The sequence below is a fragment of the Candidatus Poriferisodalis sp. genome, assembly GCF_965208555.1.
Taxonomy (GTDB): domain Bacteria; phylum Actinomycetota; class Acidimicrobiia; order Acidimicrobiales; family Poriferisodalaceae; genus Poriferisodalis.
In genome coordinates this window covers 2,342,090-2,399,760 of sequence record NZ_OZ242342.1, presented here as the reverse complement: position 1 = coordinate 2,399,760, position 57,671 = coordinate 2,342,090, and the positions used below count along the sequence as shown (strand labels likewise).

At 68.0% G+C, this 57,671-nt stretch carries 50 protein-coding genes (2 of these 50 running past the window's edge); 27 read left to right on the top strand and 23 right to left on the bottom strand.

What is annotated here, in order from left to right; all coding sequences use genetic code 11:
- On the bottom strand, positions 1-5 hold the 5' end (the start) of the coding sequence (locus tag ACOGXE_RS11105; protein ID WP_419930977.1) for an ABC transporter permease. 1,144 nt of this gene lie to the left of the window's left edge; only the first 5 of its 1,149 coding nucleotides appear in the window; the start codon lies at positions 3-5; its stop codon lies off the left edge, out of view.
- Between the two features lie 61 nt (positions 6-66).
- Positions 67-864: an alpha/beta hydrolase gene (locus tag ACOGXE_RS11100; RefSeq protein WP_419930976.1), complete on the bottom strand. Its 798-nt coding sequence runs from the start codon at positions 862-864 to the stop codon at positions 67-69.
- A gap of 149 nt (positions 865-1,013) precedes the next feature.
- Between ACOGXE_RS11100 and ACOGXE_RS11095 the strand changes: the two genes are divergently transcribed.
- The 3 genes from ACOGXE_RS11095 to ACOGXE_RS11085 all read left to right on the top strand — a co-directional run bounded on the left by ACOGXE_RS11095 (position 1,014) and on the right by ACOGXE_RS11085 (position 6,617).
- Positions 1,014-2,639, top strand: a complete 1,626-nt coding sequence (locus tag ACOGXE_RS11095) for an acyl-CoA carboxylase subunit beta (protein WP_419930975.1) — start codon at positions 1,014-1,016, stop codon at positions 2,637-2,639.
- A 77-nt stretch (positions 2,640-2,716) separates the two neighbouring features.
- Complete coding sequence (locus ACOGXE_RS11090) at positions 2,717-4,933, top strand: acetyl/propionyl/methylcrotonyl-CoA carboxylase subunit alpha (protein ID WP_419930974.1); 2,217 nt, start codon at positions 2,717-2,719, stop codon at positions 4,931-4,933.
- 22 nt (positions 4,934-4,955) lie between these two features.
- A complete protein-coding gene (locus tag ACOGXE_RS11085; protein ID WP_419930973.1) occupies positions 4,956-6,617 on the top strand; it encodes a SulP family inorganic anion transporter in 1,662 nt (553 codons plus the stop codon).
- 42 nt (positions 6,618-6,659) lie between these two features.
- Here ACOGXE_RS11085 and ACOGXE_RS11080 read toward each other — a convergent pair whose 3' ends face one another.
- Positions 6,660-7,622, bottom strand: a complete 963-nt coding sequence (locus tag ACOGXE_RS11080) for a hypothetical protein (RefSeq protein ID WP_419930972.1) — start codon at positions 7,620-7,622, stop codon at positions 6,660-6,662.
- Between the two features lie 174 nt (positions 7,623-7,796).
- Between ACOGXE_RS11080 and ACOGXE_RS11075 the strand changes: the two genes are divergently transcribed.
- The 5 genes from ACOGXE_RS11075 to ACOGXE_RS11055 all read left to right on the top strand — a co-directional run bounded on the left by ACOGXE_RS11075 (position 7,797) and on the right by ACOGXE_RS11055 (position 13,925).
- A complete protein-coding gene (locus ACOGXE_RS11075) occupies positions 7,797-8,870 on the top strand; it encodes an alpha/beta hydrolase fold domain-containing protein (RefSeq protein ID WP_419930971.1) in 1,074 nt (357 codons plus the stop codon).
- Between the two features lie 116 nt (positions 8,871-8,986).
- Positions 8,987-10,726: a solute carrier family 23 protein gene (locus ACOGXE_RS11070; RefSeq protein WP_419930970.1), complete on the top strand. Its 1,740-nt coding sequence runs from the start codon at positions 8,987-8,989 to the stop codon at positions 10,724-10,726.
- Positions 10,723-12,675 carry a PQQ-binding-like beta-propeller repeat protein gene (locus tag ACOGXE_RS11065; RefSeq protein WP_419930969.1) on the top strand — a complete coding sequence of 651 codons (1,953 nt, stop codon included), beginning with the start codon at positions 10,723-10,725 and terminating at the stop codon, positions 12,673-12,675. The genes ACOGXE_RS11070 and ACOGXE_RS11065 overlap by 4 nt, the downstream gene beginning before the upstream one ends.
- A gap of 22 nt (positions 12,676-12,697) precedes the next feature.
- Positions 12,698-13,006 carry a hypothetical protein gene (locus ACOGXE_RS11060; RefSeq protein WP_419930968.1) on the top strand — a complete coding sequence of 103 codons (309 nt, stop codon included), beginning with the start codon at positions 12,698-12,700 and terminating at the stop codon, positions 13,004-13,006.
- The gene (locus ACOGXE_RS11055) at positions 12,972-13,925 is read left to right on the top strand and encodes an ABC transporter substrate-binding protein (protein WP_419930967.1); all 954 of its coding nucleotides are present in this window, start codon (positions 12,972-12,974) and stop codon (positions 13,923-13,925) included. The genes ACOGXE_RS11060 and ACOGXE_RS11055 overlap by 35 nt, the downstream gene beginning before the upstream one ends.
- 54 nt (positions 13,926-13,979) lie before the next feature.
- Here ACOGXE_RS11055 and ACOGXE_RS11050 read toward each other — a convergent pair whose 3' ends face one another.
- The 4 genes from ACOGXE_RS11050 to ACOGXE_RS11035 are packed head-to-tail and all read right to left on the bottom strand — an operon-like array spanning position 13,980 to position 18,036.
- Positions 13,980-15,365: a DHA2 family efflux MFS transporter permease subunit gene (locus ACOGXE_RS11050; protein ID WP_419930966.1), complete on the bottom strand. Its 1,386-nt coding sequence runs from the start codon at positions 15,363-15,365 to the stop codon at positions 13,980-13,982.
- 18 nt (positions 15,366-15,383) lie between these two features.
- Positions 15,384-16,271, bottom strand: a complete 888-nt coding sequence (locus tag ACOGXE_RS11045) for an amidohydrolase family protein (RefSeq protein ID WP_419930965.1) — start codon at positions 16,269-16,271, stop codon at positions 15,384-15,386.
- Between the two features lie 11 nt (positions 16,272-16,282).
- Complete coding sequence (locus ACOGXE_RS11040) at positions 16,283-17,302, bottom strand: quinone oxidoreductase family protein (RefSeq protein ID WP_419930964.1); 1,020 nt, start codon at positions 17,300-17,302, stop codon at positions 16,283-16,285.
- A complete protein-coding gene (locus ACOGXE_RS11035; protein WP_419930963.1) occupies positions 17,299-18,036 on the bottom strand; it encodes a crotonase/enoyl-CoA hydratase family protein in 738 nt (245 codons plus the stop codon). Before ACOGXE_RS11035 ends, ACOGXE_RS11040 begins: the two co-directional genes overlap by 4 nt.
- 79 nt (positions 18,037-18,115) lie before the next feature.
- On the opposite strand from ACOGXE_RS11035, the gene ACOGXE_RS11030 reads away from it, so the two are divergent.
- The gene (locus ACOGXE_RS11030) at positions 18,116-19,333 is read left to right on the top strand and encodes a cytochrome P450 (protein ID WP_419930962.1); all 1,218 of its coding nucleotides are present in this window, start codon (positions 18,116-18,118) and stop codon (positions 19,331-19,333) included.
- Positions 19,334-19,350: 17 nt separating this feature from the next.
- Complete coding sequence (locus ACOGXE_RS11025) at positions 19,351-20,547, top strand: MFS transporter (RefSeq protein ID WP_419930961.1); 1,197 nt, start codon at positions 19,351-19,353, stop codon at positions 20,545-20,547.
- 8 nt (positions 20,548-20,555) lie between these two features.
- On the opposite strand, the gene ACOGXE_RS11020 is transcribed toward ACOGXE_RS11025, so the two are convergent.
- The 4 genes from ACOGXE_RS11020 to ACOGXE_RS11005 form a co-directional block, all read right to left on the bottom strand.
- A complete protein-coding gene (locus tag ACOGXE_RS11020) occupies positions 20,556-20,834 on the bottom strand; it encodes an HU family DNA-binding protein (protein WP_419863753.1) in 279 nt (92 codons plus the stop codon).
- A gap of 81 nt (positions 20,835-20,915) precedes the next feature.
- Entirely contained in the window at positions 20,916-21,842 is a 927-nt protein-coding gene (locus ACOGXE_RS11015) for an ABC transporter permease (protein ID WP_419930960.1), read from the bottom strand.
- Positions 21,829-22,815 (bottom strand): ABC transporter permease, encoded by a 987-nt coding sequence (locus ACOGXE_RS11010; RefSeq protein WP_419930959.1) that lies wholly within the window; start codon positions 22,813-22,815, stop codon positions 21,829-21,831. The genes ACOGXE_RS11015 and ACOGXE_RS11010 overlap by 14 nt, the downstream gene beginning before the upstream one ends.
- A gap of 78 nt (positions 22,816-22,893) precedes the next feature.
- Positions 22,894-24,693 (bottom strand): ABC transporter substrate-binding protein, encoded by a 1,800-nt coding sequence (locus ACOGXE_RS11005; protein ID WP_419930958.1) that lies wholly within the window; start codon positions 24,691-24,693, stop codon positions 22,894-22,896.
- 172 nt (positions 24,694-24,865) lie between these two features.
- Here ACOGXE_RS11005 and ACOGXE_RS11000 point away from each other — a divergent pair, with 172 nt between their 5' ends.
- The 3 genes from ACOGXE_RS11000 to dtd are packed head-to-tail and all read left to right on the top strand — an operon-like array spanning position 24,866 to position 28,218.
- On the top strand, positions 24,866-27,349 hold the full coding sequence (locus ACOGXE_RS11000) for a CoA transferase (RefSeq protein ID WP_419930957.1): 2,484 nt from the start codon (positions 24,866-24,868) through the stop codon (positions 27,347-27,349).
- 40 nt (positions 27,350-27,389) lie between these two features.
- Positions 27,390-27,776: a RidA family protein gene (locus tag ACOGXE_RS10995; RefSeq protein WP_419930956.1), complete on the top strand. Its 387-nt coding sequence runs from the start codon at positions 27,390-27,392 to the stop codon at positions 27,774-27,776.
- A gap of 4 nt (positions 27,777-27,780) precedes the next feature.
- Entirely contained in the window at positions 27,781-28,218 is a 438-nt protein-coding gene (dtd, locus tag ACOGXE_RS10990; protein ID WP_419930954.1) for a D-aminoacyl-tRNA deacylase, read from the top strand.
- Between the two features lie 25 nt (positions 28,219-28,243).
- On the opposite strand, the gene ACOGXE_RS10985 is transcribed toward dtd, so the two are convergent.
- Together ACOGXE_RS10985 and ACOGXE_RS10980 are read right to left on the bottom strand one after the other, a co-directional pair.
- A complete protein-coding gene (locus tag ACOGXE_RS10985; RefSeq protein WP_419930953.1) occupies positions 28,244-28,663 on the bottom strand; it encodes a Zn-ribbon domain-containing OB-fold protein in 420 nt (139 codons plus the stop codon).
- Complete coding sequence (locus ACOGXE_RS10980; RefSeq protein WP_419930952.1) at positions 28,660-29,826, bottom strand: thiolase domain-containing protein; 1,167 nt, start codon at positions 29,824-29,826, stop codon at positions 28,660-28,662. The genes ACOGXE_RS10985 and ACOGXE_RS10980 overlap by 4 nt, the downstream gene beginning before the upstream one ends.
- 105 nt (positions 29,827-29,931) lie before the next feature.
- On the opposite strand from ACOGXE_RS10980, the gene ACOGXE_RS10975 reads away from it, so the two are divergent.
- A complete protein-coding gene (locus ACOGXE_RS10975) occupies positions 29,932-32,391 on the top strand; it encodes a CoA transferase (protein ID WP_419930951.1) in 2,460 nt (819 codons plus the stop codon).
- Between the two features lie 51 nt (positions 32,392-32,442).
- Positions 32,443-32,943: a hypothetical protein gene (locus ACOGXE_RS10970; RefSeq protein ID WP_419930950.1), complete on the top strand. Its 501-nt coding sequence runs from the start codon at positions 32,443-32,445 to the stop codon at positions 32,941-32,943.
- A gap of 36 nt (positions 32,944-32,979) precedes the next feature.
- Here ACOGXE_RS10970 and ACOGXE_RS10965 read toward each other — a convergent pair whose 3' ends face one another.
- The 3 genes from ACOGXE_RS10965 to ACOGXE_RS10955 all read right to left on the bottom strand — a co-directional run bounded on the left by ACOGXE_RS10965 (position 32,980) and on the right by ACOGXE_RS10955 (position 37,455).
- On the bottom strand, positions 32,980-35,481 hold the full coding sequence (locus ACOGXE_RS10965; RefSeq protein WP_419930949.1) for a CoA transferase: 2,502 nt from the start codon (positions 35,479-35,481) through the stop codon (positions 32,980-32,982).
- A gap of 85 nt (positions 35,482-35,566) precedes the next feature.
- On the bottom strand, positions 35,567-36,283 hold the full coding sequence (locus ACOGXE_RS10960) for a type 1 glutamine amidotransferase (protein WP_419930948.1): 717 nt from the start codon (positions 36,281-36,283) through the stop codon (positions 35,567-35,569).
- A gap of 32 nt (positions 36,284-36,315) precedes the next feature.
- Positions 36,316-37,455 carry a serine hydrolase domain-containing protein gene (locus tag ACOGXE_RS10955; protein WP_419930947.1) on the bottom strand — a complete coding sequence of 380 codons (1,140 nt, stop codon included), beginning with the start codon at positions 37,453-37,455 and terminating at the stop codon, positions 36,316-36,318.
- A 113-nt stretch (positions 37,456-37,568) separates the two neighbouring features.
- On the opposite strand from ACOGXE_RS10955, the gene ACOGXE_RS10950 reads away from it, so the two are divergent.
- Positions 37,569-38,501 carry an LLM class flavin-dependent oxidoreductase gene (locus ACOGXE_RS10950; RefSeq protein ID WP_419930946.1) on the top strand — a complete coding sequence of 311 codons (933 nt, stop codon included), beginning with the start codon at positions 37,569-37,571 and terminating at the stop codon, positions 38,499-38,501.
- Positions 38,502-38,524: 23 nt separating this feature from the next.
- A complete protein-coding gene (locus ACOGXE_RS10945) occupies positions 38,525-40,219 on the top strand; it encodes an AMP-binding protein (protein WP_419930945.1) in 1,695 nt (564 codons plus the stop codon).
- A gap of 51 nt (positions 40,220-40,270) precedes the next feature.
- On the opposite strand, the gene ACOGXE_RS10940 is transcribed toward ACOGXE_RS10945, so the two are convergent.
- The 3 genes from ACOGXE_RS10940 to guaB are packed head-to-tail and all read right to left on the bottom strand — an operon-like array spanning position 40,271 to position 43,809.
- A complete protein-coding gene (locus ACOGXE_RS10940; RefSeq protein ID WP_419930944.1) occupies positions 40,271-42,262 on the bottom strand; it encodes a putative glycoside hydrolase in 1,992 nt (663 codons plus the stop codon).
- Between the two features lie 52 nt (positions 42,263-42,314).
- Positions 42,315-42,683 (bottom strand): preQ(1) synthase, encoded by a 369-nt coding sequence (queF, locus tag ACOGXE_RS10935; protein ID WP_419930943.1) that lies wholly within the window; start codon positions 42,681-42,683, stop codon positions 42,315-42,317.
- Between the two features lie 46 nt (positions 42,684-42,729).
- Positions 42,730-43,809 (bottom strand): IMP dehydrogenase, encoded by a 1,080-nt coding sequence (gene guaB / locus ACOGXE_RS10930; RefSeq protein WP_419930942.1) that lies wholly within the window; start codon positions 43,807-43,809, stop codon positions 42,730-42,732.
- Between the two features lie 28 nt (positions 43,810-43,837).
- Here guaB and ACOGXE_RS10925 point away from each other — a divergent pair, with 28 nt between their 5' ends.
- Both ACOGXE_RS10925 and ACOGXE_RS10920 read left to right on the top strand, forming a co-directional pair.
- Entirely contained in the window at positions 43,838-44,722 is an 885-nt protein-coding gene (locus ACOGXE_RS10925) for a YceI family protein (protein ID WP_419930941.1), read from the top strand.
- Positions 44,723-44,828: 106 nt separating this feature from the next.
- Positions 44,829-45,698, top strand: coding sequence for a haloalkane dehalogenase (locus tag ACOGXE_RS10920; RefSeq protein WP_419933514.1), 870 nt, complete (start codon positions 44,829-44,831; stop codon positions 45,696-45,698).
- 42 nt (positions 45,699-45,740) lie between these two features.
- On the opposite strand, the gene ACOGXE_RS10915 is transcribed toward ACOGXE_RS10920, so the two are convergent.
- Positions 45,741-46,973 carry an LLM class flavin-dependent oxidoreductase gene (locus tag ACOGXE_RS10915; protein ID WP_419930940.1) on the bottom strand — a complete coding sequence of 411 codons (1,233 nt, stop codon included), beginning with the start codon at positions 46,971-46,973 and terminating at the stop codon, positions 45,741-45,743.
- Positions 46,974-47,116: 143 nt separating this feature from the next.
- On the opposite strand from ACOGXE_RS10915, the gene ACOGXE_RS10910 reads away from it, so the two are divergent.
- The 3 genes from ACOGXE_RS10910 to ACOGXE_RS10900 are packed head-to-tail and all read left to right on the top strand — an operon-like array spanning position 47,117 to position 49,723.
- Positions 47,117-48,031 carry an NAD(P)-dependent oxidoreductase gene (locus ACOGXE_RS10910; protein WP_419930939.1) on the top strand — a complete coding sequence of 305 codons (915 nt, stop codon included), beginning with the start codon at positions 47,117-47,119 and terminating at the stop codon, positions 48,029-48,031.
- A gap of 4 nt (positions 48,032-48,035) precedes the next feature.
- Positions 48,036-48,971 carry an arpA protein gene (locus ACOGXE_RS10905; RefSeq protein ID WP_419930938.1) on the top strand — a complete coding sequence of 312 codons (936 nt, stop codon included), beginning with the start codon at positions 48,036-48,038 and terminating at the stop codon, positions 48,969-48,971.
- Between the two features lie 53 nt (positions 48,972-49,024).
- Positions 49,025-49,723 carry a pyridoxamine 5'-phosphate oxidase family protein gene (locus ACOGXE_RS10900; protein ID WP_419930937.1) on the top strand — a complete coding sequence of 233 codons (699 nt, stop codon included), beginning with the start codon at positions 49,025-49,027 and terminating at the stop codon, positions 49,721-49,723.
- A gap of 13 nt (positions 49,724-49,736) precedes the next feature.
- Here ACOGXE_RS10900 and ACOGXE_RS10895 read toward each other — a convergent pair whose 3' ends face one another.
- Positions 49,737-50,186, bottom strand: coding sequence for a GFA family protein (locus tag ACOGXE_RS10895; protein ID WP_419930936.1), 450 nt, complete (start codon positions 50,184-50,186; stop codon positions 49,737-49,739).
- A gap of 169 nt (positions 50,187-50,355) precedes the next feature.
- Positions 50,356-51,645 (bottom strand): TolB family protein, encoded by a 1,290-nt coding sequence (locus tag ACOGXE_RS10890; RefSeq protein ID WP_419930935.1) that lies wholly within the window; start codon positions 51,643-51,645, stop codon positions 50,356-50,358.
- A gap of 76 nt (positions 51,646-51,721) precedes the next feature.
- On the opposite strand from ACOGXE_RS10890, the gene ACOGXE_RS10885 reads away from it, so the two are divergent.
- Positions 51,722-52,495: a gamma-glutamyl-gamma-aminobutyrate hydrolase family protein gene (locus tag ACOGXE_RS10885; protein WP_419930934.1), complete on the top strand. Its 774-nt coding sequence runs from the start codon at positions 51,722-51,724 to the stop codon at positions 52,493-52,495.
- A 66-nt stretch (positions 52,496-52,561) separates the two neighbouring features.
- Here ACOGXE_RS10885 and ACOGXE_RS10880 read toward each other — a convergent pair whose 3' ends face one another.
- Positions 52,562-53,590, bottom strand: a complete 1,029-nt coding sequence (locus tag ACOGXE_RS10880; RefSeq protein ID WP_419930933.1) for an LLM class flavin-dependent oxidoreductase — start codon at positions 53,588-53,590, stop codon at positions 52,562-52,564.
- A 114-nt stretch (positions 53,591-53,704) separates the two neighbouring features.
- Here ACOGXE_RS10880 and ACOGXE_RS10875 point away from each other — a divergent pair, with 114 nt between their 5' ends.
- The 4 genes from ACOGXE_RS10875 to ACOGXE_RS10860 all read left to right on the top strand — a co-directional run.
- The gene (locus ACOGXE_RS10875; protein ID WP_419930932.1) at positions 53,705-55,402 is read left to right on the top strand and encodes a flavin-containing monooxygenase; all 1,698 of its coding nucleotides are present in this window, start codon (positions 53,705-53,707) and stop codon (positions 55,400-55,402) included.
- 68 nt (positions 55,403-55,470) lie between these two features.
- Positions 55,471-56,643 carry a thiolase C-terminal domain-containing protein gene (locus ACOGXE_RS10870; RefSeq protein ID WP_419930931.1) on the top strand — a complete coding sequence of 391 codons (1,173 nt, stop codon included), beginning with the start codon at positions 55,471-55,473 and terminating at the stop codon, positions 56,641-56,643.
- Positions 56,644-56,683: 40 nt separating this feature from the next.
- Entirely contained in the window at positions 56,684-57,103 is a 420-nt protein-coding gene (locus tag ACOGXE_RS10865; protein ID WP_419930930.1) for a Zn-ribbon domain-containing OB-fold protein, read from the top strand.
- 72 nt (positions 57,104-57,175) lie between these two features.
- Positions 57,176-57,671: the beginning of a xanthine dehydrogenase family protein molybdopterin-binding subunit gene (locus tag ACOGXE_RS10860; RefSeq protein WP_419930929.1), read on the top strand. 1,775 nt of this gene lie beyond the right edge of the window; 496 of the gene's 2,271 nt are visible here — the first part of the coding sequence; the start codon lies at positions 57,176-57,178; its stop codon lies off the right edge, out of view.

The following is a 57,671-nucleotide window of genomic DNA, read 5'->3' as shown; positions in this document are numbered from 1 at the left end:
GCCATTCCCCCGTCGCCTTCTGCGTTCCCGCTCGCAATCACGCGAACTTAGAGCGTCAGAAACCCCTCAGTCGGCGTAGAGGGTCCTCAGGCCCCGGCTCACGGCCGATCCGACGACGGTGTTGTGGTTCTCGCCCGGGAATACGTGCCAGGTCGCATCGATGTTGCGGTAGCCGCGGGCCGAGAACTGGTCCCAGAACTTGGCCTGGGGCGAGTACTCATCGGTCTCGTGCTCCCCCATCGACATGAACACCTTGACGGCAGGGTCGCCGCCGGCTGCGGCGTGCTCCTCCTCGAGCCGGAACATGACCCCGTCGCCTTGTTCTTCCCGGTCCCACCACACCGACGGGCTGGCCAGCAGGTAGCGAGCAAACATGTCGGGTGCGTTGAACAGCACGTGCAGGCCGAACAGCGCCGTGAACGAATGGCCGACATAGGTCGGCTCGCCGACGTGGTACCGGTCGTACAGCAGCGGCATCACGTCGCCCGCGAGCCACTGGCGGAACGGCTCGGCCTGGCCGGTCTCGGCGGCGGGCACCCGAATGCCGGTCATCGGCGGCGCCTCGGCAGGCGTCACCGTGTAGTCGACAGCGCGCAGGTCGAGCATCTCGCGCATGTCGGCGGTGTCGTGCGCGATGCCGGCCACCACGCAGCGCGGCGTCTCGCGGGACATCGACAGGATCCGGGTGGTGTCCACCGCGGTGCCGAACGTCCAGGGCGCATCGCAGCAGACCACGAGCGGGTACGGGTCGGAGGCGTCAGGCCGGTAGCCCATCGGCAGCGCCACCCACAACTGGTAACTGCGATCGACGTCGCGCCGTTGGAGGATGTGCGTGTCGATCGGCCACGCACCCGAGTCAGCCACGGCCGGGATGCTATTGGCGACGGCTGATGATCGTCAGACCGGCACGATGAGCATTCGCCCAGCGCGTCAAGCAGACTTCGGGGGTTCGCGCCGTAGCTTCGACCGGGCAGGCGGCACAGACGTGCGCACGGCCGTCACGCGGGAGTCACATGCCAGTACTGCGATCCCACATCGACACCTCCGCTGAGTGGTTCACCAAGAACTGCGACGACATGCGCGAGCAGCTGGCGGAGCTCGACGAGTTGCAGCAGCAGGCCGCAGCAGGTGGCGGGCCACGGGCGATGGCTCGCATGCGCAGCCGGGAGAAGATGCCGGTGCGGGAGCGCATCTCGATGCTGGTGGACCGCGACTCGCCCTTCTTCGAGATCAGCTCGCTGGCCGGCTACTGCTCGAACTACGCGGTCGGCGGCGGGTTGGTGATGGGCATCGGCGTCGTGAACGGCGTCGAGTGCATGATCGAAGGCAACGACCCGACCGTGCTGGGCGGGGCCATCACGGTGTTCGCCGGCCGCAAGATCATGCGAGCCATCGAGATCTGCCGCGACAACCGCATGCCCTACGTCCAGTTCGTCGAATCGGCGGGCGGCGACCTGCGCGGCGACGACGATCCCGAGCGGCAGATGCTCGAACAGGAGAGCCACTTCGCCGAATCGGGCCGTCTGTTCTACGACGTCACCGAGCTGTCGAAACTGAAGATCCCCTCGATCTCGGTGGTGTTCGGCAGCTCGACAGCAGGCGGCGCCTACCAGCCGGGGATGAGCGACTACAACATCTTCATCCGCAACCAGTCGAAGGTTTTCCTGGGCGGGCCGCCGCTGGTGAAGATGGCCACCGGCGAGGACTCCGACGACGAGACACTGGGCGGAGCGCAGATGCACGCCGAGATCTCGGGGCTGGCCGACTACCTGGCCGAGGACGAAGCCGACGCCCTGCGCATCTGCCGCGAAGTCGTCGGCCACCTGAATTGGCGCAAGCTCGGCCCCGGGCCGACCATGCCGGCCGATCCGCCGGTGCACGATCCCGAAGAGCTGCTCGGGCTGATGCCACGGGATCTCCAGGCGCTGATCGACTGCCGCGAGGTCATCGCCCGCGTTGCTGACGGCTCGCGCTTCGAGGAGTTCAAGGCTCGCTACGGCACCACGCTCATCTGCGGCTGGGCCTCGGTGCACGGCTACCCGGTGGGGTTCTTGGGCAACAACGGCCCGCTGTTCAGCGACAGCTCCGAGAAGGCCACCCAGTTCATCCAGCTCTGCAACCAGCAGGACATCCCGCTGGTGTTCCTGCAGAACATCACCGGCTACATGGTCGGCAAGGACTTCGAGCAGGGTGGCATCGTCAAGAACGGCTCCAAGATGATCAACGCCGTGTCGAACTCGATGGTGCCCCACATCACCGTCATCCTGGGCAACAGCTACGGCGCCGGGAACTACGGCATGTCGGGGCGAGCCTTCAACACCCGCTTCACCTACCTATGGCCGACCGCCAAGATCGCCATCATGGGCCCGAAGCAGATCGCGGGCGTGATGTCGATTGTGCGGCGAGGGCAGGCAATGCGCCGCGGCATCGAGTTCGACGAGGAAGCCGACCGCAAGATCACCGAGCAGGTCGAGCACTACCACGAGCTGAAATCGCTGGCCGCCTATGCCAGCGGGCGCGTCACCGACGACGGCGTCATCGACCCGCGCGACACCAGGGACGTGATCGCGATGTCGCTGTCCGCGTGCCACAACAACACCGTGAAGGGCGCCGATGGGTTCGGCGTCTTCCGGATGTAGGGGCGACGGACAATGAACAGAGCACGTGGGAAGACGCCGCAACAACATGGGTCGTCCGGAGGTAAGGGCGATGGGCAATGAGTGAAACCCATCCCCGACCGATCCGGCGACTGCTCGTGGCGAACCGCGGCGAGATCGCACGTCGCGTGTTCCGCACGGCACAGTCAATGGGCATCTCGACGGTCGCGGTCTACTCCGAAGGCGACGCCGAGGCCCCCTTCGTGACCGACGCGGACCTAGCGATGCCGCTCGGCGGTCGATCGGCCGCTGATTCCTACCTCGCCATCGACAAGGTGATTGCCGCGGCACTCAGCAGTGAGGCAGACGCCATCCATCCCGGCTACGGCTTCCTGTCCGAGAACGCCGCGTCCGCCCAAGCTGTCATCGACGCCGGTTTGGCTTGGGTCGGTCCGCCCCCGGCGGCCATCGCGGCCATGGGCGACAAGCTGCAGGCCAAGGAGTCCATGATCGCCGCGGGCGTGCCGACGCTGCCCTCGGTGCCCGTCACCGATGACATGAGCAGCGGCGATCTGCTGTCGGCCGCATCCGAGGTCGGCTTTCCGGTGCTCGTCAAGGCGTCGGCCGGGGGCGGCGGCAAGGGCATGCGCATCGTCGCCGCTCCGGACACGCTCGCCGATGCCGTTGCGGCGGCACGCCGGGAGGCCGCCGGCGCGTTCGGCGACGACACGGTGTTCCTCGAGCGCTACCTGCCCGCACCGCGTCACGTGGAGATCCAAGTGCTCGGAGACCAGCACGGGGCGATCGTGCACTGCTTCGAGCGGGAGTGCTCCATCCAACGGCGCCACCAGAAGGTGATCGAGGAAGCGCCGTCGCCTGCGGTGACACCGGCGCTGCGTGAACGCATGGGTGCGGCAGCGGTCGCTGCCGTCGGCAGCATCGGTTACCACTCGGCAGGGACGGTCGAGTTCCTGCTCGAGGGAAGCGGCGACGACGCAGAATTCTGGTTCCTCGAGGTCAACACCCGCCTGCAGGTCGAACATGCGGTCACTGAAGCCATCACCGGCCTCGATCTGGTGCGCGAGCAGATCCGCATCGCCGCCGGGGAGCCGTTGGGCTACGGCCAGGACGACCTGGCGATCAGCGGGCATGCCATCGAGGCCCGCCTGTATGCCGAGGATCCGGCGCATGAGTTCCTGCCGCAAACCGGCACAGTGGAACTCTGGGCACCCGCCGCGGATCCGCCAGCCCGCTACGACTCGGGAATCGAGGTCGGCTCGGTGGTCGGCACCGAGTTCGACCCGATGCTGGCCAAGGTGGTCATGGCGGCCCCGACGCGCACCGAGGCCGCGCTCGGGCTCGCATCGGCACTCGACCGCACCCGTCTGGGCGGCGTGGTGACCAATCGCAACTTCCTCTCGGCCGTGCTGCGGAGCGAGGATTTCCTTGCCGGTGACACCACCACTGATTTCATCGAGCGAACAGGGCTGGCGAGAACGTCGTCACCCGCGAGGGCGCAGTTCCTTCATGCTGCGGCTGCGGCTGTTGCGCTGGTCTCCCAGGCACGCAATCGCTCCCTGGCCACAGCGCTGGGTTTCATGACTTCGGGCTACCGCAACAGCGTCATGCCCGAAGAGGTGCTGCCGCTCACGGCCCTCGACCCCAGCGCGGCCGAGGTCGACGTCAGCGTGTCGTACCGGCGTCAACGAGATGGCAGCTTCCGGCTGCGCGTCGCCCCGCTGCGTGTCGATGCGCCCTACGCACCGCCCGAAGTCGACTCGCCGTCCGATGGAGACCGCGGCGACAGCCGCGACGGCGACACGGCGCTGCCGGCGGCCAGTGAATTCAACGTGCTCCCCCACTCGATCCAGATCCACCCGATCACCGACGACCAGATTCCATTGGGCCCAGGTGGAGGCATCGCCGACGTGCCCCCCGCCGAGGAATTCGACGCCGAGCTCGATGTCACTGCGCTCGAAGACTCGGGGGGCGGGCTGCGCGGCACGTGGCAGGTCAGCCGTCGCGGCCACAACTGGTATGTGACCGGCCCGCTGGCCGGTGCTGCCACGTTGCAGGAACGCTCGCGCTTCCCCGACCCCGATGCCGAGACGGTCGAGGGCGGCCTGGTTGCGCCGATGCCGGGCAAGGTGCTGATCGTGAACGTTGCCGCCGGCGATCATGTGAGCGAGGGCCAGGTGCTCGTGGTGATGGAAGCCATGAAGATGGAGCACCAGATCACGGCATCCGCGGACGGCGAGGTGGCCGAAGTTCGAGCCCACGTCGGCGACCAGGTCGACAACGGCGAACTGCTCGTCGTCATCACGGCCGACCCGTAGTAAGCCGACCCGTAGTAATCGGATGAGCTACGACCTTCACACACTCCGTGGGGACGTCTCGGGCGGCGTCACCGCGGCGGCAGTTTCCATCACACCGGCTGCAACGTTCGGCGTCGTGTCGGGGCTCGGAGCTGCGAGCGGCATCTACGGCGCGCTCGCCGTGGGCTTCTTCGTCGGGATCTTCGAGCGGTCGCGGCCCCAGATGGGATCGGTGAGCGCCGTCCTGGCGGTGGCCATGGCCGCGGTCGTGGCGACACACGCCGAGACTCCCGCCGAAGCGTTCACGGTGGTGATACTGGCCGGAGTCATCCAGCTCGTCTTGAGCCTGCTGCGCATCGGCAGCTACGTCACGTATACGCCGTACTCGGTGATCGCCGGATTCACATCGGGAATCGGCGTGATGATGGTGCTGTCCCTGGCCAACTCGTTCCTGGGGGAACCGGTCAAGATCACCAAACCCCTCAATGCAATCCAGAAATGGCCCGACGCGCTGGAAGCGCTGAACGCAAGCGCATTGATCATCGGCTTGGTCGCGCTGGCTGTCGCGCTGCTGTGGCCCAAGCGACTGCGAAGGTTCCTGCCCGCCATGGTCGCCGCGCTGCTGGTCGGCACGCTCCTGAACATCGTTTGGCTGAGCGACGTGCCGACACTCGAAGGCATCCCACGCTCCCTGCCCGACCTGCAGCGTCCCGAGCTCTCGCTGGGCTTCCTGGCAGGTGCCGTGGTGCCGGCGCTGACCATCGCCCTGCTCAGCACGGTGCGAGGTCTGCTGGGTGCCTTGGCGGTGGATGCACAGACTCGCACCCAGCTCGACCCGGACAAGGGCCTGCTCGGCACCGGCATCGGCAATGTCGCAGCCGGCCTGATCGGCGGCTTGCCGGGCAGCCCGACGTTCCTTTCGTCGATTCTGGCGTGGCGCATGGGAGCCCGTACCCCGATCTCACCTATCGTCCGCTCGCTCACGCTCCTGGTGCTCGTGCTGGGATTGGCACCGCTGCTCGCCTATGTGCCGCACGCCGCGTTGGCAGGAATACTCACGGTGACCGGCTGGCAGCTCATCGACTGGCGGTTCCTGGCGCGGCTTCGCCGGGTGCAGCGCGAGCACCTGCTGATCATGCTGACGACCCTCGGCATCACGATCTTCGTGGACTTGGTGACTGCCGTGGCCGTGGGATTGATCGTGGCCGGCATGATCGGCGCCCGCCAGTTCGAGCGCCTCCAGCTCGACAGTGTCATCTCGGTGCCCCTGCTCGATCAGATTTTCCTGCATGAGCACAGCGCAGAGTCCTACGGCATCAGCCCGTATTCCGCTCGCACCGGCATTGTGAAGCTGCGCGGCAGCTTTACGGTTGCATCCTCGAGCAAGCTCATCCGCACCATCGGCGACGACATCGTGGGCCACCAAGTGGTGATTCTCGATTTCTCAGAGACGGACCACATCGACGACAGCGCCGCACTGGTCATCGAACAGCTCATCGACACGGCGACGGAGAACGAGGTTCACTGCATCGTGCTGGCGCTCGACGGCGCACCCGCTGCCACGCTCACGTCGCTGAATGCGCTGCGTCGCATCCCGTCCGAGCATCTGGTCGGAACGCTTGACGAAGCCCAGGACATCACCCGGCGCCTGCTCGTCGACGATCCAGATCGCGAACGCCCGCCCCCGTTGGCCGAACCCGAGTAGTCAAGGCCGTCAGGCGCTACCAGCCGATTCTGCGATCAGAACTCATGCACCCACGACCATCCTGAGGTCGCGGTCGCTGAAGTAGGCGCATTGCGCGACGAGATCGCCGTCCTTCGCGCCGGCTTTGCCGATCTCGACGTAGTCGCTCGTGATCTGCCGGTAGGGGAACAGTCCCTCCCCGTACTGCTCGCTGGGGAAATGGAGGGTCTGTGCGCGGTTCAGGTCGTAGCGCGACGACGCGTCGATGAAACGCATCGCGTACGCAGCGCGACGCGGCAGTTCGCCGGGGCCGAGCACGATGCTGCGGTGTACGACGTTCTTGGTGAACAGGAGCGCATCGCCGGGAGCAAAGTCGTATTCGACCATGTGGACATCACAGAGCTCGTCCATCACCGGGGAATTCAGTATCTCGTTCCTGAGATCACGGTAGTCCTGCGGGCTCGTCTGTCTCCCGGCCCGCTCCCTGGCCCTGATCACCTCGACGAGTGCCAAGTCCGTCGTGTGGACGAATTCGGCTGACAGCACATGGAGCGGAACGCAGGCGATGCCGCCGCGCTGCCCGTTCGAATCGATGGGGTGCAGCGGGGCCCAGAGCGTGCACCCGAAGTCCTCGGCGAAGTGGAGCCCGAACGTCGACACGCCGGCGTGCCACGGCAGCCCCCGGTCGACGCTCTGCTCGATTTCGAAGGACAGGTCGTAGGTGAGAAACAGGTCGCGTCCTGCCAGCTCAGTCAAGCCCCGCTGGAAGTAGGGACGCTGGATCAATCCGAAGACTTCCTTCTTGTCGGTCGCCAAGAAGTGCTGCATGTTGGCGAACCGGCGGCCTGGCTTGGGCGCGGGAGCGTCGCCGGCGCCGCGGCTCGATTCGGCGTCGACCTGATCGAGCAGCACGTCGACCACGCTGGGGTTCAGGAATCCTTCGAGCTTGACGAAGCCGTCGCGCGAGAACTGCTCCTTCTGTTCGCGGGTGATGACGAATTCGTTGTCGAAGGGATGATCGGTCATTTCGTCATAGTAATAAGAACAACTACATCGCTACACCGACGCCAAACGCAGCGACCCCCGGCCGACAGCAGCGCCTGGGCATCGGGCGCCCTTCTCCCGGTGTCGCGCGGTGGGGCTACTGTCGGCGGCGCGACGGGACGGCATGGGAGCGTCCGGCGGACGGAAGGAATCATCATGGCTGCAGCAGACGTACACCGGCCGGGACGGCTCGGCGATCCGGACATGACGCTCGGCACCGATCCGCGCGCTGATCCGCGCATGGTGGCGGTTCTGGCGGCAATGGGTCTCGACGGGCACGGCGAGCCTGCGACAGCCACCGCGGACTCGTCAATGGAGGAGCTGTACGCCTGGGTCGATGAGGCCGAGCCGGGCTTCGAGATGCTCTTCGACGCCCTCTTCGCCGATCTGACGCCCCCCGACGGCGTGGAGGCGAGCACCGAGGTCATCAGCGGGGTCGACGACAACGACATCACGCTGTTCATCCACCGCCCGGCGGAGGCCGACGGCCCAATGCCGTGCGTGTACCACATTCACGGCGGCGGCATGGTGCTGCTGTCGGCGGCGGGCATGTCGTACGTCGCGTGGCGGAACGAACTGGCGTCGCGAGGGCTCGTCGCGGTGGGCGTGGAGTTCCGCAACGGCGGCGGCAAGCTCGGCAAGCACCCGTTTCCAGCCGGTCTCAACGACTGCGCCTCGGGACTGCAGTGGGTGGCTGCCAACAAGGACACCCTCGGCATTTCGACGATCACGGTGTCCGGCGAGTCAGGCGGCGGAAACTTGTCGCTGGCCACCACGCTGAAGGCCAAGCGAGAGGGGTATCTCGACATCATCGACGGCGTGTTCGCGCAGTGTCCCTATATCTCGGGGGCCTATGCCAACCCGCCTGCGAGTCTTCCGTCGTTGACCGAGAACAACCAGTACTTCCTGGACTGCGAGAACATGGGAGGCATCGCCAAGGCGTACGACCTAGCCGGACCCGACCGGAACAGCCCGCTGGCCTGGCCGCTGCACGCCACCGCCGACGATCTGGCCGGTCTGCCGCCGCACGTCATCTCGGTGAATGAGCTGGACCCGCTGCGCGATGAGGGCCTCGCCTACTACCACAAGCTGCTCGCGGCCGGAAACAGCGCGCAGGCCCGAACGATCAACGGCACCTGCCACGCAGGCGATGTCATCTTCCGCACGGCCATGCCCGAGGTGTACTCAGCGACCGCTGCCGCACTGCGAGACTTCGCCTACTCGGTATAGCGGATGGGCAAGTCGCACCCGCCGGTGACTGACGCGCGCTCGGCCGCGGATGTCACCGGGCTGACGTTGCAGGACTCCGGGGGGGGGGGGGTCGCAAACCCGGCGATTCAATCTCGGTGGCCGCACTAGCGCCGGGCGAGGGGATCGCCTACGAACCGGACGAGAAGTGCTCCATAGCGCTGTCGCTGGGAATGGGCATCCAGGGCGTCGTCATCGCCCTGGCGCCGACGGTGCTGACCATGTCGCTGTTCGTGCAATCGACGAATCTGAGCGCCCGTCACGCGACGTGGGCAGTGATCGCAGCCATCCTGGTATGCGGCCTCGCGACCGTGGTTTCAGCAGCCCGCCTCGGACCAGTCGGCGGGGGCCACAACGTGCTGATGGCCACCTCGCCGAGCTACCTCGCTGTTGCGATCCTGGCCGTGAACAGTGCCGGGCCGCAGACGCTGGCGTCCTTGGTGGTCGTCACTGCCGTGTTCCAGCTCGCGCTGGCCAAATGGCTGCATCGTCTGAGCCGGCTCATTACGCCGACAGTTTCTGGTGTCGTCGTCATGCTGATCGCGATCGGTGTCATGCAGGTCGTTGTCGAGCGTGTGGGAACGACCACCGAGAACGCCCCTGACATCGCGGCGCCGGTGGTCGCGCTCATCGCGGTGTTGGTGGCGGCAGTGCTGGCGCTGCGCGCCAAGGGGCTGCTCCGGCTGTGGTCGCCGATCATCGCCATTGTCGTTGCGGCCATCGTCGCCGTGCTGTTCGGGCTGTATGACCCAGCAGGCATCGGCAGCGCTGCTTGGCTTGCGGTGCCCCAGCCCGAGTTCCCCGGACTCGACCTGACCCCAGGGGCTGACTTCTGGGCGCTGCTGCCGCTGTTTGTGGTCGTCTCGCTGGCCGTCACCATCAAGGCGATGACCACCGGCGTCGTGATCCAGCGGGTCTCACGACGGAACCCGGGCGCAGCCGACTACCGCCTGGTGCAGGGCACGGTCAACACCGTGGGCGTGGGCTCGCTCGTCGGCGGGCTGGCAGGAACGCTGTCCATCGGAACCATGGACGCGACATCGATCTCGTTCGCGCAGTTCACCGGTGTGGCGTCCCGCAGAGTCGGGTACTGCATCGGCGCCATCCTCATCGCTCTGGTGCTGACACCGAAGCTGACTGCCGTCCTGCTCACCGTTCCCAGCGCGGTCGCCTCGGGTTACTTGCTCATCATCATGGGGCTGCTGTTCGTGGAGGGGCTCCGCTCGGTGATGCAGGACGGCCTCCAACCTCAGAAAGCGGTGGTGATCGGAGTCGCCATCGCTGTCGGCGTGGGATTGCAGGCCTCCGACGCGATCGGCGCCATCATCGGCGGTGCCTGGGGGACGCTGCTCAGCAACGGCATGATGGTCGGCACGCTGATCGCGATCTTGCTGACGGCCTTCATCGAGTCGAGCGGTCGAAGGCGCCGGCGCCTCGAGACTGCGTTGAACGCCGAGGCGCTGCCTCAGGTCGACGGGTTCTTGGCGGAGATCGCAGCCAGTTCCGGCTGGGAGGAGGCCGCGGCGAATCGGCTCAGGCTGGTCGGCGAGGAATCGCTGGTGAGCCTCATGGAGGAAAGCGAGTCCGACGAGGACCGGTCTCGGTCACGGCTCGTCGTCGTCGCGAGGCCCTCAGCGACCAGCATCGAACTGCAGTTGCGCACCTCAGCGGATGCGCAGAATCTCGAAGACCGGCTCACCTTTGTGAGCGAACGTGCGCCCGCATCCGAAGAGCACACGATCTCGCTCCGCCTGCTGCGTCATTTCGCCTCGACGGTGCGCCACCGGAAGTATTCGGGCATCGACATCGTGACCGTCGAGGTCGAGCGGGCACCGTGAAGACCCTGCTTGTCGCCTCCACTTTGGTTCTGGGCGCAGTCGCATGCGCGCAGGAACCGCCGGCAACCGGCTGGCCGTTCGTGGGTTCTGATCAGGCACACACCAAGTACTCGACTGCCGACGAGATCACCGCCGCCAATGTCGGCGACTTGGGGATCGTCTGGACGTGGGAGCCGAACGAGACGCCCCTTGCGGAATACGACACCCGACCGGGTCCCTTCCAGGCCACCCCGATCGTGGTCGAAGGCGTTCTCTACTTGTCCACGATGTACACGCGGGTGGTCGCGCTCGACGCGGAGACGGGTGCCGAGCTATGGGCGTTCGACCCGAGGGCCTACGAGGGCGGGCCGGTCGGCGCAGGGCCGACCGGCTTCAAGCACCGCGGCGTCGCCTACTGGAGCGACGGGGACGACCAGCGCATCTTCCTCAACAGCCGCGACCGGCTCTACGCGATCGACGCCGCCACCGGCGAACTGGACGCCGCATTCGGCAACGGCGGCAGCATCGTGCTCACCGAGGGGCACGGCCGCGAGGTCACCCGCTTCGAGTTCGACCAGACGTCTCCGCCGGTGGTCTTCGAAGACCTGGTGATTGTCGGCAGCCGGGTGCCCGATGGGGTCCAGCGCGAGTTCGACCCGCCCGGCACAGTGCAGGCATTCGACGTCCGCACGGGCGAACGGCGCTGGGTGTTCTTCACCGTCCCGCAGTCGAGCGACGCCTATGGGGCGGACACCTGGGAAGACGAGTCCTGGCGCTACACCGGTCACGCCAACGTGTGGGGGCTGATGTCGCTCGATGCCGAGCGAGGACTGCTGTACGTGCCGACGAGCACGCCGAGCAGCGACTACTGGGGCGGCCGGCGCAAGGGGGCGAACCTGTTCGCCGAGTCGCTGGTGGCGCTCGATGCGCGCACCGGCGAACGGCAGTGGCACTTCCAGACAGTGCATCACGGGGTGTGGGACTACGACCTCTCTGCCGCACCGAACCTGGTGACGATCACCGTGGACGGGCACGAGATCGACGCCGTGGCACAGGTCTCCAAGCAGGGATTCACCTATGTGTTCGACCGGGTGTCCGGCGAGCCGGTGTGGCCGATCACCGAGCGCGCCGTTGACACCTTCACCGATGTCCCCGGCGAAGAGCTGCATCCCACCCAGCCGTTCCCATCGAAGCCCCCGCCCTTCGCTCACCAGGGCGCAACGCTGGACGACGCGAACGACCTGACGCCGGAGATTCACGCGCTCGCGGTGGCCGAGATGCAGCGGTTCCGGCTAGGTCCGCTGTTCACCCCGCCGAGCCTGCAGGGGACGCTGCAGCGCCCGGGCGGCAGCGGCGGCGCGAACTGGGGAGGAGCAGCGTTCGACCCCGAGACCGGGACGCTGTACGTGCGGACGTCGGAGGACGCCGACACCAACCAAGTCTGCGAGAACCGAGGTGACGACCCGCGCGTTGACGTCGCCTACAGCAACAACTGCCCTTACGGCGCCATTCGCGTCATGTTCGCCGAGGCCGGCGGACCGGGCGCGGTCGAATCACCCGACAGCGGACTGGGCCCGATCCCGCTCACGAAGCCGCCGTGGGCGCACCTGGTGGCGATCGACCTCGACGAGGGCGAGATCGCATGGAAGGTGCCCTTCGGGGAAGGCAGCGACGAGATCCGCAGCCACCCGCTGCTGCGCGGCGTCGACCTGCCAGAACGGCTGGGCACCGTGGGCAATCCCGGGCCGCTGGCAACCGGGGGCGGACTGGTCTTCGTGGGCGGCGGCGAGCCGTACCTCTACGCATTCGACAGTGGCACGGGCGACGAACTCTGGCGAGGCGCAACGCCGTTCCCGACCAGCGCGAACCCGATGACCTACACCACCCAATCAGGGCGGCAATTCGTCGTCATCGCCACCGGCCGCGGCGCAAACACCGCACTCGTCGCTTTCGCGCTGCCCCAACAGTGAGACCGAGTCGGAGGCGAGCTGCATGAGACGCCGCTGGCTCCTGATCGTCTGCGCTGCAGCGACGTTGTCGGTCATCGCTGCCGTTGTCGCTGCAACACGAGTCGACGGCGCGAAGACCGTCAGGGTGGGCGTCGCGGTGACCTATTCCGGGGTCGGGGCGGCGCTCGGCACCGAGGTCGAGCGGGGCATCGAGCTGTTCATCGAGCAGAACCCAGGCGCATTCGGGGGCCATGCCGTCGAACTCGTCAAGGCCGATCTGAAGCGCCCGGACGGCGAGGCAGTGCCAGCCGCGCTGCGTGCGCTGCTCGATCCCGGGGGGGGGGGGGGTTGACATCCTCGCCGGGTTCGTCTTCTCCCCGAATGCCATAGCGAGCGCGCCGCTGGTGACCGAGGCCAGGGTGCCGGCGGTCGTCATGAACGCGTCCTCGGCGCATATCCCGTTGCTGTCGCCCTACATCGCCCGCGTCTCGTTCTCCACCTGGCACGCGGCCTTCCCGATGGGGCGTTACGCCCATGACGAGCTCGGTTGTAACCGGGGGGCCATCGGCTACAGCGACTACTCGCCGGGGGTCGACAGCGGCCTCGCATTCTCGACTGGCCTCGAAGCAGCAGGCGGCATGCTTGTCGCAGACGTGCCGATGGGCGGCCCAGGCGAGGTGCCGGACTTCGTCCCGTTCTTGCGACGTGTCATCGACGCCGATCCGGACTGCTTGTGGGTGTTCGTGCCGGCCGGCGCTCACAACGCCGCCCTCTTGGAGGCGTATGTCGAAACGGGCATGAGAAGCCGAGGGATCAAGCTGCTCGGGCCCGGTGCGCTCACCCAGATCGCCCGGCTTCAGCAGATCGGTGACGAGGCGGTCGGCCTCATGAGCATGCACCACTACTCCGCCGACTACGACACCCCCGCCAACCGCGCCTTCGTGGCGGCATGGAGACAGGCCTACGGGCCCGACACCACACCGGGTTTCATGGCCGTCGGGGGCTGGGACGGCATGGCCGCCATCGCCCACGCGATCACAGCACAGGACGGCAACGTGACCGCCGAGGGCACGATGGAAGCGCTCGCCGGATGGTCGTTCGAGAGCCCGCGCGGCTCCATCACCATCGACCCCGAGACTCGGGACATCATCCACGACCAGCACGTACACGAAGTCGTGCCGGGAAACCCGCGCCCCACGGTCAAGGTTGTCCGCACCTATCCCCAAGTGCGAGACCCCTGCAAAGCACTCCGAGTCGGCGAGTGCGAATGAGCACAACCCGAGATACTCGGGAATCGACATCGTGGCGGTCGAGGTCGAGAGAGCTCAGTCTCGGCGGGGGTAGGCGGTCGCGAAGAGCAGGGCTTGCGCGGCGAACAGGGCGAGAGACAGCACCCACACCCAGCGCATCCCGCTGAGGAACTCATCGGGCGAGGTGGGGCGGCCGACGATGCCGATCGCCGCGGCGACGCCGAGTGCGATCGAGAGCTGGAAGATGGTGGTGCGGCCGGCTCCGGCCATCGCATACCGGGGCGGCGGGACGTCGCGCATCGCTGCGCCGACCAACGGCGCGAAGCCGCACGCCGCGCACAGGCCGACGGCAAGTCCCGGAATCAGCATGCCCATGACGTAGTCGGGTTCGGTGCCGGTCCACGCCAGGTGCAGCAGCGTCGCTGTCACGCCGAACAGCCCGCCGGTGACCAGCAGCGGGCGCGTCCCGAACCGATCCGCCAGCCGGCCGGCCACCGGCGCGAGCATCGAGGACACCATCGGCCCCGGTGCCATGGCGAATCCCGATTTGAGCACCGACCAGCCCCAAGCTCGTTGCAGGAACTCAGGCAGCACGATCAGCCAGGAGAAGAAGCCGGTCGCGAAGACGACTGCTCCCAGATTGCCGACGAGATAGCTGCGCAGCCGGAACAAGCCGAGGTCGAACAGCGGCGCCGGGTGACGGCGGGAGCGCGCGATGAACGAGCCCACGAGCACGACACCCGTGGCTGTCGCAACGATGGTCCCCGGGGTGTTCCATCCCCAGTCGGACACTTGGACGATCGCCAGCACGAAGGCACCGACGCCGATCGAGGCAAGCGGCACGCCCACGAGGTCCACACGGCGCGCCACACCGTCGCCCCTGCTCTCGGCCAGCCAGGTCGGACCGAGCAGCAGCGCCAGCACCGCCACCGGCACGCTGATCAGGAAGACCGAGCGCCAGCCCAGAGCATCCACCAGCAGCCCGCCCACCGAGGGACCCAGCGCCGCTGCCAACCCGCCCATGCCGCCCCAGACGCCGATCGCCATCTGGCGACGCTCGATGGGGAACGCCGTCAGCAGCAGCGCCAAGCCCGCAGGAAACTGCAGCGCCCCGCCCAGCGACTGCACGACGCGCGCCGCGATGAGCAATTCGGCCGAGAGGGCGAGTCCTGCGAGCAGCGAACCAGCAGCGAAGATCCCCAGCCCCCACAGGAAGATCCTGCGGCGGCCGAACCGGTCCGCCATCCACCCGGCCGGCAACAGCACCGATGCGACACCGATGTTGTAGGCAGTGATGACCCACGACAGCGTTGCCGCCGATGCGCCCGGGAATGCCTGGGCAATCTCGTCGCGGGCCAAGGCGATGACGGTGATCTCGAGCGCCACCATGAAGCCCACGAGCGACGTGACGAACAGCGTCCGGTACGCCGTCGACGGGGGCGTCGTGGCGTCTGTGCTCATGGCCAACTCACGAAGCGCTCAGAGGCCCAGGACGCGGGCGGCGTTGTCGCGCAGGTACTTGCGCTCGATGTCCGGCGGCAGCTCCCACCCAGCGACGATGCGGCGCAAGTCGATGAGCGGACCGCAGTTGGGATAGACGCTGCCGAACAGGATCTGGTCGGGCAACTGGCGGGCCAGAGCCGTCACGTAGTCCTCGGAGCCGGGAAAGCCGTAGTGGACGTACTGGCCCGGCACGATCACGACGTTGGGCTGCTTGTACGCCACGCCGAGCGCCTCGCGCACATACGGCCAGCCGCCGTGCTGAATGGACACGGTGAGACCGGGAAAGTCGGTGGCGACGCGGTCGACGTACTCGGGGCGGCAGTCGTCCTGATACGGACCCAGCAAACAGCTCATCGTGGTGGACACGATGAGGCCGAGGCGCTGCGCCTCCTCGTAGATCGGGTACAGCGCCCGATCACCGAACCTGCGGCTGATCTGCGCCGTGGACGGGTCGACCGTCACGCCACGCATGCCCTGTGCCGTCAGCTCGCCGACAGCTACGACAGCAGCGTCGACATCACTTGGCTCGACCGACCCGAACCCCACGAAGCGGTCCGGGTGCGCCGAGACGATTTGGCGGATCTCAGCCGAGCCGGTGGGGTCCAGCCCGCGGATGCCCGTCGGCCCCGGCACGCCGATGACGCCCAGCGAGATCCCGGCCTCGTCCATCTCGGCGAACATCAGCTCACGGGACTGCTGCACGAAGCTGGGGCACGGCTCGAGCCCCATCCGTTCGAGGTAGTGGTAGGTGGTCTCGGGCGTCCAGCTGCGCGCCCCGATGGGCCGGAACCGGAAGTCGATGACGCTGATGTCATCGCTGTCGCTGTCGCCGCCTCCAGCCGGAGAGCTCCCGTCGCGGGCCACGGCAGCGCTGCTCAGACGGGCGCGTCGGCAGTGATGACGATCTTGCCGAAGAAGCGGCGCTCCTCCATCGCCCGGTGTGCCTCCACGCCGTCGGGCAGCGGCACCTCTGAGTCGATGACCGGCACCAGGTCACCTGTCTGGACCAACCGCAAGAGCTCGTCGAGGTCGCTCCGCTGCCAGCCGTTGGAACCGCGGATGTCCATCTCCGCAGTCCAGATGAACCGCAGGTCGGTCGGCGGGTCGTAGCCCGCAGTCGCCCCGCAGGTGAGCACCCGGCCCCGCTGGCGCACGCAGCGCAGCGATTTCGCCCAAGTGTCGCCGCCGGTGAAGTTCACCACGACGTCGTAACCGCCCCCAGCGAACAGGCCGCCGGTCTGCTCGCGGCAGTAGCGGGCGATGTCCACCTCGGAGTAGTTGATGGTCTCGTCGGCGCCGAGCGCGGCGAGGCGCTGGCATTTCTCGTCGGTACCCGCAGCGGCAATCACCTTGGCTCCCCGCATCTTGGAGATCAGCAGCGCGCTGGTGCCCACTCCCCCGCTGGCACCCAGGATCAGCACCGAGTCGTCGGGGCCGACCTCCCCCCGGGTGATCATCATCCGGTGCGCGGTCCCGTACGCCACCGGCAGGCACGCAGCGTCGGCGTAGGAGACGTCATCGGGAAGCGAAATCAGCTGGCTGTCGCGCACCGTGACGTACTCGGCATACGCGCCCCACAGGGTGTCGCCGATCATGAAGATCTTGCCGGTGTCGCGGTCCCAGTGCACCGGGTCCGCCAGCACCCGGTCCCCGACCGACCAGCCCTCCACGCCCGGCCCCAGCTCGGCGACCTGACCGGCCGCGTCACAGCCTGGGATGCCCGGCAGCGGCACCTTGATGCCGGGCATGCCCCGGCGCGTGAACACGTCGTGGTAGTTGAGCGAGCAGGCCCGCACCGCTATCCGAACTTCACCGGGTTGCAGCTCGGGCGTGTCGATATCGCGGTACGACAGCACATCGATGTCGCCGTGCTCGTCGAAGACGATTGCTTTCATCGCCGAGTCCCCCTGTCGCGCTCGACCGATGCATCCATTGCGGCGAGCACATCGCCCCGCAAGGCTCGCACCGTGCCGGCGTAGGCGCGAGCGTCGAGCGTCTCCGCCAGCTCTGCGGCCACCTCCAGCGCCCTGTCCACCACCGCGTCGGCGCTGACGGCTTCGTCGAGGTAGCCGGCCTCCACCGCTCCGCTGCCGTCCAGCAGGCGGGCGTTGGCAACGCAGCGCTGCAGGTGGCGGCGCGACAGCCGCTCCTTGGCGATGGTCATGGCCCAGTCCGGCAGCGTCAGCGCGATGGCCACCTCGTTCAGACCGATCTTGACCGGCGCATCGGGCCCGACACGGTGATCGCAGCCGAGCAGCAGCAAGGCCCCCGCCGCGACCGCATGACCGGTGCAGGCCGCCACCACCGGCACCGATGACCCGTATGCCCGACGCACCATCGCGCCGCCCGCGGTCACCAATTCGGTCATGGCCGCCCGATCGCCGCCGCGGATCACGTTGAGGTCGAATCCGGCGAAGAACGCCCGGTCGTTGCCCGCGATCACGACCGCTTTGATGTCGTCGTCAGCTTCGGCAGTGTCGATCTGCGCATCGAGCGCTGCCAGCATCGGCACAGAGAAGGCGTTGGCCTTGCCGTCGTCAACCTCGACCAGCAGCACCTCGCCGTGCCGCTCTGCCGAGACGGTGCCGTCACCCATGGGGCCGTCATTCGATTCTGCGGAAGCGCTCATCGCCCGAATGCTACGACCGCGCCTGCGGGCCTGCCCGGGCCAGGGCGGGCGCCCAAGCCGGGGTGGTTAGGGTGCGGCCATGACTGTGACGGTGGCCGACGTGGAGATGCCTGAGATCGGCCTCGACGCCGACGGCAGCGAGGAAGAGCGCCGGGCTGCACTGACCGAACTGGCTGCGCGTACCTGGATCGCCCGCACACCGCTGGGCTACGTCATCACCCGTCACGCAGACGTGACCGCCATGCTGCGCGACAAGCGCTGGTTCAGCGCCATCGGCCTCATCGCCCAGATGCAGGGAGTCGACGACGCCGAATGGAACCGTCGCAGCGGGCAGAACATCCTGGGCATGGAAGGCGACGAGCACCAGCGGCTGCGCCGGCTGGTCGGGCCGGCATTCACGCCCAAAGCGGCCGAGCGGCTGCGCCCGTTCATGGCCGAGGTCATCAATGAGCTGCTCGATCCGCTGTGCGCCCGCGGGCACGGCGACTTCGTCACTGAAGTCTGCGAGCCGTACCCGATCCCGATCATCTGCGAGCTGCTGGGCGCTCCCCGCGACGACTGGGAGCTGTTCAGTCGCCTCGCCACCGACATCTTCCGGGTGTTCAACGGCAACCTGGCACGAGACCTGCTCACGATCATGGCCGCACAGGACGAGATGGGCGAGTACATGTCCAAGCTCATCGCCGAGCGGCGCGCCGAGCCTCGCGACGACTTGCTCTCGGACCTGATCGCTGCAGAGGAAGCAGGCGACCGGCTGACCACCGAGGAGATGCAGTCGCTGGCCAACGCTGTGCTGCTCGCCGGCACGGACACCACGCGCAATCAGCTCGCCTGTGCGGTCGAACTGTTCGCCCGCTGCCCAGACCAGCTCAGGCTGCTGCGCGACGAGCCGTCGCTCGCGCCGCAGGCTGCCGAAGAGGTCATGCGGCACTTCGGCGCCATCCGGGGCACCGCCCGCTACGCCAGCGAGAGCCTCGTGTACCGCGACATCGAGTTCCCGGCCAGCACGCTGATCTTCCCCAGCTTCACCGCCGCCAACCATGACGAATCGCAGTTCGACCAGCCGCTGCGCTTCGACATCACGCGCCGGTCGAGCGCTCCGCACATGACGTTCGGCAGCGGCATTCACTACTGCCTCGGCGCCTTCCTGGCACGGGCCGAGCTGCAGGAGGCGCTCAAGGCCGTCGCGAAGCGAATGCCAGACCTGCGTCTCGACGGCGACGTGGAATGGAAGCCGGTGTCCAACGGCATCTGGGGGCCGTCGACACTGCCCATCAGGTTCACGCCGGGGCACTGACCCGACCTACGCCACACATGGAACGGGTGCGATGGGGGCGGGTGGTGCTTGTTGCCCTCTCTGGCGTCGTGTCGCACGTCTTCGGCCGGGCCACGGTCGGAGTGCTGGTGCCCGCCATGGCCGACGATCTCGAGCTCAGCGACACGCTGATCGGCGCGCTCGGCTCGGCCAACATGGGCGCCTACTTCACCGGCGTGATCATCGTGACGTTCACTGCCGGTCGAATCGAGCCGTTCACCTTGCTGCGGGTCGGCATCATCACCTCCACCGTGGGCCTGGGAGTGATCGGCACGGCGTCCAGTCCAGCAGCCGTGGTGATCGGGACTGCGCTGGCCGGCCTCGGCGGGGGCGGCATCTGGCTCACGGCACCGGTGATTGCCAGCGAAGGCGTGCCGGCGAGTCGCCGCGGCGCTGCGCTGGGCACGCTCACCGCCACCATGGGTGCCGCGCTCATCGGTGTGCCGTTCGCGACAACTGCGCTGCGCAGCGTGGCAGGCGATGACGGGATCTGGCGGCCTATCTGGATGGCTCAGGCTGTGCTCTCGGTCGTGCTGCTGGCGGCGCTGTCAGCGTTTGTCCGCGCTCGACGCACCGAGCGGGTGGCCGGTGCAGTCGGGTTCGGGGAGCTGTTCCGGATTCACGGGTGGAAGCGTGCCGTTGTGGCGTACATGGCGTTCGCCTACATGACGTCCTCGTTCGCCAACTTCCTGGGGAGAGCGCTGGAGGGCGATCACGATTTCAGCCGGACGGCTGCGACACTCATGTTCTCGTGGATGGGTGCCGGCTCGATCGTGGGGGCGCTGGCCTTCGGACGGCTCAGCGACCGGATCGGGCGGCCCGCAACCATGGCCACGGTCATGGCCTTGAGCGCCGGTGCCGCGGCTGTCCTGACGACGCGTGCTCCCGGCGCTGTGATCATCATCGCCGTGGTGGTCTTCGGCGCGGCGTCGTTCTCATACCCGTCGCTCACCGCGACATTCGTGAGCGATCACGTCTCGGACCGCACGTTCGCCGCCGTGCTGGGCTCGATGACGATGTTCTACGGCCCCGCGTCGGTCATCGGACCGGCCGCGAGCGGCTGGCTCGCCGACAGGACGGGCAGCTTCAACGCGACCTATACGGTCATCGCCGCACTTGCCCTCACATCGTGCGTCTGCATGGCGACGATGCGCCGGGGGGATGGAGTGGCGCCGCGGTCGGCGCCGCTGAGCTGAGCGTCAGCTCAGGCCATCAGCTGCTTCTTCATGGCAGCAGCAGTTGCCAGCTTCAGCGAACGGCTCGGACCGATCTGAATGGACTCGCCGGTCTGGGGGTTGCGGCCCATGCGGGCACCACGCTCAGACATGGAGAAGGAGCCGAATCCCGGCCAGGTCACCTTGCCGCCGGCCTTCACTTCGGCCGCAACGAGATCGAAGAATGCTGACAGCGTCCGCTCCGCGTCGCTCGCAGTCACGCCGGCTTCGCCGGCTACTGCCTTGATGGTCTCTGCCTTGTTCGCCACAGTCCAGTTCCTCTCTGAAACGATTCGGGGCACCACCTCAGCACACCAAAGCCCTGAAGTGGTGGAATTGCGGCCCGCTGTCTATCGGGGCGTTCCGGCGCTTGCACCCCTCGGCGATGCTCGGCGGGGCTGTCGCTCATGCCCGTCGCTGCGCACATCGAAGGCGTCGCGCAGACCGTCGCCGACGAAATTGACGGCCAAGACCGTGACGACGATGGCGATGCCCGGCGAGATCACCAGCCACGGCGCAACCGTCATGAAGCCCTCGTTGCCGCCGAGCATGTTCCCCCAGGTGGGCGTGTGAGCTGCGCTGACGCCGAACCCCAGGAAGCTGAGCACCGACTCGGCCAGGATGGCGCCCGCCGTCGCAAGCGAGACCGCCACGGCCATCTCCCCCACCAGATTCGGCAGCAGGTGACGGAACATGACTCGCCCAGGGCCCGCGCCCATCGCCCGTGCCGCAGCGACGAATTCCTGCTCGCGCAGCGACAGCACCTTGCCCCGGATGATCCGGGCCACCGCCATCCAGCCCAGCAGCGACAGCACCAGCACCACGTCGAAGATGCCGTCGCCCAGCATCCGGGCGCCCAGCATCACCACCATCAAGCCAGGCAAGGCGAGCAGCGTGTCGGTCAGCCGCATCAGCGCTGCGTCGACAGCACCGCCCACGTAGCCCGCGACCATGCCGATCAGCGTCCCGCCGAAGGTGGCCAGCAGCGCCACCGACACGCCGACCGCGAGGGTGACCCGGCCGGCGTACAGCATCTGGCTCAGCGTGTCCCGGCCCAAGGTGTCAGTGCCCAGCAGGTAGTCGCGACCCGGATCGGCGAGCACATCGGTGGCGTGCGTGCGGCCCTGCGGGTACGGCGCCAGCAGCTCGGCACCGACTGTCGCCAGCGCAATGCCCACGAGCACCGCCAGCGACACCAGCGCGACGCGGCGATGGGAGAACCTGCGCCAGACGAGCACCGCCGGCCGTTCGACGACGGGCGTCTCAGCGGCTGCCACGACGGATCCTCGGGTCGAGCACGCCGTAGAACAGATCGGCGGCCAGATTCAACAACATCACCGCGGCGGCGACGATCATGGTGGTCGCCAGCAGCATGGGGTAGTCGCCCCCGGTCATGGCATCGACGAACAGCCGGCCCATGCCCGGGTACTGGAACACCAGCTCGGTCACGATGAGCCCGCCCACGAGCTGCCCCATGTCGACTGCGGCCTGCGTCGTCACCGGGATCAGCGCGTTGCGCACGCCGTGGCGGACCACCACGGTGCGCTCCCGCAAGCCCCTGCCACGGGCGGCCCGGATGTGATCCGAGCTCATGACATCGAGCAGGCTCGCCCGCATGTAACGGCTGTAGACCGCGATGAGCTGGAGCGACAGCGTCATGGCCGGCAGCACCAGATGCCGCAGGCGATCCACCAGATCGAAGCCCTGCTGGCCCGGCGAGTAGAGCCCTGCAGTCGGCAGCAACGGTGGCGTGATGCCCAGCCAATTCGCCAGGTACAGCCCGAAGAAGAGCTGCAGCATCAGGCCGAGCCAGAACACCGGGATCGAAATGCCCAAGAACGAGACGGTGGTGGCCAAGTAGTCGATGAACGAGCCGCGGCGAATGGCCGAGATCGCGCCGATCGTGATTCCCGCCGCCAGCGAGAGCACAACCGCCAGGCTGACCAGCACCAGCGTGTTGGCGAGCGCCGTGCGCACGAACGGCCAGACGTCGGATCCGTTGCGGACGAGCGACGTGCCCAGATCGCCCCGTACGAAGTCGCCCAGCCAACTCAGGTAGCGCAAGAAGAACGGATCGTTGAGCCCCAGCGATTCGAAATAGTCGGCCCGGTCCGCCGGGCTGACTCTGGGATTGATGGCCAGGTCGCCCCCCGGCCTGGCGATCCGATTCGCTGCCCAGAATACAGCGATCGAGATGGCCAGCAGGATCGGCGCCATCGTCGCAATGCGGCGCAGGACGTAGCGCGTCACGGTCGAGAGCCTGCCAGCCGCTCGCCGGCTAGTCGTTCGCTTGGGGCGTTCTCACGCAACGAGCGTTCAGTCGGGCGTTCAATTCGGGTGGACCGTCCAGTCGAAGATGTCGAAGAACCCGCCGTAGGGACTCGACACGTACGCGCCGGGACCTGAGACCGCAGTGGTGTCCCAGATGATCATGTTGGGCAGCATGTACAGCGGGATCCACGGCACATCGGCGGCCAGGATCTCGCTCAGCTCGTGGACCAGCTCGAGACGGGCGTCCGGGTCCACCTCGGCGTCGATGGCGAACGCCAAGTCGCTGGCCTGCTGATTGCGGTAGGCCGTGAAGTTCTGACCCGTGTACTCGTTCTCTTCGGTGGGAATGCCGTCGATGTCGTAGAGATTGGCCACGGAAGGATCGGGATTGGTGCTGTTCGCGAACAGCGCCACCGGTCCGTAGTTCAGCGCCGGCAGCCGGTTCTGGAACAGCTCACCGGGGTCATAGTTGATGATCTCCCAGCCGATGCCCAGCGGAGCCGTCATGTCCACCACCAGCGCTTGCACGTCCTCGCGCCGGTTGTTGCCGGCGACGGTGTTCCATGCCAGCACCAGCTCCTCGCCCTCGGCGTTCACCCACAGCCCCTCGGGGTCGGGCCGGGTCCAGCCCTCGGCCTCGAGCAGCTCTGCGACCTTGGCCGCATCCTGGGTGTAACGCGCGAAGTCGTCCTGGCACCAAGGACCGAACCCGGGGTTCCATCCCGTGCACTGCAGGACCGGCGGGTCAGCAGTGATCGTGCCCAGCGCGATCTCGGCGATGCGTTCGCGGTCGAGTGCGTAGGCGACGGCCTGGCGGACGTTGCGCGTCATGTCGAAGCGCCGATCGGGCGCGTTCTGATTGATCCAGAGGCCTTCCATGTAGGTGCCCTCGGCGACCTTGTAGGCCAGATCACCGGTGATGCGCTGCCGTGCCCCAGGGAACGGCTGGGGAAATGCAGCCATGGCCTCGCCGGTCTGCAGGGCCAGGAGCTCCGAGTCGGTGTCCTCGCGGGGCACCATCACCACCCGGTCCACCAGCGGGATGCGCTCGGCGTCCCAGTAGGAGCGGTTGGGTACCAAGATGTGCTGCTCCTGGTTCCATTCCTCCTGGATCCACGGCCCGCCCGAGACGGTGATCTCGTCGTTCCACTTGTCGGCGATGTCGGTGTCCGGGCCCAGCTCGTGCGCCGGCAGCAGGCCGCCGAACAGCGTCGGCCAGGGTGCGTACGGCTCGCTGAACGTGATGACCGCCGTGTGGGGATCGGAGTGGTCGATGTCGGTGATGAGATCGAGACCGATCGTGCTGAGCGTGCCGGTGGTGTCGAGCCCGGCGCGCCAGCTGAACCAGACGTCGGTGCTGGTGATGGGCGTGCCGTCGCTCCAGGTCGCGTCGGGATTCAGGCGGTACGTGAGCGTGAACGTGCCGTCGTCTGCGGTGACGAGGCCGCCGTTCGCAACCGTCGGTTCCTCGACCAGCAGCGACGACGCCACGTAGGTGTTCGTCTGGTCGAGCTCCATGAGCCTCGGCAGGTAGTGGATCAGCACCGACCAGATCGTCCAGGTGGCGTTCGCGCACGATGTGACGGGGTTGACGCACTCGGGCCACTGCTCGACGGCCAGCACGAGCGTGCCGCCGCTCGGGGCCGCAGCATCGTCGAGGGCATCGGTGGCTCCAGGTGCGGCGGCTGGCTCCTCGGTTGCGGATGCGGCCGCGGGCTCGTCGGTCGACGTGTCGCTGCTGCATGCAGCAAGCAGCAGCGTTGCTGCGATGGCGACAGCTCCGATGCGCCAGCCGCTAACCCGCCGCAGTCCCGCCGGGACCAGGAACAGCCGCGCTTGTGTCTGAAGCATCGTCATGCCGTCAAAGTAACGCTCTGGCACTCGGGCGCGATGTGATTCAGCCAACAAGAAGGAAGGGATGCAGCCGACCCGCCGCGCATCGCACGCATAATGCGAGCGCTTCTGGCAGAGTTTGCCGGACTCGGCGGGCCCTGCCGGCCCATCTTCGACACCTGGGGGGAGCTTCAACGTGCTGGATGGGTACCGGATACTGGATCTGACCGACGACCGGGGCCACCTCGCCGGCTTGCTGCTGGCCCAGCTCGGTGCCGAGGTGGTGCTCTGCGAGCCGCCTGGCGGGCATCGCACCCGGCACCGGGGCCCGTACGTCGACGATGTGGCCGATCCGGAGCGTGCCATCGAGTTCCTCGTCTACAACCGGGGAAAGCACTCGGTGGTCATCGAGAAACCGGGCCAAATTGCCGAGTTAGCAGCCGGCTGTGATGCGGTGATCTCGTGCGGCGCGTTCGACGTCGACCTCGATGCGCTGCGCGACGCCGACCCGGCGCTGGTGACCGCGTCCATCACGCCATTCGGGGAGACCGGCCCCAAGACAGCCTGGGCCGCCACCGATCTCACCATCGCCGCCTCCAGCGGCACGATGTCGCTGACCGGCGACCGTGACCGGGCACCCGTGCGAATCGGCTCGCCGCAGACGTGGCACAACGCTGCGGTGGACACGGCAGGCGCGGTGCTCATGGCCCTGCACGAACAGCAGACCTCAGGGCTGGGCCAGCACGTGGACACCTCAGCCCAGCAGTCGTTCGTGGACTGCACGCAATTCCAGATGATGACGGTGCTGACCGGCGGCGACGTGCCGGTTCGGCTCCCCGGAGCGGTCGACCTCGGAGGCTTCCTGATCCCTTGGGTGTACGAGTGCGCCGACGGCCACGTGACCGTCACCTTCCTGTTCGGACCCATGATCGCCCCGTTCACCAGCAGGATCCTGGCGTGGGCCTGCGAGGAAGGTTTCTGCGAACCCGAGTTGCGCGACAAGGACTGGGTGGACTTCGGCATGGCCATCGTGGAGGGCCGCGAGTCGATGGACACTTTCGATCAAGCCATCAAGGCCTTGACGTCATTCGTGGCCACCAAGACCAAGGCCGAGCTGCTGGAACGTGCACTGACCGACAACCTGCTCATCGCACCCATCACGACGACAGCAGATGTGCTCGCTCTCGAGCAACTGGAAGTACGCGACTACTGGGAGCAGGTCGACGTGCCCCGTGCCGGCGGTCCCGCGCCAGTGCGCCTGTGCGGATCGCTGGCCAAGACCACGGCCGGCCCGCTGCCGGTCCTGCCCGTCGCGCCGAGACTGGGCGAGCACACCGAGCTGTACCTCGGCGACAGCGGCCCTGCAGGCACCGGCATCACGTCCCGCCCTCGCGCCCAGATCGCCGCCACGGGTCGCTCGATGGAACGCCCGCTCGACGACGTCAAGGTCCTCGACTTCATGTGGGCGCTGGCGGGGCCGGGCGCCACACGCACGCTTGCCGACTACGGCGCCACCGTCGTGAAGGTCGAGAGCGAGCTGAAACCAGACGTGCTGCGCGGCGTCCACCCGTTCATCGGCGAGGAAGGCGGGCAGGAGAACGCCCTGCAGTTCCACTCGATCAACGCCGGGAAGATGGACCTGACGCTCGACCTGTCGCTGCCTGAGGCGCGAGAGGTGGTACTCGACCTTGTCGCATGGTGCGACGTGCTCACCGAGTCGTTCTCGCCCAAAGCAATGTCGAACTGGGGTCTCACCTACGACGTGCTGCGCGAGGTGAATCCCGAGCTCGTCATGTTCTCGAGCTGCCTGATGGGCCAGACCGGGCCGATGCGCCTGTATGCCGGCTTCGGCACCATGGCGGCGGCCATCGCCGGCTTCTATCCGGTGACCGGCTGGCCCGACCGCATCCCGGCGGGTCCGTTCACCGCCTACACCGACTACATCTCGCCGAAGCTGGGCGTGATGCTGATTCTGTCTGCGCTGGCCGAGCGGGACCGCACCGGGCGAGGCCAGCACATCGATTTCGCCCAAATGGAGGGCGCGCTGCACTTCCTAGCGACCGAATTCGCCGACGAGGAGATCAACGGGCGCACCGCCGGCCGGAACGGCAACGCCGACCGCCACATGTGCCCCCACAGCGTGTATCCGGCGGCCGGCGACGACCGCTGGGTGGCGATCGTCTGCGAGACCGATGAGCACTGGGCGGCACTGGCGACGCAGCTCGCCGAGGCTGCGGCCGGCAACGCCGACCTAGAACAGGCGCTGGACCTGCTGAGCGCCAGCTCGGACGGGAGCCTGACCGAACTCGACACAGCATGCCGCCGAGCGCAGACAGACGCCATCGACGCGGCGATCACCGCGTGGACTGAGGCGCACGACGCAGCCGAGGTCGAGGCGGCACTCCAAGCCTGCGGCGTGCCCGCCCACCGAGTCAGCGACGCTGCAGATCTGATGGCCGACCCGCAGATCGTCTCCCGCGAACACTTCCTGTCGGTGCCGCACGCCAAGCACGGCCACACCTGGGTCGAGAACAGCAACTTCGAGCTGTCGCGCACGCCCGGCCGGCCGCTGTGGGGCGGCCCGATGTTCGGGGAGCACAACATGGAGGTGCTCGAAGGGATCCTCGGCTACGAAGCCGACAAGATCGCCGAGCTCGTCATCGCCGGCGCCCTCACCTGAGCGACTGCATTAGGCCCCCGGCGCGGCCCACAATGTGGGCATGAGCGAACGACAGAACATTTCGAGCGGCGGGCCGATGGAGGCTGTCGCCGGCTATTCGCGAGCGGTCCGGATCGGCGACTGGGTCGCAGTTGCTGGCAGCACCACGCTGGGTCCCGACGGCGTGGCGCATCCCGGCGATTGCTACGCACAGGCCATGGCGACATTCGAGATCATTGAGCGAGCACTGAGCGAGGCCGGCGCGCAGATGAGCGATGTCGTCCGGACTCGCTCGTTCGTGACCGACATCTCGACGGCAGGAGACTTCAGCCGTGCGCACGGCGAGGTATTCGGCGAGATCCGTCCTGCCTCCACACTGGTCGAGGTGTCTGCGCTGATCCATCCCGACCTGGTCATCGAGATCGAAGTCGACGCGATCATTCCCTGAGCGCGTGCGGGCACTGGTGCAGCGGGCGGCCGAGGCCCGCGTCAGCGTCGGCGGTGAGGTGATCGGCGGGATCGGCCCTGGGCTGTGCTGCCTGGTGGGTGCGACGCACGACGACGATGTGGACGCGGCGCGCAAGTTGGCTGGCAAGATCTGGAACCTGCGCGTTTTCGCCGACGAGAACGGCCAGATGAACCGCTCGGTGGCCGAGACCAGCGGTGAGGTGCTGGTGGTCAGCCAGTTCACGCTGTACGGCGACACCCGCAAGGGCCGGCGCCCCTCGTTTGTGGCCGCGGCAGCGCCGGATGAGGCCGCGAGGCTCATCGACGAGGTGGCGGCGGAGCTGCGCCGCCTCGGCGCCACGGTGGCCACCGGGTCATTCGGCGCTCACATGAAGGTCGAGCTCACCAACGACGGACCCGTCACCCTGATGCTCGAAGTCTGACTCCGGCTCAGCTTGCTGAACGCTGTCAGGCGGGAGTGAACCGCAGCAGTGCCGGGCCGTCAGGCGTGCGGTCGAAGACGGCCTGCACCGCTTGGCCGATGTGAACCGTCTCGGGATCGCAGCCGACGATGTTGGTGAGCACGCGTGGACCCTCTTCGAGCTCGACATAGGCCAGCACAAACGGTGTCGCGGCGCGCCATGAGCCCCCGATGCGCCGGGTGACCGTGCAGCTGTAGACGGTGCCTCGTCCAGAGGCTTCGAACCACGTCACCGATGAGCTGCCGAGCGGGCCACAGCGTTCACGCGGATACCACACGACGTCGCCGCAGTCGTCGCAGCGGGGCAGTTCGAGCCGTCCCTCGGCGGTGGCATCCCAGTACCGCTGCGTTTCGAGGTTCACCGCCGGCGACGGCACGGGCAGACCGAATGCTCCGGGTTCGCTCATGTCGACCTTCCCACGATGAGGGTGGCGCTGCCCATGCGGGTGGCGAGGCTGCCGCCCGTGCCATGCGCCAGGGCCAATTCGCAGTCGGGCACCTGCACGGCGGGGTGCGCCTCGCCGCGCAGCTGGCGCACGGCTTCGACCACCTTGGTCATGCCGCCGCGGTTGGCCGGATGGTTGTTGCACAGGCCGCCGCCGTCGGTGTTGAACGGCAGCACTCCTGCGGGCGACTGCAAGGCGCCGTCGGACACGAAGCGCCCACCGTCGCCCTTGGCGCAGAATCCGAGGTCTTCGAGCGTCATCAAGACGGTGATGGTGAAGCTGTCGTAGATCGACACGTAGTCGATGTCGACAGGCGTCACGCCGGCTTCGGCGAATGCCAGCGGGCCTGAGCGTGTCGCGCCGGTGTGGGTCAAATCGATGCGACCGCCCGAGGTGTGCTTGATGGATGTCCCTGTGCCCAGCACGGGCACGCAGTGACGGTCGAGCGATGCTGCCACCGCTTCGCTGACAAGCACGAGAGCGCCGCCTCCGTCGGTGATCACGCAGCAGTCGAGCCGGTGCAGCGGATCGGAGATCATCGGCGAGGACACCACCTCGTCCACCGTGACGACGTCTTGCAGGAAGGCGTGGGGGTTGTGCTGCGCGTGAGTCGACGCCGCCACCTTGACTTCGGCAAGCTGCTCGGAGGTGGTGCCGAACTCGTGCATGTGCCGTGCCGCCGCCAGCGCGTAGCCGCCGGGCACCGACATGCCGAACTGGTTCTCGAACGAGGCCTCGGGGGCGGAGCTGAACCGGGCGCTGCCGCCCGGCCCGGCGCCGCCGGTGCGGGGCTTGCCGGCCAGCGTGATCAGCGCCACATTCACCTGACCTGCGGCGATGGCTGCCGCGGCGTGCTGGACGTGCACGAGGTAGGCCGAACCACCGGTCTCGGTGTCGTCGATGTAGGTGAGGTCGAGGTCGAGGTACTCCGCCATCGACAGCGCACCGAAGCCGGGAGCGTCGCCCGCGGAGTAGTAGGCGTCGACATCGGCCAGCGTCAGGCCCGCGTCAGCCAGCGCACCGGCAGCCACCTCGGCGTGAATCTGGGGCAGTGTGCGGTCGGGCAGCTCCCGTCCTGGATGCTCGTACACACCCGCGATCACGGCCCGTCCTCGAATGCTCACCGGCGGCAACCTAGTCGCAGGTCCGAAGACGGTGCCGGAACAGGATCGGCCGGCCCGATCCCTCGTGCGCCGCTCCTCCTGCCGACGAGCGTTAGCGTCACGGCGATGCTGAAGCCGTACCGGATACTCGATCTCACCGACCACCGGGGCGCGATGTGCTCCGCCATCCTGGGCTCGCTCGGCGCCGAGGTGGTCCTCGTCGAAGGACCAGACGGTCGGGGCCGCAGTCACCGCAGCCACGGCCCTGACGGCACGTCGCTGCAATGGTGGGCGCAGCGCCGCGGTGCGCAGAGCTGCGTCATCGGGGACCGCAACGAACTGCTGGAGCTCGTCGCTGGTGCCGATGCGCTGATCGAGTCGCCCGACCCTGGCCTGGGTCTCGACTACGACGAGCTGCGCGCGATCAACCCGGGCCTCGTGCACACCACGGTCACCGCGTTCGGCAGCACCGGCCCGAAGGCCGGCTGGGCGGCGTCGGACCTCACCATCGCAGCGGCGGCATGCAGCGCCGCCATCACCGGCGACACCGACCGGGCGCCGCTGCGCATCACCGCGCCGCAGAGCTGGCTGCACGCCGGTTCGCACGGGGCGGTCGGCACTGCCCTTGCACTGCGTCAGCGCGACCGCAGCGGTTGGGGCCAGCACGTCGACATCTCCGCCCAGCAGGCGATGATGCAGACGGCCTTTCCCGGCATTGTCCACAGTGCGAATGCGTACCCGTCGGCGCGCAGGACATCTGGTGGGATCCTGCTGCTGAACTTCCATCTGCAGTTCGTGTATGCCGCTGCGGACGGCTTCGTCTCCATCACGCTGCTGTTCGGCGACACCATCGGCCGCTTCACCGCCCGGCTGATGGAGTGGGTTCATGAACTGGGCTTCTGCGATGACGAACTGGCCGGGCTCGACTGGGTCGATTTCGGCATGCGCCTGTTCACCGATCCCGAGGTAGCGCCCGCCCAGATGGAGGCCGCGAAAGCCGCCATCGCTGCCATGACATCGTCGATGACGCGTGCGGACCTGTTCGCCGAGGCGCAACGTCGGGAGGTGCTGCTGGCACCCGTCTACGCCCCTGCCGAGCTCGTGAACGTCGACCACTTCTCGCTGCGGGGCTACTGGGACGTGGTGGACGACCCCGCATGGGGCAGTGTCACCGCGCCCGGGCGCTGGTGCCAGCCCAGCCGCACGCCCCTGCGTGCACTCGGCGGGCCGCCCGCGCTCGGCGCCGACACCGAGGCAGTGAAGGCTGCGCCGCGCTCGGCGCTGCTGGACGCTGCACAGGAACTGCGGGACGGCGGCGGCGACCCAGCGTCGCCACGACCTCTCGAAGGCCTCAAGGTGCTCGACACGACCTGGGTGTACGCCGGACCGTTCACGACGCGGCTGCTCGCCGACTTCGGCGCCACGGTCATCAAGGTGGAAGGACCGGCCCGCTTCGACGCCGCCCGCGGGGCCGGTGGCGGCTTGCGGGGGGACATGGGGCCTGACGCCTCCATCCAGTTCGGCACCCTGAACGCCGGCAAGCAGGGCGTGACCCTGGATCTCAACACCGAGGCCGGCAGAGAGGTGCTCTGCGACCTAGTCGAGTGGGCCGACATCTACGTCGAGTCCTATACGCCGGGGACGCTTGAGGCGTGGGGAATCGGCTACGACGTGCTGGCCGAACGGAATCCGGGCCTGATCCTGCTGAGCACGAGCCTGATGGGCCAGAGCGGCCCGCTGTCCACGTTCGCCGGGTTCGGCAACCTGGCCGGCGCCATCACGGGCTACTACGAGATGACCGGCTGGCCCGACCGACCTCCGGCAGGGCCCTTCCTGGCCTACACCGACTACGTCACGCCGCAGTTCATGGTGCCGTTGCTCATGGCGGCGCTCGATGCACGCGATGCCGACCCCGACGGCCGCGGCCAGCACCTGGACTTCGCGCAAGCCGAGGCCGCCATTCATTTCCTGGCGACCGAGGTGCTCGCGAAGACCGTGAACGGCGACGAAGCAACACGGATGGGCAACGCGGACGCCTTCATGTGCCCCCACGCCATGTACCCGTGCGACGCAGGCGACGCCGAGCCCGACAATCCCCTCGAACCGCCCGACCCATGGGTCGCGATCGTCTGCGAGACCGAGCATCACTGGGAATCGCTGTGCAGGGTGCTCGATGCGGACGGCCATGCAGTTCCTGCTGAGCTGGCCGGCCTGGACGCGACGGGGCGGCTTGGACGTGTCGATGAGATCGACGCCATCGTCGGAGGCTGGGCGGCTCAACGCACTCCTGCCGAAGCAGAAGCTGCTCTGCAAGCGGCCGGCATCCCCTCGCACGCAAACCAGAACAGCGTGGGCTGCTTCGCCGACCCGCAGCTGAACCACCGGGGCCATTGGCTGGAAGTCGAACACCCGCTGTACGACCGCATGGTGGTGGAGGCGCCGCGCTTGCAGCTCAGCGCGACGCCCCATGCCATCAGCCGTTCAGGCCCCAGCCTGGGCGAGCACAACGATCACGTCTTGCGAGAGGTGCTCGGCTACGACGACGACCGCATCGTCGAGCTCGCCGTAGCCGGCGCCATCGGCTGACCTGCCGCCCGCACCGTCCATAGCAGGCGGCACCAAAGAGAGGACTGCGGCATGACATCTGATGAGCGGCTGGCGGTGATCCGGGCGATCCACGATTCGCCGTTGCGGATTGTGCTGGCGGTCACCGGCGGCGGGATGCTGGCAGTCAGTGATCTGCTGACGATCCCCGGCGGCTCACGCACGATCCTCGAGGCGTCGATCCCCTATTCGGTCAGGTCGCTGTATGAGCTGATGGGCTCCGAACTCGAGCCGCACGTGTCCGACGAGGCGGCGCTCGCGATGGCCGACGGTTGCCTGGCCCGGGCGCAGCATTTGGTCTCGACACCCAAGCCAGGCACCGAGCCGTGGCCGCTGGCGGGCATCTCGTGCACGGCAGCGCTCGTGACCGATCCGCCCCGGCGCGGCGAAGACCGGGCGCACATCGCAGCGGTCAGCGACTCGGGCGTGCGCATCGCCCGCAAGATCACCTACGACACCGACGATCGCATCGCCCAGGATCGAGAAACCTCCGACGTGGTGCTGGCCCTCATCGCCGATATCGCTGCCGGCTGACGGTCGATTGCCAGCGCGTCTCAGCGAGTCAGTCGGTCAGCGGAACAGACCGTCGCCGATGCCCTCGGCGATCTCGTCTGCGCCATAGCCAGCGTCGGCCCACACGTCGAAGTTGTGCTCGCCCAGGTAGGTGGGGCTGAGCAGCCGGGGTTCCCAGCGGCGGCCATTCCACAGACCCCCGAACGCATCGACTGTCCGCTCACCGAACACCGCGTGATCGACTGGCTGCCAGTAGCCGCGGGCGGCATGCTGGGGGTCGTCGTTGACAAGCTGGTGCGAGTCCTGCACCGGTCCTGCAGGAATGCCTGCCGCTTGCAGTTCTTCGGCAGCGCTGACCGCCGTGCGCTCGGCGATCCACGAGCCCAGTACCGAGTCCACCAGCGTCCGGCGGTCCTGCCGACCGCGTTCGGTCGCCAGCGTCGGATCGTCCAGTCGGGGGTCGCCCAGCAGGCCCACGAGCGCGAGCCACTGCGCAGCCTCGGTCACGGTCACCGCCACGAACCCGTCGCTGGCGGCGTAGACCTCGTTCGGCACGTGGTCGGCGATGCCGTCGCGGTTGCCCTGCGGCAGCGGCGGCGCCACTCCCGCCGACTGGCGGACGATGGCGGGCCCGATGCTGTAGGTGCCGACTTCGAGTTGCGCCATGTCGATGCGCTGGCCCTCGCCGGTGCGTTCACGGGCGTACAGCGCCCCGAGTGTCGCTGTGGCCGCGGCGAACCCTGCGAGATGGTCGTTGAGCGAGAAGCCGGGGCCCACGTCGCCGCGGTCGGCGAAGTTGGTCAGGTGCGTGATGCCGCACACGGCGTGCACGGTCGGGGCGTAGGAGATGACGTGCCGCCACGGCCCGTCGTGTCCGCAGCCCGACATCGAGACATAGACAAGGCGTGGGTTCCACTCGTGGACGGTTTCCCAGTCGAGGCCCCACGAGTCGAGCACCCCTGCGCTGAAGTTCTCGATCAGCACATCGCAGGTCTCGATCAGCCGCCGGGCAGCGGCAAGCGCGTCCGGATGCTTCATGTCGAGCGTGGCGCTGCGCTTCGAGCGGTTCCACACGAAGTAGTAGGGGAAGTCGGGCGAGTTCACGATCGTGGAGTGCTCCTCGCTCTGCATCCGGATCACGTCCGCGCCCAGATCGCCGAGCAGCCTCGTAGCCGACGGCCCGGCCAGCACCCAGGTGAAGTCCGCCACGCGGATCCCGTCCAGCGGGCGCCGGTCGTCGTCGTGCCCGCTCGACGCTGCTGCAGCAAGGCTGCCGGTGTCGCCATTGCGTGCCTCGGTGGGCGGTGCCGCCCACGACGCGAGCACCTCGTCGAGCGGCGTGTCGGCACTGGCCGGCGGTCTCGGCGAGAGGGTCCCCGAGCGACCGGCGTCGCTCCAGCGAACGAGCCGGCTCGGCAGTCGAACCGGGCCTGGCTGGCCAGATGCAGCACGATCAGACACTCGCGAGCCGTTCGCTGCCGCCGCGCCGGGCGGCAGGACGTCGGCGAAGAACCCCCGGTGCGCGAACTGCGGGTTCGCGCAGACCTCCGCTATGTCGAGCACCCCACCGAAGGCGACGTGCCGTTCCTGCGCCTCCCACCACACCTCACGCGCGTCCTGGGGATGGATCCAGCGCCGGACGGCATCCATGACCTCATCCACGCTGAGCAGCAGCTCGCCGGGTTCGAGGCCCAGCCACTTCTCGACATCGCCGGCCCCCGTAGAGATCATCCACTCCAGCAGCAGGTCCGGTGTCGGCGTGGGCGTGATCATGACGTAGCCGCCGTCGCCCCCGGTGCACTCGGCGAGGTCGTAGGCGCGCAGCCAGTGCAGCGCTCCCTGGCGCGGTGCCACCTTGGGCAGCGGCAGCAGGTCGTCGAAGAAGTACTGCATGAACAGGTTCTCGATCGAGCCGGTGACCGTCTCGTGTACGGACAGATCGAGGTGCGCCCCCCGGCCTGTCGAGCGTGCAGACAGCGCCGCAGCCATCGCGCAGGTCGCTGCAACGAACCCGGCGTAGTTGTAGGCCTGACGTCCCCAGACGTTCAGCGGGCGGTCCGCTAATCCGGTCAACGCCATCATCCCGCCCATGGCGGAGGCGACCAAGTCCGAACCCAGCCAGTCGGCGCGGGGACCGGTGCGACCGAACGGTGTGATCGACACCTGCACGAGCGCCGGGTTGGCCGCGCTCACTTCGGCGTAGTCGATGCCGAGTTCCGCCAGACGGCCCGGGCGCTCGGTCTCCATCACCACATCGGCGGCCGTGACCAGGCGGCGGTAGGCCTCGACGCCCGCGTCGGTGCCGAGGTCCACCGCGCAGCGGCGCTTGCCGCCGTCGTACCACCAGTCGGCCACGCCGCCGAGGGCCGCAGCGGCCGGCTCAGCCAGCGGCAGACCCGGTGAGCCCCTGCCGATCCGCACGACATCGGCCCCGAACTCGGTCAGCAGCTTCGTCGCGAACCGGCCCGCATCGCCGGTGGCGTCGACGACGCGCAATCCCGCCAGCGCCCCATCGGCCGCGGGTCGGACCGGATCCTGATGCACGTCGCCCTGTGCCATGACGGCCCGAAGCTAGTTCTCGCAGACGCTGCGGACGCTGGTACGCAGTCGCTGCTTCGATGCCGTCCGCCGGGGCCCAGGTGGGCTAGCTGGCTGCCGCGGCCATGAAGTTGCGATAGAGCTGCTCGGCGTCGCTGGCAAAGTCGCCCATGCACCGGTCGGCGTCAGCCGCGAGCGCATCCAGCGAGCCCGGCCCGAGCGTGGACTCCAGCGCCTCCCGGTAGGCGTCAATCGCCCCCCAGTTGCGCACGGTGTCGTCCTCGACCTCCACGTGGTACTGCATCGACCACGCGCGCGGTCCGACCCGCATTGCCTGCACCCGACATTCCGGCGAACTCGCCAGCACGACGGCGTCTTCGGGTGGCTGAGCCACCTGCACCGAGTGCCACTGCAGCGCGAACTGACGGTCGCCCATCTGGCGGAAGATCGGGTCATCGCGGCCCTCGGGTGTGAGGTCCACTGCCAGCACCCCGATCTCGGGCGGGCGCTGCGGGCCGCAGGTACCGCCCAAGGCATCTGCCAGCAGCTGGTGCCCGAGGCACAGCCCCAAGAACGGCCGCTGCAGTTCACGCACCCAGCGGCGGATGGCTCGTTTCTCGGGCACGAGCCAGGGGCACTCCTCGACGTCCCACACGTCCATCGGGCCGCCCATCACCCACATGGCGTCGTAGTCCTCCAGCGGCGGGATCGGCTCGCCCTCGTCAAGCTCGACGGCGGTCCATTCGACGCCATCATCCCGCAGGAAGTCGCGCAGCCGTCCGGGATGCTCGCAGTCGATGTGCTGCAGTACGAGAAGTCGCATCGTCCCCGTTGCTACCACGTCCAGGACAGGGGTCAGTCAGGGGTAGTGCAGAGGCCCGCCATGCTGCTGATGGCCGTGTCGCGGCGCGGCTGGCGCACCTCGTGCTCGTCGTAGCCGTTGGTGGTGTAGCCGAGCGACAGCCCGGTGGCCGGGTCGGCCCAGGCCAGCTGCCCGCCGGCGCCGTTGTGCCCGAATGCCATCGGCGACACGGTCCGGCCCAGCCCACGCATGTTCGACATCCCGTCGTCGCCGGCCAGGAACAGCCCGATCGAGCGGTTGGCGGGCATGCCCATCGGGTCGGGCAGGGTGTTGCGGACCTCGCCGGTGCCGACTGCCAGCATCGCGGGATCCCACAGGTCATCGGGGTTGTGGAGCAGGCCCTGGTAGAAGAGCGCCAGGTCCACGGCGGTGCCGAAGCCCCCGCCGCCCGGCACGCCCACCTCGCGAACCGACGGCTCGTTGAAGCGCAGGATCGCCTCGTTGGTGACCTCGGTCATGGGCAGCTCGCGCACGCCGAAGGTTGCCTCGAGCTCATCGGGAGTCGCCGGCTCGCCCACCAGGATCAGCTCTGCGATGCCACCTTGGTCGTCGGGCGCCAGGCCCAGCAGGCGACCCAGCCCCAGCGGCCCGGTGACCCGGTCGTGCACCTCGTCGCGGAAGTCGTTGCCGGTGACCGCATTGATGATCTCCGCCAGCACCCAGTGCGCCGAGGTCGGGTGGTACTCGTACCTCGTGCCGGGCTCCCAGTTGAGCCGCCAGTTGGCCATGGACACCAGCCGGGACTCCGACGTGTCCCATTGCGGCGGCTTGAGCGGCGCATGCGGGAACCCCGACGTGTGCAGCATCACCTGCTCCACCGTGATCTGGTCTTTGCCGTTCTCGCCGAATGCAGGCACGTAGCTGGCTGCGGTGGCGTCGAGCTCCACCAGCCCCTCGCTGATGAGCTGCCACATGGTCGAGGCCACGAACGGCTTGGTGGCCGAGAAGATGCAGTAGCGGGTGGCGTCGGTGGCATCGCCGTAGGTGGCCTGCGCCACGATCTCGCCTTCGAAGCCGACCGCCACCTGGCAGCTCGGCAGCAGGCCCGATTCGACCTCTCGCTTGCAGCGGTCGAGCAGCGCGTCGATGCGGGTGCTGTGGACAGTGGATGCGGCGTCAGTAGTCGTGCTCACGGCCTTGGCCTAGCACCCGCGGCTACGTTCTCGCTGGCGAACACGAACGGGAAGCCCCGGGCCCGAGCGGCCCGTGAGCGAAGCTCACAAGAGCGGGAAGCACAGGGGACGTCATGAGCGACAGCACACCTGCCGACAGCAAGATCGAGTTCGGGCTGGCGATTCGGCGCAGCGACGACATCGCCGGCCAGGCCCGAGAGATCGAAGCGCTCGGCTACGACTACGCCACCACCGGCGAGCACGTCTTCTTCCACGTGCCCACCTCGAACGGCTTCATCTCGCTGGCGGTGGCCGCGGGCGCCACCACCACGCTCAAGCTGATGACATCGATCACGCTCATCCCGCTCTACCCGGCGGCGCTGTGCGCCAAGCTCGCGGCCTCGCTCGACGTGGCCTCAGGTGGTCGCTTCCACCTCGGCGTCGGCGTGGGCGGCGAGATGCCCTCGGAGTTCGAGGCGTGCGGCGTGCCGGTGCGCGAACGTGGCGCCCGGACCAATGAGGCGCTTGAGATCATGCGGCGGTTGTTCACCGAAGACGACGTCACATTCGAGGGCCGCTTCAACACCCTGAACGGCGTCACGCTGGCTCCCAAGCCGGCATCGCCGCCGCCGGTGTGGGTCTCAGGCAGGCAGGATGCCGCGTGGCGACGGGCAGCACGCTACGGCGACGGCTGGCTGCCGTACATGTACACGCCCGAGCGGCTCGCGCAGTCAATCGAGGCAATCGCCGGCTACCGGGAAGACGAAGGCAACCCGACGCCGGTCGAGCCCGGCCTGTTCGTGTTCTTCTGCTGTCACGAAGACAACGACACGGCGATCAAGTACGCCGCCGAGCGGCTGTCTAAGCAGTACGCGCAAGACTTTTCGCAGCTCGTCCACAAGTTCGCCATCGCGGGCGATCCCGACCGCTGCGAGGCGCGGCTGCGCGAGTACATCGACGCCGGCGCGCGCACCGTCGTGTTGAGCGCCGCCTCGCCCATGAGCTACATCGAAGAGAGTGAACGATTCTGGGCAGCGGAGGTGCTTCCGCGCTTCCGCGAGGGCTAGGCCCAGTCGCCGAAAGGCACGAGATGTCCGCAAAGCGATTCTTCGAGACCACGCTGGCAGCGGAGCGCATCGACGAGCTGAGCGCTTCGGGAGCATGGCCCAACCGGCTGCTCGACGACCGGATCGACAAGTGGACGGCCGAGCGAGCAGGCGAGCCGGTCATCACCGATCGATTCGGCACCATGACGTGGGGCGAGCTCGGCACCGAGGTGGACGCTGCCAGCAAGGGACTGCTGGAGATCGGCGTGCGGCCTGGCGCAGTCGTGCAGCTGCAGCTGCCGAATTGGCGCCACTTCGTGGTGACGGCAGTTGCGTGCGACCGCATCGGCGCGGTGGTCAACCCGGTGGCGCCGATCTTCCGGCACAACGAGCTCACGGTGATGAGCGAGCTCGGCCGGCCGACGGTGGTCATCACTGCTGACAGCTACCGGGGTTTCAAGCTCGCCGAGATGCACGCCGATCTGCGCGAGCACTGCGACTGGGTGACCGAGCTGGTGGTGGTGCCGGGGCCCGAAACCCTGCAGTCGGATGCAAGTGGGGACGAATCGTGGCTGCCCGAGGGCGCGATCACCTGGGAGGACCTGGTCGAGGAGGGCCGGTTCTCGTCCTACGACCGCGCCGCGGTCGACTTATGCCGGCCGGGGCCCAATGACGTCTGCGAGATGATGTTCACCTCGGGCACCACCGGTGTGCCAAAGGGCGTCATGCACACCCACAACATCCTGGCGGTGGCCGTGGACGCCTTCCTCGACACGGTGTGCGAGGGCCTCGAGCCGCATCCCGGCGCAGGCGCCCCGCAGGCGTACGTCACCCACATGGCCTCCACCCTCGGCCACCAGACCGGCTACCTGTACGGGATGCGGCTGCCGCTGCACGTCGGCGGTCACGTCGTCATGCAGGACGTGTGGGATCCCGTCGAGTTCGTGGGTCTCATCTCCAGGCACCGGATCCAGCTGTCGATGGGCGCAACGCCGTTCCTGGCCGATGTGCTCAACGTCGACGACCTGGCCGGCTACGACCTCTCCACGTGGCAGCGATTTCTGTGTGCGGGCGCAGCGATCCCTCGCCCGGTGCTCGAACGTGCGCTCGAGTTGCTGCCCGATTGCGTGGTGATGCCGGGCTGGGGCATGACCGAAACCGGCCTGCTGACTGTGGGAAGGCCCAGCGATCCGCTCGAGCGCCGGCTCACCGACGGCCGGGCGGTGGACAACAACGAAGTCCGGGTGATCGACGAATCCGGCCAGGCCGCGCTGGAGGTCGAGGGCGACCTGCAGTGCCGCGGCAGCGCGCTGTTCGCCGGCTACATGGCCGGGCGAGAGTTCACCGAGCAGTTCTGGACAGACGGCTGGTTCGACACCGGCGACCGGGCGATCATGGATGCCGACGGCTACATCAGCATCGCCGGACGCACCAAGGATCTGGTCATCCGCGGCGGCGAGAACGTTCCGGTCAAGGAAGTCGAGGACGTGCTGCTGCGTCACCCGTCGGTCGGCGTGGTGGCGATCGTCGCGAAGCCACACGAGCGCCTCGGCGAGATCGGCTGCGCCTTCGTGCAGCCCACCGGCGATCCACCGTCGCTGGCCGAGCTCACGGACTTCCTCGACTCCCAGAACGTGACCCGCCAGTTCTGGCCCGAAGAGCTGATGATCGTGGACGAGTTCCCGATGACGCCGAGCGGCAAGATCCAGAAGTACCGGCTGCGGGAGCGCTTGGACTGAGCCGCCCGAGGCCGGTCCAGCCCGGCGCCGCTGTTCCTGCTGGGAGTGCTCCTACCGGTCGTACGAGACGGGGATGCCGTCAGTGGTGTAGGTGACCTGGGGATCCCACAGCAGCCAGTCGCTGATGCCGAGATCGGCTGCTGCGTCGATCTGGGCGCGCACCTCATCAGGGCCGTAGTTCACCCGCATGGAGAAGTCCTGCAGCCAGGGCACGACAGCGGTGTTGGTGCCCTCCAGCACGCGCTGGAATTGGGCCAGCGACGCCTTGGTGATGTCGTAGGGCTGTGCCTCCGGGTGCACCACGCCGTATTCGCCGCGGCCCCAGTGCGACGGGTACACCATGGGCGCCACATAGTCGACGTGGTCGGACATGGCGCCGATGTCCTGCGACACCCATTCGCCGCGGTCCGCGGCAATGCCGAAGACCGACACGCCGTGGAACACCTGCGCCTCGCGCAGCATGGAACCGGCCTCGGCAAGGAAGCTCACGATGACCGGTGACGGGTCGCCGCCGTCCCAGCCGGGAATCCGCATGCCGCTCAGGTCGCCTTCGGGCCGGCGCATGTAGTCCCACAAGATGTCGTCGATGCCTGCCTCGGCTGCCTCGGCTGCGATGTCCAGGTTGTACTGGCGCACGACGGCGTGGTTGAAGTTGGTGAATCCGCCGTACTTCGCCAGCGGGCGCCCATCGGGCGTCTGCACGACCCAGTCGAGGCTGCCGCTCGCGACGGCGTAGCGAGTGAGCGTCGGGTCGTTGAACGCGACGATGCGCCCGATGACCCGCACACCCAGCCCGTGCAGCTCGTCGATGGCGTCCCGCAGGTCGTACAGCTCCCTCGACGCCCCCGTCAGCTGGGCCAGCCGGACATCGGTGCGGTGGCCGATGCGACCGTCCTCATCCTTGAGATCGAGCTGAACGGCGTTGATGCGTCCTTGCTCGATGAGTTCCAGCACCGATGAGCGCAGCCCGTCATGGTTCCACGCCGCCGCCGTGACATGAACTCCCGTGGTGTGCGGGTAGCCGATGGGCACGATGACGTCGAACTCGGTGTTGTTGCCGGCAGCGTCGGTGGCGATCACCGGAACCGGGCCGCCGGGCGGGCCCGGCAGGGTGAGGCTGAACGAACCCGATGCCGTATCGATCTGCTGATCGCCGACCTGCAGGGCCACACCGGGCTCGACGGACCCGGCCAAGACCACCGGCTCCCCCAGCGTCACCGGATCCAAGACCCTCGGCAGATCCACCTCCGGCGGCGTCCCGTCGACCGTGAACGTCACCGCAGCAGTCGCTGTGCCGAAGAAGCGCCGGTCGACGTCAAGCGTGACGATGTGCACGCCTTCGGTCAGCTCCGGCACCGGCCACACGATCCGGCTGTCGTAACGCTGCACACCGCTCACCGGGAAGCCGTCCAGCAGCATCTGCGCTGAGGTGGCATCACCGCCGTCGATGCTGAACTCCAGGACGGCGCCGGCCAGCTGAGCCGGCCGCAGCATCGAGCCGTCGCTGATGCCTGAGACCGTGATCTCGGTGACGCGCAGCGCATTCATCGCCACGAAGCCCACACCGATGGTTGCCGCCACGAGCAGGATCGCGACGATGGCCCGAGCGCCGCGACGGCGCTTGGACCGCGGCCCTGCCATGCCGATGACGGCGCGATCGGCCACTCGACGCGCTCGCCGGCTCAGGCCGGTCGCATACAGCGGAGCCTCGGGCTTGGGCGGCCGCCACGGGAAGCCCCATCCCTCGGCCGGATCGGTTGGGCCGGTGGCCTCCTGACCATCGACCACACCGCCGGGGTCGCTACCGACCAGCGACGGCCCGACTTCATGACCGTGCCGGGTGAGCGACCAGCGAGCGCCGCGCAGTCCCGGTACTGAGCCTGCCTGCGCCACGATGCCGGATTGCTGCAGCGTGCCCAGCGACGCCTGCACGGCCTGGTTGTCCAGCGCCGCAGCCGCGCTGAGCTCGCCTATCTCAGCCGTACCCCCACGGGTGAGCAGCTCACGCAGTATGCGCCTGTCGGCAGGCGCCAACAACGGCATCGGATCGAGTGTATTGAGGCCACCGGACAGGCTTCAGTCAGGCGTCGCGAATTCAGCCCAGCGACGCCTCGGCGGGATGGCGAGCGGTGACGGTGGTCGTGATGCCGCCCCGGACAAGCCAGCGAGTCTCGACCGTCGCCTGCTTCGGCGCGACAGCAGTCACCAGGTCGTCCAGGATGCGGTTCGTGATGGCCTCGTGATGGACAGGCTCGTCCCGGTAGCTCCACAGGTAGAGCTTCAGCGACTTCAGCTCCACGATGCGGCGGTCGGGCACGTAGGCGATCTCGACGGTGGCGTAGTCGGGCTGACCGGTCACTGGGCAGACGCAGGTGAGCTCCGGGGTCGTGCAGCGCACCTCGTAGTCGCGGTCCGGGTACGGATCGTCCAGCGCGATCAGTTCCTTCGACGGTTCGCTTGCCATGGCGGGCTTCCTCGGCTGGGGTCGCTGCGGCCCGGTGCAGGGGCCTTCAGTACGACAGGGTGGCGTGCGGCGTGTTCTCCGCCAACCCGAGCGGTGTCACCGCCACGAAGCTCGCCCGCTCGGTGAATTCCGCCAGCGTGCGGGCATTGGTGTAGCTCATCGCACTGCGCAGCCCGGCCATGAGCTCGCCGATCAGCTTGCCCGCCTCGCCCCGGTACGGCACGGTGCCCTCGACGCCTTCGGGTGCCCGTTGCTCGAAGTACTCGTCGTCGATTTCCTCGCCGTGGCGCTCCGCACGGGCCTCGATGGCTTCGAAACTCGCCATGCCCCGGATCCGCTTGCGCAGCCCGTGGGGACCCTGCTCGACCTCGCCCGGGCTCTCCTTGGTGCCCGCCAGCATGCTGCCGATCATCACGGTCTCGGCGCCCACGGCGAGCGCCTTGGCGATGTCGCCGGAGTTCTTGATGCCGCCGTCGGCAATGACGGGGATGTCAAGCCCGGCGTCTGCCAGAGCGATGACCACCTCGTCGGTGGCACTGAGCTGCGGCACTCCGACCCCCGCCACCAGCCGGGTGGTGCAGACGCCGCCGGGTCCGACTCCGACCTTGATCGCGTCGGCGCCGGCCTCGGCCATGTCGAGCGCTCCCTCGGGCGTCGCGACATTTCCTGCGATGACGTCGACGTCGTCGAAGTGGTCCTTCAGCCGGCGCACGCCGTCGATGGCGTGATCGGCGTGACCGTGCGCGATGTCGAGCACCAGCACGTCGGCCCCTGCCGCCACCAGTGCCTTGGCCCGGTCCCCCATGTCGTGGTCGGTGCCCACGGCGCCGCCGGCGACCAGTGCCCCGTCGTCGACGTGCTTGATCGCTGCGATCTGGCTCGCCTGCGCGTCGATGGGCATGAACCGGTGGACGATTCCCGCGCCGCCGAGGCGTCCCATGGCGATCGCCATCTCGTGCTCGCAGACCGTGTCCATGTTGGCGGCGATCACCGGCAGCTCCAGCGCAATGTTGCGGGAGAGCCGGGTGCGCACCGATACGTGGCTGCGGCTGCGTATCGACGATCGTTGCGGCACGATCAGCACGTCGTCAAAGGTCAGCCCGGTTCGCAGGTCGCGCAGTTTCATGAGCAGCCCCAAGCTACCGTGACCCGCCATGAGCCCCCGGCGCCGGAAGCTCCTGACCGTCGGTGTGCTGCTAGTGGTCATCGCCGCGGCGGCAGCCATCGGCATCTGGCGTGTGCTCGGCGATGCTCCCGAAGAAGTCAGCCTGGCCGAGGCCGTCGAGGTCGCCGAGCAGGCACAGCAAGAACCGGCGCCCGCAGCGACATCAACAACCATCGGTGGCGATGCCGGCGACAGTGACGGCGCTGCGCAGGCCGAGGACGATCCAGAGCCTGAGGCGGATCTCGTCGCTGCAGGTGACGACGTTGGTGCTGAGGCAGCCGGGTCCTCAGATGAGGCCGTCGCGACGACCGCCGCACTCGACGGCACGTGGGCCGTGGACACCGAAACCGGAGAGTTCACCCTGGACGAGGCCACCGGATCGTTTGCGGGCTTCCGGGTCGACGAGGAACTGGCGAACATCGGCGCCTTCACCGCGGTGGGACGCACGGGCGACGTGAGCGGCACCCTCGAGATCGCGGACGAGCAGGTGACCGCCGTCGAGATCACCGTCGATCTCACCACGCTGCAGACCGACGATCGGCGCCGCGACGGCGCAGTGCAGCGAGCCCTGGGCACCTCGCAGCATCCGACGGCGACGTTCTCGCTCACCGAGTCGTTGCACATCGCTGGAGCCGTCGAGGACGGCGAGCCCGTCAGCATCCCGGCAGCCGGTGACCTGACGGTGAATGGCATCACCCAGCCGGTGGTCGTCGACATCGAGGCACAGCTGGTCGGCAACCTCATCGCCGTGGTCGGCTCGGTCGAGATCACCTTCGCGGACTTCGACGTGACGGTCCCGCAGGTCCCGATCGTCCTGTCCGCCGAGGACCACGGGATCATGGAGTTCCTGTTGCTGTTCGAGCGGGCTTCTTGAACTGAGGAACCCGCCGGCGCAGCGTTGAACCGGCGGGTCGGGCATCATGTGGCGCCGAACTGATCGATTCGGCGAAACACGCCCCAAGGAGCACCGCATGGCACCCATGTCCGCAGCACCGCTGTCCAAGTCCTACGCCACCGTGAACGGCAAGCGGATGGCGTACCACGAGTCCGGTTCCGGCGATGCCGTGGTGTTCCTGCACGGCAACCCGACATCGTCGTACCTGTGGCGCAACATCGTGCCGCACGTCTCGCCGCACGCCCGCTGCATCGTCCCCGACCTGATCGGCCAGGGCGACTCGGACAAGCTGGACGACACCGGGCCCGACTCGTACCGGTTTGTCGAACACCGCGAGTATCTCGACGGACTGCTCGACCAGCTCGACCTCGGCGACAACATCACCTTTGTGATCCACGACTGGGGATCGGCGCTCGGCTTCGACTGGGCCAACCGTCACCGTGACCGCGTCGGCGGCCTGGCGTACATGGAGGCCATCGTGCGGCCGATGACGTGGGCGGAGTGGCCCGAGGCCGCGGCCGGCATCTTCCAAGGCTTCCGCTCCCCCGCCGGCGAGGAGATGGTCATCACGAAGAACCTGTTCGTGGAGGCGGTGCTGCCCGGCTCGATCCAGCGCAAGCTGTCCGACGAGGAGATGAACGAGTACCGGCGCCCGTTCGTCGAGCCTGAGCACCGGCGCCCCACCCTCACGTGGCCCCGGCAGATCCCGATCGAGGGCGAACCCGCCGACGTCACCCAGATCGTGACCGACTACGGCGAGTGGCTGTCGAACTCAGACGTGCCCAAGCTGCTGGTCAACGCCGAGCCGGGCGCGATCCTCAACGGACCGCAACTGGAGTTCTGCCGCACGTGGCCGAACCAGACCGAGGTGACCGTCGCGGGCAACCACTTCTGCCAGGAGGACAGCCCCGACGAGATCGGCCAAGCCATCGCCGACTGGCTCACCAGCCGCTGAACAAGCGGCTGAACCAGCACTGCCGCTGATCCAGCGGTTCAGCTAGCCGAGCCCGACTGCTTGGCGGGCGCGGGCCTCGCGCTGCTTGCGCTCGATCTCTTCGCGCTTCTCCACCGGGGTCTGGTTGGTGATCACCTGGTACAGGTCGGTGTCGATGTCCTCCAAGGTGACGTCGCCGGCCAGCACCGCTGACTTCCAGTCCTGGTGCTCTGCGTCGCGCTCGTGGAACTCGGGCATCACTTCAGCGGCAAACAGCTCAAGGCTGGAGCAGATGTCCTCATGGGTGTTCTTGCCGGCCTGGTTCAGCAGGATGAGCTGATCGACGTGCGCGTCCTCGTACATCTCGAGCTTGCGACGGATGGTGTCGGGTGAGCCGACGAGGCCGACGTTGTTGCTGGCGCTCTGGCCCTTCGGCGACTTCTTCCACTCCTGGTACTCGTCCCACAGGTTGACCGAGCCCGGCTCGACCGGGCCGTGGGAGTTGTAGAAGACCAGCGAGAACTGGAAGAACGTCCAGCCCTCGGCCTTGGCTTGGGCCTCCTCGTCGGTCTCCGCGCACATGAACGGGCTGACCACCGCGACGCCGGGGTTGGTCTGGTAGTCGCAGAGCAGGTCGAGGTGGTTGAGGTAGTTGTTGTAGTAGGCGTTCACCCAGGCCCGGGCGGCATCGGCCGACACGAACGAGAAGCCGAGAGCGCCCATGCCCCGCTGGGCGGCCATGACGATGGTGTCGAGCTGGCTGCAGGCCACCCACAGGGGCGGGTGCGGCTTCTGGTAGGGCTTCGGCACCACGTTGCGGGCGGGGAACTTGAAGATCTCACCGTCGTAGGAGTGGTTCACTTCCTGGAACATCGGCATGAGGCAGCGCACGGCGTCCTCCCACACGACGCGCTTGTCGCGGAAGCGGCGGTCGAAAGGATGCAGCTCGGTGACCGAGGAGCCCTCGCCGATGCCCAGCTCCACCCGGCCGCCGCTGACGATGTCGAGCGTGGAGACACGCTCGGCCACCCGGGCGGGATGATTGGTGGGCAGCTGCACGATGCCGTGGCCCAACCGGATGTTCTTCGTGCGCTGGCTCGCGGCCGCCAGGAACACCTCGGGTGCCGAGCTGTGGCTGTACTCCTCCAGGAAGTGGTGCTCGACCTCCCACGCATAGTCGTAGCCCAGCTTGTCGGCCAGCTCGATCTGGTCGAGCGCCTGCTGGAACAGCACATACTCCGAGTCGTCGTTCCACGGCCTCGGCAGTTGGAGCTCGTAGAAGATGCCGAACTTCATGGATCGCCTCCGGGGTTGCGGACCGTCGGCCATCCTACGTTGGCGGCCTTCCGCGGTCCCCGAGAAGGCTGAGTTCAAGGCTGAGAGCAGGCCGACCAGACACTAGTGTTTGGTCTGAGGGCTGTACGAGGGCAAAGACCGCAATGGAGACAGCAACCGTCGGATTCATCGGCTTGGGCACGATGGGCGGACCCATGTGCGTTCGCCTCGCTCGTGCCGGCCATGCCGTGCAGGCTTTCGATCTGAACCCGCAGGCCCTGGAAGCTCCGGTCGAGGCCGGTGCGACAGCGGTCGGCTCGGCTGCGGAGGCGGCGGCTGGTGCCGGAGTCTTGCTGACTTCGCTGCCCGCCCCCACCCAGGTCGAGGCCGTGATGTGCGATGCCGGTGCGCTCGCGGCGTTGTCGCCGGGATCGACGTGGGTGGACTTGACGACGAGCCGGCCCGAGCTGATCCGCCGTTTGGCCGCCGAGGCGCCGCCGGGTGTGTCTGTGGTCGACGCGCCGGTGACCGGTGCCGTCGACGGTGCCCGCAACGGCACGCTCACGCTGTTCGCCGGGGGCGAGCCGGAGGCGGTTGAACGTGTGCGCCCGGTGCTGGAGCGGCTCGGGCGGGTGATCGCCTGCGGCGAACTGGGCACCGGCTGTGTGACGAAGCTGGTCACGAACCAGTTGTGGTTCGTGGGCGCTGCGGCGCTGGCCGAGGGGCTGGCGGTGGGCGCGCGCAACGGCGTGGAGCTCGGCGATCTCTGGGAGGCCATCAAGGCCAGCGTGGGAGACAGTTTCGTCGCCCGTCATGACGCACCCAGCATCTTCGCCGGTCACTACGACCCGTCGTTCTCCTTGGGACTGTGCCTCAAAGACCTGGGCCTGCTGGCCGAGCTGGAGGACGCCGTCGGGGCCGACCTGCCGATGACCGCTGCCGCCCGCGCGGCGTTCGCCCGTGCCGCGGAGCGCTACGGCGACGGTGCGCCGGAGCTCAGCGTGGCGCGCCGCATCGAAGACGATGCAGACCTGTCGCTGCGGCTCGACGGCGACTGGATTCCGCACTGGGAGGCATAGCGGCATGAGCACTGCCAGCCAGAGCCCGCTCCGATCCGATGAAGCAGCTGAGCCGGCCGCGGCGTCTGACCTGGATCGCCTGGTCGACACCGAGCGCTACCCGCTGGATGGGCGAGACCTGCCCGCCGACGATGCGTGCCACGCTGCGTACTGGCGTGCCGTCGAGACAGCTCGGACGGGCCTGCGGGCTGACGGCTGTGCGCTGCTGAAGGAACTCGTCACTCCGGCCGCAGTTCGCCTGCTCAACGACGAGATCGTCGCGGCCAAGCCGCAGACCCACTTCTCGATGCAGGTCATCAACCCCTACTTCCACACACAGATCAATCCCGAGTTCGCCGACGACCATCCGGTGAACACATTCACCGAGCGATCGAGCGGCTTCATTCCCGGCGATGCCTGGCCATCAGTGTGCGCCATGGACACGCTGTTCCGGGCACCGGCGGTCTGCCGTCTGCTGGCCGACTGCCTCGAGATCGACGAGCTGCACTGCTACGACGACCCGCTGGCCGGCCTGACGGCCAACATCCTGGATCCCGGTCAGCAGTTCCCGTGGCACTTCGACACCAACGACTTCGCCGTGACGGTGCTGGTGCAGCCCGCGGACGAGGGCGGCCTGTTCGAGTATGCGCCTGGGGTGCGCACCGCCGCCGACGAGGGTTTCGACGCCATCGGCGGGCTGCTGGCCGGCGGGCGCGACGGCGTGCACACGCTGGACCTGTGCCCCGGCGACCTGCAGATCTTCCGCGGCCGCTACTCCCTGCACCGGGTGACCCGGGTTGCTGCGAGCTCGCAGCCTCGCCACGCGGCGATCTTCGCCTACACGCACCAGCCCGGCGTCATCGGGCGAGTCGAGCGAACCCGCCAGCTATTCGGCCGGGTCCTGGCCGAGCACGAAGAAGCCGAGCGCAGCCGCGTGCGCGAGGACGGCCTGCTGGATTGACATCCCCAAAAAACGACCGTGCTCAGCGTCGGTGCGCGGCGTACCGTGCGGGCGTGAGCGATACCGACACATCAGGACAGAACGGCGCGCAGGCCCCCTCGACACGCATGAAGCTGCGGCGGATGGCCGAGCGCGGCCGCTACGGCAGCGACGACGTGCGGGAGATCCTCGACGCGGGACTGATCGCACATGTCGGGGTGGACACGCCCGACGGGCCGCTGGTGCTGCCGATGGCATATGGCCGCGACGACGAGAACCTGTACCTGCACGGAGCGCTGGCCAACCACTTGCTGAACTCTGGCGAGGGCACCGAGATCTGCGTGACGGTGACCCATCTGGACGGCTTGGTCATGGCACGCACGCCGTTCCACAACTCCATGAACTTTCGCTGCGTTGTGGTGCGCGGTCTGGCCCGCCGGATCACCGACGCCGCCGCCAAGGAGCGAGCCCTGAAGCTGGTGACCGACCACATCGTGGCCAACTGGGACACGTCACGGGCGCCGAGTGCCGAGGACCTGCGGGCGACGCTGGTGCTGGAGCTGCCGCTGGCGGAGGCGTCGGCCAAGGTGCGCTCCGGCGACCCGGTCGACGACGCCGAGGACATGGCCGGCAACTGGTGGGCGGGAGTGGTGCCGCTCACGACCCGGTTCGAACTGCCGACGCCCGCTGGCGACCTGACCGAGGGCATCCCCACCCCCACAGCCGTCGCCAACCTCGCCCATCGCACCCCAGACACCCGCCCGTCGAGCTAGAGGCGGCGGCCGTTCAGGAGTAGGGCTCGTCGCGGCTCCGGGTCGGCACCGCGGGATCGAGCGAGTGATAGTCGGCGGCATCGTCAACGAAGATGGCCAGCTCGGTGTGCAGACCTGAGGGAAGATCGAGGGTGCCCGCACATATGGCAACCGTGTCGACTTGGTGCGGCTTGCCCTCCCCCACTTTCCAGAACAGCGATCCGCCGCACTCCCGGCAGAACCCGTAGGCCACGTTGGGATCGTCGGCAGGGTGATGCCACGCCAAGGAGGCATCCGAGATCAACCGCAGATCAGCGCCCTTGCATCCCGTCGCCGCCATGTGGTGGCCCGTCCAGCGACGGCACCGCCAGCAGTGGCAGTTCCACACCTGCCGGATCGGTCCATGCACCTCGTAGCTCACCGCACCACACAGACAGTGCCCCGAGGCCACCGGCTCTGACACTGACTCAGCCGTTTCGCTCATGGCCGTCCTCCGCAACCCAGTCGTCATGTCGGCAAGGCTGTGATTGTCTCACGACACCCGGCCTCGCCTTGGCGGCCCTACGGTCACCACTTCACCGATCCGTCCCAGCAACCGTCCCATTTCAGGCCGGGAGTCGACGCGCAGTGACCGGGCTGTGCGGTCCGCGGCTCTATTCGCCAGCTGGCCGGACGGCGAAGCGGTAGATCCAGTGGCCGCCGCGTGAGTCGGTGGTGTGAAACAGCAGGTGCTCGCCGGTTTCGCTCCATCGCAGGGTCGGTGTGCTGCCCGAAGCGGCCGGCGCGGGCCCGTCCACGGCGATCGTGTATTCCTCGGCGGCGCTCGGACTCTGCAGCGACCGGACCGCAACAGCTGCTTGACCTACCGACCATTCGGTCATCGCCGCGATCGCCGTCCCATCGGCCGACCATGATCCTCGCCCGCCCACAACACCGTCCAACAGCACGGATTGAGACAGGTCGTCGAGCCGCACCATGCTCAGGTCGCCGTCGATCCAGTAGGCGATGGCTTGGCCATCGGGAGACCACGACGGCGCCGACAAGCTCTCTGCGCTGGCCGAGACCACTTGCTCAGCGCCGTCCAGCAAGTCCACCACCACGATGCGATGCTCGAACCGGATGCTGCCGTCTGCTTCGCTCACCTGCAGCCGTCGAGCGAATGCGATGCGACTCTCGTCGGGGGACCACGTCGGGTCTTGATCCAGTACAGCCCCGTGCGTGATCTGGGCAAGGCCCAAGCCATTGGGCAGGATCATGAATATGTGGCTAGCCCGCTCTCCGTCGACGATGGCGCCCTGCGAGAACGCAATCCACTGGCTGTCGGGCGACCACACCGGGGCATTCAGGCCGTATTGGGCCGTGAGGAATGGCAGGTCGCTGCTTCCGTCGCCGTCTGCGACCCACAGCGTGCTGCCGACCCGGAACACCATGCGCCGGCAGTCCGGCGACCACGACAGATGATCGAGGGCTTCGGGCTTGGTGGTGGCAAAGCGCAGAGGGAGCTGGACGCGTTGGGCGGGGAGCACTCCCCTGCAGACCGCTGCGGGCGGACCGGGCTCGTCGAGCCGGACCCTGCTGGGGACGTACGGCTCCACGCCCGACACGGGGTGCTCCGGTTCTCCGAAGGCCTCTGACAGCTCGGTGCCGGAGTCGTCGACGGCCTCGGTGGGCTCGTCGGCTGACGCGGGCGCTTCCGAATCCACCGGTGCCTCGGCGGCGGCTGCCGTCGTCACCGGCGCGGCATCCTCCTCAGGCGCAACCGCATCTGCGCTCGTCTCTGGGCCCGGTTCCCCAGATTCGGCGCCATCGGCGACTTGGTTCGACCCGAGCTGTGAGCTCACCGCGACCGCAGCGACGAGCAGCGCGCCGACGACGGCCGCGATCAGCCACCAGCGCTTCCGAGTCCCGTCAGCACCGCCGCGGTCTGAGCGCTCCACCGCCACCCGCGCGACCGTACTTGCAGCTACCCGCGCACAGCCCGTCAGAGGACGGACGAATCCGCGCATCTAAGGTGGCCCGGTGCCCAAACCGCTGATCGGACTGTCGGGACGGCGCCGTGCCGGCGCACGCATCCGGGGCTTCCCGCCGGTGTTCGTGGACGTCGAGGTGGATCTGTACATCGCCCACTACGCCCAGGCAGTTCATGCCGCTGGGGCCATAGCGGTGCATGTGCCGCTCAATGCCGATCCGGCCGATGTCGTGCCACGCCTCGACGCAGTGCTGCTCACCGGCGGCGAGGACGTGGCCGCGTGCCTGTATGCCGATCGCCTGCACGAGCAGGTGTACGACGGCATCGACCCGTTTGCCGAGCGCACCACCGGATTCGACAATGACAACGGCACCGCCGTCGCCGACGACAGCGTTCCGCTGCGCGATGCGTTCGAGATCGCACTGCTCGATGCCGCCGTCGACAGCGGCCTGCCGGTACTGGGCATCTGCCGCGGCCCGCAGCTCATCAATATCGCTGCCGGAGGCACCCTGCACCAGCACCTGCCCGAGCACGCCGCCACCGACGGCCCGCCAGACGCCACGCCCCACACCGTCACCACCGTCGAAGGCAGCCAACTGCGCCAGATGTACGGCCCCGAGGTGGCGGTGAACTCGCTGCATCACCAGGCGGTGGACCAGCTCGGCGACGGCTACATAGCGACAGCGCACTCCCCCGACGGGATCATCGAGGGCATCGAGCACACGGAACTGCCGATCATCGCCGTGCAGTGGCACCCCGAGCTGATGACCGGCGCGCTCCAGGACCCCTGCTTCCGCTGGCTCGTCGACAAAGCCAGCGGCTGATTGCCGCGCCGGCAGCGCTCGCCAGCGATGCCGTCGGCGTCTGACGCACTCCGATGGCACGACTGCTCAGCGGCCGTCACCCTCTACGGCTGCTCGCACCTGCGGGAAGACGTTCCGCGCAAGACGCTCCAGCGAGTCGTTCATGATCGAGGGCGGCAGGCCGGGCGGGCCGCCCCACGTGCACACATCGGTGATGCCGTACTGCTTGATGAACGCAGTCAGCTCGGCGATGCAGTGGTCCTCGTCGCCGACGATCCAGCCCTGGGGAATCGCGCCCTTCGATGGGTCGAACGCCGTGAATTCGTCGGGCGTCTCGTCGAAGAGCCGGGCGTACACGCCCGCCCGGTAGCGCTCCGCAGCCCGGATCTGCTGCCAGGCGCCTTCGCGGTCGTCGGTCACGAACACCGAGCGGATGATGCCCACCCGGTAGTCGCCGGGATCACGCCCGGTCGCCCGCAGCTCGTCCCGCCAGGGCTCCAGGACAATGTCGGGTGCACCCTGGGGCAGCAGGTGCGTGTCGAACCGGGCGGCTCGCACGGCGGCATTGCGGCTCATGCCTGCGATCCACAGCGGCGGCCCGCCCGGCTGCACCGGCGCAGGGGTCACCAGCAGATCATCGAAACGCCAGCGCTTGCCTTCGAAGCTGAACGGTTCGCCCTGCCACGCCAGCTGCAAAATCTGCACCAGCTCCTCGGTGAGCGAGACCCGGCGCGACTGGGGAATGCCGAACCCCCGGAACTCGTGCGCCGCGTAGCCCATGCCGATGCCCAGCTCGATGCGCCCGTCCGAGATGTTGTCGAGCACGGCAAGGTCCTCTGCCAGCCGGACCGGGTGGACGAACGGCGCCAGCAGGATGTCGGTCGAGATGCGAATCCGGGACGTGCGCGCCGCCACCGCACCGGCCACCGGCACGAAGTTGGGTAGGTGGCCGTCGTCGAGAAAGTGGTGCTCGGTGAACCAGGCCAGCTCGAAACCCAGCTCGTCGGCCATCTCGAGCTGATCGAGCGCCTGCGCATACATCTCCGCCAGCGGCACGTCGCTGCCAGGCGGGCTGCGCAAGTCGTGGACGACGCCGAATCGCAGGGGTTGAGCCATTGCCGGAGACTAGGGCCAGCCAGGCCACGCCGACCGGTCGGCGTCGTGCCGGCACGAAATTTCCTAATGCGCGTTCGACTATTGTGAGAGGCAGATCACTTGGGGGGACCAGACATGGCAGCTGCAGCGACCGACGGCACCTCGAACGGCAGCGCCGGGGGCACGAACGACTACGAGGTCATCATCATCGGCGCCGGCGTGGCCGGCATCTACCAGATGTACCGGCTGGCCGAGCGGGGCGTTCACGCCACCGTGCTCGAGATGGGCAGCGACCTCGGCGGCACCTGGTTCTGGAACCGCTACCCCGGCTGCCGCTTCGACTCCGAGAGCTACAGCTACGGCTACTCGTTCTCCGAGGAACTGCTCGAAGAGTGGCACTGGAAGGAGCACTTCTCGGGCCAGCCCGAGAACCTGCGCTACCTGAACTACGTGGCCGAGAAGTTCGACCTGCGCCAGTACATGCAGTTCAACTGCACCGTCGAGTCGGCCCACTTCGACGACGAGGCGGGCAAGTGGCGGCTGCACCTGACTGACGGCCGCGATCTGAGCTGCCGCTTCCTGCTGACCGCGCTGGGTCTGCTGTCCGCACCCACCTACCCCCGCATCGAGGGTGTCGAACCCGACGGCACCGATGTGTTCGAGGGTCCCTCGTTCCACACCTACCACTGGCCCGCCGAGCCGGTCGAGATCAAGGGCAAGCGCGTCGCAGTCATCGGCACCGGCGCCACGGGCGTGCAGGCCATCGCCGCCATCGGCGAGCAGGCCGAGCACCTGACGGTGTTCCAGCGGCGGCCCAACTGGTGCGCGCCGCTGCACAACAGCGAGATCTCCCCCGAGGAGATGGACGGCATCCGCGCTCGCTACGACGAGATCTTCGCCCAATGCGCTCGCACCCCGGGCGGCTTCGTGCACGAGCCGATCCGCAGCGGATTCAACAACGTCTCCGCCGAAGAGCGCCGTGCACAGTGGGAGAAGCTGTACGGCCAGCCCGGCTTCGGCATCTGGATGGCCAACTACCGCGAGATCTTCTTCGACGAGGAGGCCAACGCCGAGCTGTCAGCATTCATCGCCGACAAGATCCGCGAGCGGGTCGACGACCCCGTCGTGGCCGAAAAGCTCATCCCCAAAGACCACGGCTTCGGCGTGCAGCGGGTGCCGCTCGAGACGAACTACTACGAGACGTACAACCGGCCGAACGTGTCACTCGTCGATCTGCAGGAGACGCCGATCGAGCGGATCACGCCCACCGGCATCCAGACCACCGATCAGCACTACGAGTTCGACCTGATCGTGTACGCGACCGGTTTCGACGCCATGACCGGTGCATTCGACCGCATCGACTTCCGAGGCACCGGCGGTCAGAAGCTGGCAGACAAGTGGTCCGACGGCCCGGTCACGTTCCTGGGCATGATGGTCAACGGCTTCCCCAACCTGCTGACGATTGCCGGCCCGCAGAGCGGCTCCGCCTCCACCAACTACCCCCGCGGTATCGAGATCGGCGTCGAGTGGGTCACCGGTCTCATGGACTTCGTCTGGGAGAACGGCTACACCCGCTTCGAGGCCGATGCCGACGCCGAGCGGGAGTGGACCGACCACGTCATCGACATGTACAGCATGATGCTGATGCGCAAGGCGCAGGGCTGGTTCACCGGGTACAACTCCAACATCGACGGTCACGAAGCGGGCACGATCCGCTACTTCGTGTACAACGGCGGCGCTCCCAAGTACAAGCGCCGCATCGACGAGGTCGCCGACGGCGACTACCAGGAAGTCGCCTTCAGCTCCGAGCGCGAGCTGGCCGGCACCGCCTAGCGCCGCTGCCGAACGGTGTTCGCCATCGGGCGGGCGCAGTCGAATTCCCCATTCCGGTGAGGTGAATCGTGGACATCTCAGGCGCCGCTGCCATCGTGGGAGTCGCCGAGACCGACTACATGCGCGGCACCTCGCTGAGCGTGCCCGAGCTGGTGCTGGAAGCGACCATGGCCGCCATCGCCGACGCCGGGCTGGACCCCAGCGAGATCGACGGCATCCTGCCGCCCCCGGGATTCATCTCGTCCGAGGAGATCGCCGCCAACCTCGGCGCTGACGACATCCGCTACGCCGTCACCGTTCACATGGGCGGTGCGAGCCCGGTGGCCGCGCTGCAGTCGGCGACCATGGCGATCGCGTCGGGCATCGCCACCAACGTCGTCGTCACCGTGGGCTGGAACGGCTACTCGGCAATGCGGCCCCGGCCCGATGCCCGCCCGACGAAACGCCGCATGGAAGCCGGTCCGTTCGTGGACGTGAGCCGCAACTTCTATGCGCCCTACGGGGTGCGCTCGGCAGTGCAGTGGTACTCGATGTACATCCAGCGCTATGTCGACCTGTACGACGTGGAGCCCACCGATGCCGCCCAGGTCGCGCTGACCTGCCGCGAGCACGCCCACCTCAACGACAAGGCGCTGATGGGCGGCCGGCCGATGACCATGGACGACTACCTGGCCTCGCCGCTCATCACCGAGCCGATGCGCAAGTTCGACTGCTGCCTGGAGACCGACTGCGCGGCCGCGGTGGTGCTGACCTCCCCCGAGCGGGCCAAGGACCTGCCCCATGCACCGGTGCTGTGGCTGGGCGGCGCCGAGGGGCACCCCTACCCCGCCGATGAGATCACCAACCGGCCCGACATGCTGAAGCTCGGCCTGGACTCGGCTGCGCCGCGGGCGTTCGCGATGGCGGGCGTGCAGCCGGCCGACATGGATTTCCTGCAGATCTACGACTGCTTCACCTACGTCGTGATGATGGAGCTGGAAGCCATCGGCATGTGCCCGAAGGGCGGCGCCAAGGAATTCGTGGCCGACGGGAACATCTCGCTCGCAGGCCGCTACCCGATGAACACCCACGGCGGCCTGCTGTCCCAAGGTCACGCCTGGGGTCTCAACCACGTGGTGGAAGCGACACGCCAGCTGCGTCACGATGCCGGCGACGCACAGGTGCGCGGCGCCGAGCTGGGCGTCGTGACCGGCTACGGAGACCTCGGCGACGGCAGCATCGCCGTGCTGGCCCGAGGCTGAGGACCGGCCGCTATGAACCCGATCCGATGAACCCAATCCAATGAACACAGCCAAGCCGGCCCGCAAGTACGTGCCCAAGCCGGAGGGCCTGAATCTCGAGTTCCACCTGGTCTGCCTGGAAGCGGGGACGCTGTGCATCCAGCGGTGCGCCGACTGCGGGCTGTTCCGTCACCCCCCGCGCTGGTACTGCCCGTCGTGCCACAGCCGCAGCTACGACTTCGCGCCCGTTGCCGGCAGCGGCCGCATCTACTCGATGGCGGTGAACCACTTCACCATCGATCGCGGTTGGGCCGACGAGCTGCCGTACATCACCGCAGTGGTGGAGCTCGACGAGGGCCCTCGCATTGTCGGCTCGCTGCGCGATGCGGGTCCAGGCGAGGCCGGCCTCGGGCGGCCCGTGCGCGTCTCGGTGGAGCCTCGAGGCACCGAGTTCGCCTACCTCTGGGTCGACCCGGCCTAGGGGCCCGATCGCCCTTTGACCGGTCAGCGCTGATTACCCTCCGGCCGTCGCCAACTGGAGGATCCCCTGCCCATGAGCATGCTCGGCACCCGCGTGGAGCGGAAGGAAGACCCAGAACTCCTCACCATCGGCGGCACGTACGTCGATGACATCGAATGCGAAGGCGCACTGCACGCAGTGTTCGTCCGATCGACGATGGCCCACGCGGACATCACGGCCGTCCACGTCGACGAGGCACAGCAGATGCCAGGCGTGGTGGGCGCCTTCACCGCAGCCGATCTCGAACTCAGCGCCGACCCGCCTCGCATGCCCATGCTCAACCAGCAGATGCTGCGCTCCCCGCTGGCGACAGACCGGGTGCGGTATGTGGGCGAACCGTACGCCGTGGTGGTCGCTGAGTCGCAGTCGCAGGCGACCGATGCAGCCGAGCTGGTGTATGCCGACTACGAACCGCTTGACGCTCTGCTGGACACCGCCGAGGCCGCGCTCAATGACCGTCTGCTGTTCCCCGAAGCCGAGACCAACACGGTGTTCGCCATCCCGCCGAGCCAGCAGAACGGGCAGGATC

Bases quoted from the DNA above. Each gene is read 5' to 3' on its own strand.
- ACOGXE_RS10875 (WP_419930932.1), top strand. From the start codon at position 53,705: ATGGCAGCTGCAGCGACCGACGGCACCTCGAACGGCAGCGCCGGGGGC.
- ACOGXE_RS10970 (WP_419930950.1), top strand. From the start codon at position 32,443: ATGACATCTGATGAGCGGCTGGCGGTGATCCGGGCGATCCACGATTCG.
- ACOGXE_RS11080 (WP_419930972.1), bottom strand. From the start codon at position 7,622: ATGACCGATCATCCCTTCGACAACGAATTCGTCATCACCCGCGAACAG.
- ACOGXE_RS11075 (WP_419930971.1), top strand. From the start codon at position 7,797: ATGGCTGCAGCAGACGTACACCGGCCGGGACGGCTCGGCGATCCGGAC.
- ACOGXE_RS10905 (WP_419930938.1), top strand. From the start codon at position 48,036: ATGAGCACTGCCAGCCAGAGCCCGCTCCGATCCGATGAAGCAGCTGAG.
- ACOGXE_RS10965 (WP_419930949.1), bottom strand. From the start codon at position 35,481: ATGGCACAGGGCGACGTGCATCAGGATCCGGTCCGACCCGCGGCCGAT.
- ACOGXE_RS10920 (WP_419933514.1), top strand. From the start codon at position 44,829: ATGTCCGCAGCACCGCTGTCCAAGTCCTACGCCACCGTGAACGGCAAG.
- ACOGXE_RS11040 (WP_419930964.1), bottom strand. From the start codon at position 17,302: ATGAAAGCAATCGTCTTCGACGAGCACGGCGACATCGATGTGCTGTCG.
- ACOGXE_RS11030 (WP_419930962.1), top strand. From the start codon at position 18,116: ATGACTGTGACGGTGGCCGACGTGGAGATGCCTGAGATCGGCCTCGAC.
- ACOGXE_RS11035 (WP_419930963.1), bottom strand. From the start codon at position 18,036: ATGAGCGCTTCCGCAGAATCGAATGACGGCCCCATGGGTGACGGCACC.
- ACOGXE_RS10895 (WP_419930936.1), bottom strand. From the start codon at position 50,186: ATGAGCGAAACGGCTGAGTCAGTGTCAGAGCCGGTGGCCTCGGGGCAC.
- ACOGXE_RS10880 (WP_419930933.1), bottom strand. From the start codon at position 53,590: ATGGCTCAACCCCTGCGATTCGGCGTCGTCCACGACTTGCGCAGCCCG.
- ACOGXE_RS11050 (WP_419930966.1), bottom strand. From the start codon at position 15,365: ATGAGCACAGACGCCACGACGCCCCCGTCGACGGCGTACCGGACGCTG.
- ACOGXE_RS11085 (WP_419930973.1), top strand. From the start codon at position 4,956: ATGAGCTACGACCTTCACACACTCCGTGGGGACGTCTCGGGCGGCGTC.
- ACOGXE_RS11095 (WP_419930975.1), top strand. From the start codon at position 1,014: ATGCCAGTACTGCGATCCCACATCGACACCTCCGCTGAGTGGTTCACC.
- ACOGXE_RS10940 (WP_419930944.1), bottom strand. From the start codon at position 42,262: ATGCCGTTGTTGGCGCCTGCCGACAGGCGCATACTGCGTGAGCTGCTC.
- ACOGXE_RS11090 (WP_419930974.1), top strand. From the start codon at position 2,717: ATGAGTGAAACCCATCCCCGACCGATCCGGCGACTGCTCGTGGCGAAC.
- ACOGXE_RS11025 (WP_419930961.1), top strand. From the start codon at position 19,351: ATGGAACGGGTGCGATGGGGGCGGGTGGTGCTTGTTGCCCTCTCTGGC.
- ACOGXE_RS10910 (WP_419930939.1), top strand. From the start codon at position 47,117: ATGGAGACAGCAACCGTCGGATTCATCGGCTTGGGCACGATGGGCGGA.
- ACOGXE_RS10975 (WP_419930951.1), top strand. From the start codon at position 29,932: ATGCTGAAGCCGTACCGGATACTCGATCTCACCGACCACCGGGGCGCG.
- ACOGXE_RS10865 (WP_419930930.1), top strand. From the start codon at position 56,684: ATGAACACAGCCAAGCCGGCCCGCAAGTACGTGCCCAAGCCGGAGGGC.
- ACOGXE_RS10925 (WP_419930941.1), top strand. From the start codon at position 43,838: ATGAGCCCCCGGCGCCGGAAGCTCCTGACCGTCGGTGTGCTGCTAGTG.
- ACOGXE_RS10985 (WP_419930953.1), bottom strand. From the start codon at position 28,663: ATGAGCGAACCCGGAGCATTCGGTCTGCCCGTGCCGTCGCCGGCGGTG.
- ACOGXE_RS10950 (WP_419930946.1), top strand. From the start codon at position 37,569: ATGAGCGACAGCACACCTGCCGACAGCAAGATCGAGTTCGGGCTGGCG.
- ACOGXE_RS10915 (WP_419930940.1), bottom strand. From the start codon at position 46,973: ATGAAGTTCGGCATCTTCTACGAGCTCCAACTGCCGAGGCCGTGGAAC.
- ACOGXE_RS10960 (WP_419930948.1), bottom strand. From the start codon at position 36,283: ATGCGACTTCTCGTACTGCAGCACATCGACTGCGAGCATCCCGGACGG.
- ACOGXE_RS10945 (WP_419930945.1), top strand. From the start codon at position 38,525: ATGTCCGCAAAGCGATTCTTCGAGACCACGCTGGCAGCGGAGCGCATC.
- ACOGXE_RS11005 (WP_419930958.1), bottom strand. From the start codon at position 24,693: ATGACGATGCTTCAGACACAAGCGCGGCTGTTCCTGGTCCCGGCGGGA.
- queF (WP_419930943.1), bottom strand. From the start codon at position 42,683: ATGGCAAGCGAACCGTCGAAGGAACTGATCGCGCTGGACGATCCGTAC.
- guaB (WP_419930942.1), bottom strand. From the start codon at position 43,809: ATGAAACTGCGCGACCTGCGAACCGGGCTGACCTTTGACGACGTGCTG.
- ACOGXE_RS10995 (WP_419930956.1), top strand. From the start codon at position 27,390: ATGAGCGAACGACAGAACATTTCGAGCGGCGGGCCGATGGAGGCTGTC.
- ACOGXE_RS11060 (WP_419930968.1), top strand. From the start codon at position 12,698: ATGAGACGCCGCTGGCTCCTGATCGTCTGCGCTGCAGCGACGTTGTCG.